This is a genomic window from Hymenobacter rigui (assembly GCF_003944715.1).
Classification (GTDB): Bacteria; Bacteroidota; Bacteroidia; order Cytophagales; family Hymenobacteraceae; genus Hymenobacter; species Hymenobacter rigui.
Genome location: NZ_RWIT01000007.1, coordinates 115343 through 173013, shown reverse-complemented (window position 1 = coordinate 173013; position 57671 = coordinate 115343). Strand labels below are relative to the sequence as shown.

Below are 57671 nucleotides of genomic sequence, written 5' to 3'. Positions count from 1 at the left end.
ACTCCCTCGCCCGAGCCATATTGGCCCATGCTGATGGGTAGACCCCAGAACTGCTGAAACGGAATCATCCAGGTGTTCAGCTTCAGGCCTTCCAGCTTGTTCTGCAGGTCGTATTCGAAGATGTCGTAGCTGATTTTATCGTTGGCTGTCAGCTCGTCCCGGTTGAACTTGTGCAGGCCATCGAGGTAGCGCTGGTAGAAGCTCTGGAGCTTGTTGCGGAACTCTTTGGTGCCGTCGTTAGGCAACTGGTCGTTGTAGCGGTTGTCGCCCTGGGTGGTGGCTTCCAGCGGGAACAGCCGGGCGTTTTCTTCCCAGTAGGCATCGAACAGGGTGGGCAGGTCTTTCACGTCGGCCAAGTTGGTTTCGGTGGCCGCGCCGGCTTCGGCGGTGTTTTTCTGCTGGTTGCAGCCGGCCAGTAGTGCCCCGGCCAGCAGGCCGGTGAGGGCAAGTTTTTTCATGGGAGAAGGGAGAAGAAGTACAGGGCGAGAAAGATAAGCAGGTTTTGGGCGCAGCAGTAAAACCCGTTGTCATCCTGAGCTTGCGAAGGACCTAGTTACATGAGGACGACATTTCCCGCAGAGGTTCGCAGAGGCATGCGCAGAGGACGCGGAGGCTGTTCTGATAGCAAAAGGTCCTTCGCTGCGCTCAGGATGACAAATGAAGAATAACAGCCCCAACCTTTCCCGGAAAATCCGGTTATACCCTCTCTCCTATTCAACTTACCCCAACTCATGGAAAATCTGACTGGCAAAACGGCCCTGGTGACGGGCGCCGGCAAAGGTATCGGCCGGGCCGTGGCCGTGGCTCTGGCCAAGGAAGGTGTGCGCGTGGCCCTGCTGGCCCGCACCGAAACGCAGCTGCAGGACGTAGCCCGCGAAATTGAAGCCCAGGGCGGCCAGGCCGTGGTGGTTACCGCCAACGTAGCCGACCGCGCCGCCGTGGAAGTCGCCGTGCAGCAGGCCCTCGGCCAGCTCGGCACCATTGATATTCTCATCAACAATGCCGGCATTGGCACCTTCGCCAAGGTGGTGGATATGGCCCCCGAGGAATGGGAAAACATCATCCGGGTGAACCTGCTGGGCGCCTACTACGTGACGCGCGCCGTGCTGCCCCAGATGCTGGAGCGTCAGACCGGCGACATCATCAACGTGGCCAGCACCGCCGGCCAGCGCGGCGCTGCCACCACCAGCGCCTACAGCGCCTCCAAATTCGGCCTGCTGGGCTTCACCGAGTCCCTGATGCAGGAGGTGCGCAAGCAGAACATCCGCGTTTCGGCCCTCACGCCCAGCACCGTCGCCACCGAGCTGGCCGTGAGCAACAACCTCACCGACGGCAACCCCGACAAGGTGATGCAGCCCGAGGACATTGCCGAAATCATCGTCAGCCAGCTCAAACTCAACCGCCGCATCTTCATTAAAGAAGCCGGCATGTGGAGCACGAACCCGTAGTTGTCATTGCGAGCAGAGCGAAGCAATCTGTCCTTCACTAAGCTCCCGGCCCTGACCTACTCAAAAGCCCCTGGCGCCAGCACGGACGTCAGGGGCTTTCTATTACTTCTGGGTGTAGGGCAGGGTGAAGGAAGGATTGCTTCGTCGTGCCTCGTCGCAATGACGGTTACTGTTTCTTCACCCGCTCCAGCACCAGCTGGTTCATGGGGTTGGGGGTGAGGCCCTGCACGTTGTTCTGGGTGAGGCGCACTACTTCGTCGTAGTACACGGCAATGACCGGGCACTCCTCGGTTACCAGGCGGTCCATTTGCTGGTAGAGGGCGTAACGTTTGTCGGCGTCCTGCTCCAGCTTGGCCTGCTGATAGAGCTGGTCGTAGGCGGGGCGCTTGAAGTGGGTTTTGTTGGGGCCGGCCGGGGCGAAGTTGGGGCTGTAGAACAGGGCCAGGTAGTTTTCGGCGTCGGGGTAGTCGCCCAGCCAGCTGCGAGTGAAGAAGGCGGCGCGGCCGTTGTCAATCATTTCGCCGTGGGCCGCGCCCTGGTTCACGTCAATTTCCACCTGTACGCCCACTTCGGCCCACTTTTTCTGGTAGTACTCACAGAACTCCTTGCTCTCGGCCACCGTGTTCAGGCGCAGGCGCAGGGGCTTGCCGGGGCCGTAGCCGGCGGCGCGCAGCAGCTGCCGGGCCTTTTCGGGCTGGTAGGTGTAGCCGGGCACCTTTTCGGCGCTGAACGAGGGCAGCGAGGCCGGCACAAAGCCCGAGTTGCCGGGCTTGCCCACGTTGTTCAGGAAGTAGGCCAGAAACTCGGGCTTGTTGAGGGCGTAGTTCAGGGCCTGGCGCACGCGCTTGTCCTGCAGGGCTTTGCCGGTCGTGAGGTTGTCGCCGCGCAGATTGGTGAGGTCCTGCTGCATGCCCAGGTACTCGGTGTTCAGGTAGGGCACCTTCTGCAGCCGGAACTTGCCCTTGAAATCCTCGCGCACGGTGCCGTCGGGGTACATGATCAGGTCGCGGGAGCCCGAGCGGATACCGCTCAGGAAATCCAGCTTGCCCTGCATAAAGGTCAGGAACTCCGTTTTGCGGTCCTGGATAAAGCTGATCTGCACGGCATCCAGGTAGGGCAGCCGCTGGCCCCGGGCGTCCGTTTTCCAGTAGGTGGGGTTGCGGTGGTAGATGATGGCGTTGCCCTCGTCCCACTCCTTGAACCGGAACGGGCCCGTGCCCACCGGGTGCTCCCGGAAGTCCTTGCCCCACTTCTGCACCGCCTCGCGCGGCACCACGTAGGCGTAAGGCATCGTCAGAATTCCCAGGAACGGGATGAAAGGCTCCTGCAGGTGAATGCGCAGCGTGGAGTCGTTCACGGCCACAAAGCAAGTATCCGAAGGTTCGCCGTCGGCCTTCTCCAGCACCTTGCCCCGGAAAATCCAGCCGCCGGGGCTGGCCGTGGCCCCGTCCAACAGCCGCCGAAACGAGTACACGAAATCATGGGCCGTCACGCGCCGCCCCTTACCGCCGGGGAACACCTCCGAGTCGTGGAAGCGCACATCGGGCCGAAGCGTGAAGGTGTAGCGGCGGCCGTCGGGGCTGATATCGTAGCGCCGGGCCACCGAGGGGCCGGGCTTGAGGCTGTCGTCGAGTTCCACCAGGCCGTTGTATAGCTGGGTCACGGCCCAGGTGTTGGCCTGGTTGCGCGCGAAGGCCGGGTCCAGGGAAGTCAGGCTTTCGGGCTGGTTGTAGCGAAACACCCGCCGGGCATCGGTGGCCGGCTCCTGCTCAGCGCAGGCCGCCAGCAAACCAAGCAATAACGGAGCAAAACCAACGGCACGGCGCGAAAACGGGAACATGGGAACGGCGAAACAATGTATATTTGCAAAGGTATCCCATCCGGGGTTTGCAGCCCACTGGCTGCCTGCCCCGTTCTGTTTTCTATGACTCTGACCTACTACGGCCACGCGTGCTTCCTGCTGGAAGCCGGCGGCAGCAAAGTGCTTTTCGACCCTTTCATCCGGCCCAATCCGCTGGCAAAAGATGTTGATGTTGACGCCATTGCCGCCGACTACATTCTCATCACTCACGGCCACGGCGACCATGTGGCCGACGCTGAAGAAATTGGCAAGCGCACTGGAGCGCAGGTAGTAGCCATTGCCGAAATAGCCCATTGGTTTGAGCAAAAAGGCCTGAAAACTGTAGGAATGAACCTTGGTGGCACTTTGCAGCTACCCTTCGGTAGCGTGACCATGGTAGCCGCCGCCCATTCCAGTTCCCTGCCCGATGGCTCATATGGCGGCGTGGCCGCTGGCTATATTGTGAAGGCGGAGGGCAAAACCTTCTACTTCGCCGGCGACACGGCCCTCACTTACGATATGAAACTCATCGGGGAGCGGTACACGCTGGATCTGGCCATCCTGCCCATCGGCGACCATTACACTATGGGCATCGACGATGCGCTGGTAGCCGCCGACTGGACCGGAGCCAGCAAGGTTATCGGCATGCACTTCGATACCTTTCCCCCCATTGCCATTAACCACGATGAAGCCCGCGCAAAAGCCACGGCCGCCGGCAAAGAGCTGGTGCTACTGAGCGTAGGTGAAACGACATCGTTGTAAGTTGTCAGTTGTTGGTTGTCAGTTGTCAGATTTCCCGACAATAGACAGCCCGCAATCTTCCTGACAACTGACAACCAACAACTGACAACTAAAGCAAAATGGGTAAAATCATTGCGGTAGCCAACCAAAAGGGTGGGGTCGGCAAAACCACCTCCTCGATCAACCTCGCGGCCTCCCTGGCGGCGCTGGAGTATCGGACCCTGCTCGTGGACGCCGATCCGCAGGCCAACGCCACTTCCGGCGTGGGCTTCGACCCGAAGGATATTCAGAACAGCATTTACGAGTGCATGGTGGATGGCATCAACGCCCAGGATATCATCCTGCAAACCACCCTGCTCCCCCACCTCGACCTGATGCCCTCCCACATTGACCTGGTAGGCGCGGAAGTAGAGATGATCAACCTGCCCAACCGGGAGGAGAAGATGAAGGATGCGCTGCGCCCTCTGGCCGATCAGTACGACTTCATCATCATCGACTGCTCCCCTTCCCTGGGCCTGATTACGGTGAATGCCCTCACGGCTGCGCACTCGGTTATCATTCCGGTGCAGTGCGAGTATTTCGCCCTCGAAGGCCTGGGTAAGCTGCTCAACACCGTCAAAATCATTCAGAGCCGCCTCAACGAGGAGCTAGAGATTGAGGGCATCCTGCTCACGATGTACGACGTGCGTCTGCGCCTGAGCAACCAGGTGGTGGAGGAAGTGAAGCTGCACTTCCAGCAGCTGGTGTTCGACACCATTATCCCGCGCAACGTGAAGCTGTCGGAGTCGCCGAGCTTCGGTATTCCCGTTATTCTGCACGATGCCGAGAGCAAGGGCAGCCTGAGCTACCTCAACTTGGCCCGCGAGATTGTAGAAAAGAACATCGAGGCCGCCGGGGAGCCCGAAGAGGCTACCGAGGATACCGCAGCATAAATCAGAGAAAGGCCGGCGAAATTCGCCGGCCTTTTTTGTAGCGCGCAGCTCCGCTTCGCGCACGGGCGAAGCGAGTATCGGGCGCGTAATGCCGACGCGTAGGAACTTGGCTGTGGCTCGTGCGCGAAGCGGAACTGCGCGCTATTGGCTTCCATTCAGCACGTTCCACGTTTTTTATTTTCCGTGGAACAAAATTCACCGGCATCCCGGGCGTTTGTGTATTTTTGAATCCGGCTCCCATCCTTTACGGTACTGATGCGAGCTGCTTGCAGGTATGTCTGAGAAAAACGAAGAGAAGAATATCCCGGCCGTTGGTCCGCTGGCAGCCAAGCGCAAAATTGGTGGTCTGGGCCGGGGACTGAATGCCCTGATTGAAGGCAGCTACGAGAAAAAGAGCGAACGGCTGGGCCTGGTGCCCCACCCCGTAAACTCGGTGGGCCTGATTCCGGTAGGCCACATCCAGGCGAACCCCTACCAGCCCCGCACGCACTTCGACCAAGATGCGCTGCAGGAGCTGGCCGAGAGCATCAAGGTACAGGGCATCATTCAGCCCGTAACGGTGCGCCAGACCGGCACCAACTCCTACCAGCTCATCAGTGGGGAACGGCGCTTGCAGGCCTCCAAACTGGCGGGCCTGGAATCCATTCCGGCCTACATCCGCAAGGCCGATGACCAGCAGATGCTGGAAATGGCCCTGATTGAGAACATTCAGCGCGAGAACCTCAACGCCATTGAAATTGCCCTCAGCTACCAGCGGCTGGTAAGCGAGTGTAATCTGAAGCAGGAAGAGCTGGGCGACCGGGTGGGCAAAAACCGTTCGACGGTGACCAACTACCTGCGCCTGCTCAAACTTCCGCCCGATATCCAGATTGGTCTGCGCGACAGTGTTATAAGCATGGGCCACGCCCGCGCCCTCATCAACATCGACAGCATGGACCAGCAGCTGGCGCTGTTCCGCCGCATTGTGGCCGAGGAGCTGTCGGTGCGCCGGGTGGAGCAGCTGGTGCGCAACGGCGCTACGGCCGAGGAAGAAAAGAAACCCGCCCAGCCAGCAGTGCCGGTAGTGCCTCCGGCCGAGCTGAAACGCGCCGAGCGGCATCTCTCGGAGCGGTTCGGCAGCCGGGTAATGGTAAAGCCTGGGCCTCAGGGTAAAGGCGAAATCAAAATTGCCTTCGACTCGGTGGAAGACATGCAGCGCATCCTGCACATTCTGCAGCCAGCCTAGATACTACTAAAGGGCGGAACCTCGTTCCGCCTCTTTCTTTCTACTGCTATGGTCCCTTCCCGCTTTTCCGCTGCTCTGCTGCTGCTGGTACTGGCTCTGCTGGTGGCCGCCCGGCCGCTGTACGCCCAAACCGTTACGGCCGGCCCCGACTCTTCAACGGTAGCCACCAACCCGGTAGCCGACTCGCTGCGACGTACGGAGAAGCTGTTTGGCAAGCGCGTGACGCGTCCCCAGAAGGCAACGCTGCTGGCATTGGTATTGCCCGGAGCCGGCCAAATCTACAACCGCCAGTACTGGAAGCTGCCGCTGGTGTATGGTGGGCTGGGCGCCACCGGCTACGGGTTGTTCTTCTACCAGAGCCGTTACAAGGAATACTCCAACGGCAAGAAGGCCTACCTTGACAACGGTACTCCCATTGCCCAACTCAAAGGTTCGCGCGTCAGCAAGGAAACCAGCATTGAAAACGTCCAGCGAGGGGTAGTTTTTTACCGCCGCTACCGTGACACGTTCATTGCGTACAATGCGCTGGTGTACGGCGTAACGATTCTGGATGCGCTGGTGGCCGCTCACCTGCGCGACTTTGACATCAGTGACGACCTGAGTCTGCGCCTTGACCCGGCGGTACTGCCTACGCAAACCACCGCGCCCGGCGCGGGGCTGGCCCTCACCCTTCGTTTAAAATAACCTGTTTCGGCAAGGCGGCCCTGTGGCTGATGGCTGAAATTGCTTACCTGAAATTCCCCTTACATGAAGCTCCTGTTGATTGGCTACGGTAAAATGGGCCAAGCCATCGAAGCCCAGGCTATTGCCCGTGGCCACCAGATTGCCGGTATCGTGGACCCTTCCCGGCCCGGTGTCCTCATCTCCGATTTCACGGCTGCCGAGGCTGACGCCGCTATTGAATTCACGCATCCCGATGCGGCTTACCAGAATGTAGTGGCTTGCCTGAAGCAGGGCATTCCGGTGGTGTGCGGCTCCACGGGCTGGCTGCACCACTTTGCCGAGGCACAGGCCCTGAGTCAGCAGACCGGCACGCCGCTGTTCTACGCCTCCAACTACAGCGTGGGTGTAAACCTGTTTTTCCACTTTAACGAGTACATAGCCGCCAAAATGCACCAGTTCGGCGGCTACGATGTGCAGGTGCGGGAAATCCACCACACTCAGAAAGTAGATCAGCCCAGCGGTACGGCTCTTACCGCCGCCGAAGGTATTCTGCGCCACTTTCCGGGCAAAACCACCTGGCGCAACGAGGCTGCCAGTACGCCGCAGGAGCTGGCTATTATCTCGGAGCGGGAAGGCACAGTAGTCGGCACGCACATCGTTACCTATTCCTCCCCCGCCGACTCCATTGAGCTCAAGCACGAAGCCCATACCCGCGACGGGTTTGTGCAGGGTGCCCTGCTGGCGGCCGAGTGGCTACCCGGCCGCAAGGGCGTATTTGGCATGCAGGACCTGCTGGGGCTGTAAGTGGTAAAGGCCGAAGTTGTGAGATGCCCTGTTCCCGGATTTCACAACTTCATCCTCACAACTTCCCCTTTCCCCGCATTATTTCGCATCTTCCGGCGTTGATCCGGAACGGAGCCGGCCAAGGCCGGCAACACCTACTTTTCTGGCCTTTACTCATTATGGCAGTACAATCCTGGGAGAAATACCTCGAGAAAAACCCGGCTACTCCCGCCACGCCCGGCAAGGAGCCGAAAAAACGCAAAAGCGCCGCGCGTGAGTGGGGTGATGCCATTCTGTTTGCCGTAGTAGCCGCCACGCTTATTCGCTGGGCTACTTTTGAGGCCTACACCATCCCCACGCCTTCCATGGAGCACTCCCTGCTGGTAGGCGACTACCTGTTTGTGAGCAAGCTGCACTACGGCCCGCGCACTCCCCAAACGCCGTTGCAGGTACCCCTTACCCACCAAACTGTGTGGGGTACCAGCCTGAAAAGCTACTCCGATCTGATTCAGCTGCCCAGCTACCGGCTACCGGGCTTTTCGGAGGTGAAGAACAATGATGTGGTAGTGTTCAACGTGCCCTTCGAGGATCAGCACCCCGCCGACCTGCGCACCAACTACATCAAGCGGTGTATTGCCATTGCCGGCGACGTACTCGAAATCAAGCAGGGCAAGGTGTTTATCAACGGGAAGCCGGCCGTGAACTACCCGGAAATGCAGAGCAGCTACTTCCTGCAGATTCCGACCGGCGAAAACCTGACAGAAGACTTCCGCAAGTATGGGGTGGTGAACTACGATACCTCCGACGGCCTGCCCCCGCAGATGCAAACGGAGCAGTACGGCATCGGGTACGAGGTGCACATGACCCAGGCCGCCTACGATTACTTCAAGCAGCAGCCGTACGTGAAAGGCATTATCGACCTGAAAACCCCTCCCGGCCAGCCGGAGCGGGGCCAGCAGGTATTCCCCAACAACCCCGATTATCTTCCCTCCCAGCCCAGCAACCCGCTGAACCCGCTGCCCTTCCCCAACTGGAATAAGGACAACTACGGCCCGCTGCAGATTCCGAAAGAGGGCCAGACGGTGCAGCTCACACCCCAGAATTCGGCCATTTACCAGAAAATCATCCTGCGCTACGAGCACAATGAGGGAATTACAGTAGCTCCCGACGGTACCATTTCGCAGAACGGCAAGCCGCTCACCAGCTACACGTTTAAGCAGAACTACTACTTCATGATGGGCGACAACCGCCACAACTCGCTGGATTCCCGCTTCTGGGGTTTCGTGCCTGCCGACCATATCGTAGGGAAAGCCGTGCTCATCTGGCTATCGATAGATCCCAACGCCTCCTTCTCGCAGAAAATCCGTTGGAACCGCCTGTTCAACCTGGTCGACTAAGAATCACGGATTAAGCGGATTGAAGGATTTCGCGGATTTCGGTCACGAACCATGTAGCTAGCCCAACTCGATAACAAACAAAAGAGCGGACTCAGGTGAGTCCGCTCTTTTGTTTGTTATCGAGTTATGAAATTCGTAACCTAAATCCGCGAAATCCTTCAATTCGCTTAATCCGCGATTCACCAGTGGATGGGTTGCTCGCCGTGCTGCTCCAGATAGGCGTTGGTCTGGCTGAAGGGGCGGGAGCCGAAAAAGCCCCGGTCGGCGGCGTAGGGCGAGGGATGAGCCGCTTTGAGCACGAGGTGCTTTCTGGCGTCGATGATTTCGCCTTTCTTCTGGGCATAGGCCCCCCACAAGATGAAGACCACGTGCTCCTTCTGGTCGGAAATCTGCTGGATAACGGCATCGGTGAACTGCTCCCAGCCCTTCTTCTGGTGGCTGCCGGGGTCACTGGCCCGCACGGTGAGGGTGGCATTGAGCAGCAACACGCCCTGCTGCGCCCACCGGTCGAGGTTGCCGTTAGGAGCCGGGGGTGTTTCGGGCAGATCCGCCTGCAGCTCCTTGAAAATATTCTGCAGGGAAGGCGGCGTGCGCACACCCTCAGCCACCGAGAAGCTGAGGCCGTGCGCCTGCCCCTTGCCGTGGTAGGGGTCTTGGCCTAAAATGACTACTTTCACTTTATCGAAAGGGCAGGCCTCGAAGGCGTGAAAAATCTGGGGGCCGGCCGGGTACACCGTGGTGGTAGCATACTCGCCTTTTATAAAGGCAATCAGGTGTTGGAAGTACGGTTTTTCGAATTCTGGTGCTAGCACCTTGCGCCAGCTTTCTTCTATCTTTACAGACATAGGGAGGAGGAATTATTTTTCGGTTGGGTAGGCCATCAGGTGGCTCGGCTGCGTAGATAAACCAAATTCCGCGTACGGCTGTTAGCTTTTTTCTCTTTCGGAACTCCCAGACGTTATGAATACGACCACCACTCAAGGCGTGACCGTAAGCGTTACGACGAATTACCTGCCGGATTATTCCAGCCCGGGCCAGGAACATTACGTCTTTGCCTATAAAATTGATATCCGCAACAACAGCGAATTTACCGTGAAGCTGCTGCGCCGTCATTGGTACATCTACGATGCCAACGGGGTAGTGCGTGAAGTGGAGGGGGAAGGCGTTGTGGGCCAGCAGCCCACGCTGGAACCCGGCGAGTCGCACCAGTACGTTTCGGGCTGTAATCTGAAATCGGGGCTGGGCAAAATGCGCGGCTCCTACCAGATGGAGCGGCAGATGGACGGCAGCGAGTTTGCCGTGGAAATCCCTGAATTCACGCTGGTAGTGCCTTACCGCCTCAACTAGCACAGCCGGACTTTCCGGTCTGAGCACCAACCATACAAAAGCCGTCCTGACTCGCTCGGGGCGGCTTTTGTATTGCTCGTATCTTCGGGCAGCATTCCGAGAGTACAGCCTCCGGAATCCTCGCTTCACTTCAGTTTCTGCGCGCTTTGCTATTTCAGGTTTTTAGTTTTTTTCGCTTTCTGGCTCGCTCGGGTAACGCACACGGACTCCACTCCCCGTTCGTGTTCGGGCTGTATGCGCACGTTATTAACCACGACGGGCATTTTACTGCCTATGACGTGGTAGAAAACCGCCGGGAAGAGCTGCGCCACGATGCTACGGCTATTCAGGTACGGGATTTTGGAGCGGGCTCCCGCACCGGTGCCGGCCGTACCCGCCGCCTGCGCGATATTACCCGTACGGCCGCCAAACCACCTGAGTTGGGGCAGTTGCTCTTTCGGCTGACGAACCACTTTCAGCCCCGCACGGTGGTGGAGCTGGGCACTTCCCTGGGCCTGACCACCAGCTACCTGGCCCTGGCTAATTCCCGGGCGCGGGTACTCACCTTCGAAGGCTGCCCAGCCACGGCCGCCGTAGCCCGGCAGACCTTCGCGGCTACGGGCGTACAGAACGCCGAGATAGAGGAAGGCAACCTTGATGAAACCCTGGAACCGGCCCTGGCCGCCCTAGCCGCTCCCGTCGATTTTGCCTTTTTCGACGGTAATCACCGCTACGAGCCCACTCTGCGCTACTTCAACCTCATGAACCGGTACCGCACGGAACACAGTGTGTTTGTACTGGATGATATCCACTGGTCGGCGGAAATGGAGCAGGCCTGGGAAGCCATTTGCCAGCACCCCGACGTGACGCTGACCATCGACCTGTTCTACATCGGCCTGGTGTTTTTCCGACGCAACCAGCCCAGGCAGCATTTCACCCTGCGCTTCAACAACCCACTGGATAAGCTACTGGAGCGCACCAAAGTACTGGCTTCCTGATATTGAAGCTTTTAAAAAGTAGTGGTACGTTATGCTTTTTATGACTTTTTAACAGAAAGGCCGCCACACACAGTGTAGCGGCCTTTCTGTTATCAGCTGTTTCTTTCTTACGCCTACAACGGAGCCACGCTACCCGCACCATCTTCCCGAATGGCTTCCCGTACCCGCGTCAGCTTGCGCAGCAGGTCTTCCAGGCCGTCCAGGGCCAGCATGTTGGCCCCATCGGATTTGGCCGTGGCAGGCGTGGGGTGCGTTTCAATGAACAGGCCGTCGGCTCCCACGGCAATGGCGGCTTTGGCAATGGTTTCGATAAGCTGGGGCTTGCCGCCGGTAACGCCGCTGCTCTGGTTCGGCTGCTGCAGCGAGTGGGTTACGTCCATCACCACGGGCACGCCGAACTCGCGCATGGCCGGCAGGTTGCGGAAATCCACTACCAGGTCGGAGTAGCCGAAGGAGTTACCCCGGTCCGTCAGAATCACGTGGGGGTTGCCCGACTGGCGCACCTTATCCACCGCAAACTGCATCGACTCCCCGCTCAGAAACTGGCCTTTTTTCACGTTTACCACCTTGCCGGTTTTGGCGGCGGCAATTAGCAGATCGGTCTGCCGGCACAGGAATGCCGGAATCTGCAGCACGTCCACGTACTCAGCCGCCATAGCCGCCTCGTCCGATTCGTGGATATCCGTAACGGTGGGCACGCCAATTTCCTGGCTTACCTTCTGCAGAATTTTTAGCGCTTTCTCGTCGCCGATGCCGGTGTAGGAATCCAGGCGGCTGCGGTTGGCCTTGCGGTAGGAGCCTTTGAAGATGTAAGGAATCTGCAGCCGGTCGGTGATGGTGCGCACCTGCTCGGCTATATGCAGGGCCATATCTTCGCCCTCAATTACGCAGGGCCCGGCCATCAGAAAAAACTGACCGGAGTTGGTATTGCGGAAGTGAGGCAGAACGTTGGCGAGTTGTTGAATCATGGAGCTCAGGCTTTAGCTTGGGTTACAAACAGGCTTGCGGGCAACGCAGGCCGGTGAGAGATAAGGCAAAACAGTCACCGCCGAATAGGGTGACGCGGCATGTTTAACACAGGCTACAGCGTGTGTTGCTTCTTTTTCAGAGAAATAAACAGCTCCCGCCCCTGCCGGGGTTTGAGGGAGTTGGTGGCCGTATCAAAATGCACGAAATCAAAATACGGCTCAAAATACGGCCGATACTCCTCTCGGGAGCCCCCGAAGGGCGGGCCGGGCTGGCTGAATTCAGTATCAAATAGCAGCCCCATCAGCGTACCGCCGGGCCGGAGCAGGCGGGCGCACTGCCGGGCGTAGGCCGGGCGCAGGCTGGGGTCGAGGGCGCAGAAGAACGTCTGTTCCACAATAAGGTCGAACGGTGGCGCCGGTTCCAGCTGAAAGAAATCGGCCAGCAGCAGATGGTCGGCCGGAAAATCCGGCACGCGCTGCTGCAGGTCGCGCAACGGCTCGGGAGCCACATCGGCCACAAACACGTTAGGCCAGCCGGCACCGTGCAGATACTCAGCTTCATACGCACGGCCTGCCCCCGGAATCAGGATACGGCGGGTATCGGGCGGGCCCAGCTGCGCAAAATATTCCTGCAGGGGCGGCGTTATCTGGCCCGCATCCCAGGCCGTTTGGCCCGTTACGTAGCGCTGCTGCCAGTAGGCAGCATCAAGTGGCGAATCCGGAAGCATATTGCGGCAGGGTTGTATCTTCGGCACTTGCCTGGGTACGGAACTCCGTTATTTTTGCCCTAAAGGTACTACCTGCGCCCGGACTCTCCGGGCTTCACTTAACCCCTCCCGCAATGGAACAAGACCAGAGCCCCGAGCCAAAGAACAACAACCGCGTCCTGCTGATTGTGGCCCTGATTCTGGTGCTGCTGGGCATCAACGGCGTGCTGTTCTACATGAACCAGCAGAAAAGCAAGCAAAACGAGCAGCTGCAGGCCGATGTGGTGACCAAGGATGCCAAGCTGGAAGAGCAAATTAAGCAGTACGAAGCCCTGAAGGCTGATTTTGAGCGCCAGAGCCAGGAAGTGCAGGGCATGGGCCTCTCCAACGACTCGCTGGTAGCCAAGCTGGCCCAGATTAACGCCGACCTGCTGAAGCTGCGCTCCTTCCGGGCCGGCAGCTTCAGCATTGCCGAGCAGCAGCGCTTTAAGCAGCGTGCCGCCAACTTCGAAACGCAACTGCGCAAAAAGGACGAGGAAATTGCCCAGCTAAAAGCCGATAACGAGGCGCTGTACACCGAAACCACCACGCTGAAGGAGCGTCAGAACCGCCTCACCGATACCATATCCACGGTGGTGCGCTCCAACCAGGAGCTGAGCGAGAAAGTAGCCGTGGCCTCCCGCCTGCAGGCCGAAAACATCCGCATCGGCGTGGTGAACAACCGCGAAAAGGAAAAGGCTGACGACGACAACGAGTTTAAGGCCAAGCGCGTCGAGAAAATCAAGGTAACCTTCAACCTGGGCCGCAACGACGTGTCGCCGAAGGAAACTAAGCAGATCATGATGCGCCTGATTGAGCCCGACGGCGCGGCACTGTACAACCTGAGCACCGGCGGCGGCACTTTCATGATTGACGGCGCCGAGGCTTTCTACACGGCCAAGCAGGACGTGGTATTCGATAATACCCGTCAGCCCGTGCAGTTCCTGTACGCCAAAGGTGCCCCCTACAAAACCGGACTCCACACCGTGGAGCTGTACGAAGGCGGCGTGATGATCGGCAAAACCACTTTTACGCTGAAATAAGTAGCTGCCGAAAGCTTCTCCGCGTTTTTAAAAAGCGCCGGTCCACGGGCCGGCGCTTTTTGCTTGTTAAGCAGTGCCCATAAGCAGCGGCCAACGACTTACCGTCCGTTGAATTCGCGCTACTCTTGCAATCTGACACGGTGCCCTATGCTACCGCCTTTCTCTCTTCAACCCACGCTGGAAACCGATACTCTGCAGCTATTGCCGTTGCAGAAAACTGATTTTGCCGAGCTGCATGCCGTTGCCGCTGACCCCAAGGTGTGGGAACAGCACCCAAACCAAGACCGATGGCAGGAACCGGCCTTCCGAAACTTCTTCGAGGGGGCTATGCAGAGCCAAGGATCTTTCAAAATCGTGGATAAGGCTACCAATGCCACCCTAGGCAGCACCCGCCTCTACGACTACAACGCCGCAGATAACAGTATCCTCATCGGCTACACCTTCTACGGAACTCAGTCGTGGGGCAAAGGCATCAATCTGGCTGTGAAGAAGCTGCTCCTGGATTATACGTTTCAATTTGTGGATACCGTGCGCTTCCACATTGGGGCTGGGAATGTACGCTCCCAGATTGCCATTCAGCGCCTGGGGGCCTGCAAAGTAGCCGAGCAGGAAGTGGCGTACTATGGTGAGCCGTCCAAGCTCAACTTTGTGTTTGAAATCAGGAAGCAGGACTGGGCAGCGCAGTAACAACCGCTTCGCCAGCGTACGGCGCGCGTGCCTGGCTACCAGGTTTCTCTGGCTCTACTCCTTTTTTATACTGAAACAGAATGAGCAGCGGAAGTTATTGCGCCAGTGAGGCCTCAAAGTCATCGAGCTTTTTCAGCGTGGCTTTGATGTTCTCCGTGAACATCACCACTACCGAGCCGGGCTTGGCCGTGGCCAGTACGTGGTCAATGGCGTCCATCTCATTTTCGATGTAGGTGATGGGCAGTTCGGGCTTATCCAGGCGCAGGCCGCGCTCCATGATTTCCTTGAGCTGCTCGGCCGTTTTACCCCGCAGGTCCCGGTCTTGGCGCAGAATTACCTCGTCGAAGATACTGCCGGCAATACGAGAGAAACCCAGGGTATCCTCGTCGCGCCGGTCGCCCAGGCCCGATACCACGCCTACTTTGTGCGTAGCCTCGGTGGCATTCAGGAACTGGGCAAATTTCTCGATTCCGTGGGTATTGTGGGCGTAATCCACAATCACCTCAAACTGCGGGAATTTGTACACGTTCATACGACCCGGCGTTTTGGCCGCCGAGGGCACGAAAGTGCGCAATGCCTGCTTGATGTCGTCCTTATCGAAGCCATAGCAGTAGCAGGCCAGGGCCGCCGCCAGCGAGTTTTCAATGTTGAAGGTGGCCCGGCCCCCAAACGTAATCGGGAATTCGGCGGCCCGGTCGATGCGCAGCTTGTAGCTGTTCTTATAGATGGTGATGTAGCCTTCCTCGTACACGGCGGCCAGCCCGCCGTTTTCGGCGTGCTCCCGGATACGGGGGCTGTGCTCGTTCATGCTGAACAAAGCCACCCGGCATTCCAGCTTTTCGCGCATGGCGTACACTAGGTCATCATCGGCATTGAGTACGGCCCAGCCGTCCTTGCGCACGGTGCGGGGCAGTACGCCCTTCACGGCGGCCATTTCCTCCACCGTGTAAATGTCGCGCATACCCAGGTGGTCGGCTGCTACGTTGGTCACAATGGCCACGTCGCAGGTGTGGAAACCCAGACCCGAGCGGAGCATCCCACCCCGTGCCGTTTCCAGCACCGCAAAGTTCACGGTTGGGTCCTTCAGGACAAACTCGGCACTCTGGCCGCCGGTGCAGTCGCCGCTCTGCAACTGCACGCCCTGGATGTAGATACCGTTGGTGGTAGTGAAGCCTACTTTGTAACCCTTGGAGGCCACAATGTGCGCCAACAGCTGAGAAGTAGTGGTTTTACCGTTGGTGCCGGTTACCGCGAAAATTGGAATCCGGGCGGTGCCGCCCTGCGGGAACAGCATATCCACTACCGGCGCGGCCACGTTGCGCGGCAGTCCCTCGGTGGGCGAAATGTGCATGCGGAAGCCCGGCGCGGCATTCACCTCAATAACGGCCCCGCGGGTTTCGTTCAGCGGAATGGCAATGTCGGACGTCAGCAAATCAATACCGCAGATATCCAGGCCCACGATGCCAGCCACGCGTTCCGCCAGCAGCAGGTTGTATGGGTGTACCAGGTCGGTAACGTCGGTGGCAGTGCCCCCAGTGCTGATGTTAGCCGTGCTTTTCAGGTACAGCTCTTGGCCGGCGGGCAGCACCGAGTCCAGCGTCAGGTCCTGCTTGCTGAGCAGGTCAATGGTGTGTTGGTCGGCTTTGATGCTGGTGAGCACCTTCTCGTGGCCCACGCCCCGACGCGGGTCTTTGTTAACTTCGTCAATTAGCTGCTGAATGGTGTGCTGCCCGTTGCCGGTAACAGCGGCCGGCGTGCGTTTGGCGGCGGCAATGAGCTTGCCGTTCACCACCAGCATGCGGTAGTCGTCGCCCTCAATAAACTGCTCCACAATAACGGCCCGGGAGTATTTCTGGGCAGCTTTCAGGCCTTCAACGGCGTCCTCCCAGTTGGTGATGCGAATGGTGGCTCCCTTGCCGTGGTTGCCGTCGAGAGGTTTGGTGACGATGGGGAAGCCCAGCTCCTCTACCGCGTCGCGCAGGCCATCCTCCGAGTACACGGTGGTGCCGTTGGGCACCGGCACACCAGCATCCTTCAGCATAGCCTTGGTGCGGTTTTTATTGCCGGCCACCTCCACACCGGCGTGCGAGGTATAGCTGGTAGTAGTAGCCCAAATACGCTTCTGGTTGACGCCGTATCCCAGCTGAATAATGCTGCTGTTCTTCAGCTGAATGTACGGAATATTGCGCGAAGCTGCCTCCGCCACAATGCTGTAGGTACTGGGCCCGAAAAACTCTTCCTCCCGGATTTCGTGCAGCTCGTCGATAATCGGCTTAACGCTCACGGCGCGGCCGTGGCAAAGGTCGTCTACCAGCTGCACGGCAGCTTCGGCGGCCATGCGTCCGGCCCGCTCCTCCTGGTAGCTGAACACCACAAACTCTACGCCCTCCTGGTGAGCCGGGTACGATTTGCCCCAATACACGGGCATACCGGCCGTACGTTGCAGAGCCAGAGCTACCTGCTGAATGACGTGCCCCAGGGGTTCTCCGTCCTGCAGCTGTTCCTCGGTCAGGGGTGGGTTTTTGGGGCCATGTTTACCAGCCTCTTGGTGGGGCTGCGGCTCCAGCAGCTCGGGCAGCAGACTGGGAAGCTGCTCCGCCAGCGCCGGTGCACTGTTCGACCACGCATCGGCCAGGTCCTGCAGGTCCACTTTCATTACAATCAGCTTGTAATGTTTCACGGACCAGTAGCTGGGGCCGCGCATCGTGCGGAGGTCAAGGATTTTCATATGGGAGAAAGGGTGGAAATGTATGTCGCGTGCGCGCTTCTACGCGGAATTGAAATGTAGGGATTACACCGCAAGAAACCTTTTATTCGGGTCACAGCCTACTTTTTGCCTAGAAGCGTCATTCTCAGCCCTCCAGCTCTATCGTTTTTTTTCAACAGAATGCCTTAAACGCAAAAAACCCCGGTCGGGGCTAATCAACCGGGGCACTAGGCATCTGAAAACAGGAAGTGTCAGAAGAGGTGACGAGCGGATTCGAACCGCTGTAGGAGGTTTTGCAGACCTCTACCTAGCCACTCGGTCACGTCACCAGGGCTTTGAGGATGCAAACATACGGCTTAATCCCGTTGTCGCAAAGCCTACAGGCAGTTTTCGTGCTCCTGCAACGGTAAGACGCTGGGAGTGTGTGAAAAAAAATCATTCCAGCTGCCTGCAGCGCGCAGTTCCGCTTCGTGTTATAAAAAAAGGCCCCGGATTGCTCCGGGGCCTTCTTCAAGTGGCTAAAGCCGGGGCTGACTACTCAGCGCCCTGCTCGTTGCCCAGCATTTTGTCGCGCAGAGCCGACAGAGCGTCCAGGTCGCCGAGGGTCGACTTTTCAGCTTTCTTCAGATCGGCAACTTTGCCTTCACCTTGGGGAGCGGCAGCACCAGCGGCCGGCTTCTTCTTGGTGAATTTCGAAGCGCGGCTGTCTTCTTCAGCCTGCTGGTTGTACACAGCAGAGTGCGACAGCACTACGCGACGGTCATCTTTCGAGAACTCCACCACGCGGAAGTCGAGGGTTTCGCCGTTTTCAGCCTGCGAACCATCTTCTTTGCCCAGCGACTTGGGATACGCGAAGCCTTCGATGCCGTAGGGCAGCTCGAGCACCGCACCACGGTCGGTTTTCTCGGTGATGGTAGCCTTGTGCACCGAGCCGGGGGTGAATACCGTCTGGAACGTATCCCAGGGGTTTTCTTCCAGCTGCTTGTGGCCCAGGGCCAGACGACGGTTGGCAACGTCCAGTTCGAGAACTACCACGTCCAGACGGTCACCTACCTTCACTACTTCCGAAGGATGCTTGATCTTCTTGGTCCACGACAGGTCCGAAACGTGCACGAGGCCGTCTACACCTTCTTCCAGCTCAACGAACAGGCCGAAGTTGGTCAGGTTGCGCACCAGACCGTTGTGGTTGGTACCAACGGCGTACTTCGTAGCGAAGTCACCACGGGTCCACGGATCTTCAGTCAGTTGCTTGATGCCCAGGCTCATCTTGCGGTCTTCGCGGTCGAGGGTCAGGATCTGAGCCTCAACTACGTCGCCCTGCTTGATGAAGTCCTGCGGGTTACGCAGGTGCTGGCTCCAGCTCATTTCTGAAACGTGGATCAGGCCTTCTACGCCGGGGATGATTTCCATGAACGCACCGTAGTCGGCAACATTCACGATACGGCCTTTCACTTTCGAGCCTACGCCCATGTCGGCGGGCAGCGAATCCCATGGGTGGGGAGTCAGCTGCTTCAGACCGAGGCTGATACGCTTCTTTGCTTCGTCGAAGTCCAGAACTACGATGTTCAGCTTCTGGTCGAGCTGCAGTACTTCGCTCGGGTGAGCGATGCGGCCCCACGAGATGTCGGTGATGTGCAGCAGACCGTCTACGCCACCGAGGTCGATGAACACACCGAAGTTGGTCATGTTCTTGATAACGCCCTCCAGGATCTGGCCTTTCTCCAAGTTGTTGAGGATGGCTTCGCGCTGCTTCTCGAGGTCTTTCTCGATGAGCACTTTGTGCGAAACTACCACGTTGTCGAAAGCGGCGTTGATTTTCACCACTTTCACTTCCATGCGACGACCCACGTAGATGTCGAAGTCACGGATGGGCTTCACGTCGATCTGCGAACCGGGCAGGAAGGCTTCTACGCCGTCCAGGTCCATGATCAGACCGCCTTTGGTGCGACGCTTCACTACGCCTTCCAGAACGGTGTCGTTCTCCAGAGCGTCGTAAATCGACTTCCAGGCCTGCTTGATCTTGGCCTTCTTACGGGACAGGATCAGCTGACCGTTCTGGTCTTCCTGGTCTTCGATGAATACCTCTACCTCGTCGCCTACTTTCAGCTCGGGCAGGTCACGGAATTCGGAGAGGGGCACCAGACCATCGGATTTGAAGCCGATGTTCAGGATTACGTCACGGTCGGTGATGCCAACCACGGTGCCTTTAATTACTTCTTCCTCCTGAACAGTAGTCAGCGTGCTGCTGTACATCTGCTCCATTTCGGCGCGCTGCTCAGCGGTGTAGTTACCACCGAAAGCGTTGGCTGAAACGTTGTCCCAGTCGAAGTTGTCTACTACTTCTGCCATGATATTAGCAATGGCCCTCGTGTACACGTCCGGCGCAGGGCCCGCCTCCGGAACGCGTTTTTGTTTGATACACAGCGCAGTTACGCCGGCCTCGCCACCCTGGCGGGGCCGCAAAGATACGGAGTTTGGGGAGAGATACTAGCTAATAGCTTTGCTTGTAAGGTTCTGCCATATAAGCTCTATCTACTTCTACTGTTTCCAACATCCTTTTAATCAAGTCCAAGTTCTCTGCCGTTTTGGGCATCTGTATATATACAGATAGTTGCCGATAAGGACTTGTAACATCCTTTATAGCAAACAAGACGGGTTTTCGGTCACGCCAAGATTCCAAGTAGATAATACGAATTCGTTGACTTACACTCACAAATGTTTTGATTACAATGGCTTGGGAGTCTTTTACAGCCATAATTTTTAGTTCTTCTGCTACACTCCGAAATCGATTGTTACCCGCAGGATAGATGGTCACACTAATACTAGCTAATGAACTACTGTCAATGGTGCTGACTAAGTAACTGTATTCGCCCCCCGAGCATGATTTACAGTCAGGCCCCCATACCCTCAATTCGCGCTGATGGGTCCAACTAACGGGTATTTGTAGCCTGATTCTGTTCTCATGAAGATTCAGCTGCCGCAGTGTAGGGCTGACCACTAAACAACCATTCGAAGCAGAAGGCATTGAGTTATCTGACTTACAAGAAGCTGTGAGTAGTAAGAGGATAACGAATGGAGCGATATTCATTTAGTTAGTTCAGGCAATGACCAATAGATATAAAAAAGAGAGTGAAGCCAGCTTCACTCTCTTTAAAAAGGTTACCTGCAAGAAGCAAAAGATCTACGCCCGGCCCAACTCGCGCAGGTGCGCTACGTGGGAGGCTACGGCGTAGCGCATCTTGGGATACTCGTTATACTCAATGTTAAACTCCTCGCACATCTGGCGGATAATTTTATTCAGGGCCGGATAATGGACGTGGGAGATGTTGGGGAACAGGTGGTGCTCGACCTGGAAGTTGAGGCCGCCCACCAGCCAGCTGATGATTTTATTATCGGTGGCGAAGTTGGCGGTGGTTTTGATCTGGTGGATGGCCCACTCGTCCTCAATCTTGCGGGTGGTTTCGTGGGGCACCACGAAGCTGGTGTGCTCCACGGTATGCGCCAGCTGGAACACGATGCTCAGAGTGAAACCGGCCACGGCGGCAAACGCCAGAAAGCCCACCAGCCAGCCCAGGAAGCCCACGGTGTAGATGGGCAGGGCCACGAACAGGCCCAGGTGCAGGGCCTTGAAGCCCCAGAATACGCCCTGGTCGGAGGCGGTCATCTTCTTGATGGGCATTTCGCCGATTTTGCCTTTGAAATACTTCTGGTAATCCATGAAGAAAATCCAGGCGATGAACAGCAGGGCGTAGAAAAACCAGAAGTACAGGTGCTGGAAGCGGTGGAGCTTGCGACGGGGCTGTTCGGGGCTCAGGCGCAACCAGGGCTGGGCATCGAGGTCGTCGTCCACGCCTTCCACGTTGGTGTACATGTGGTGAATGAGGTTGTGCTTGGCGTTCCACATGTAGGAGTTGCCGCCCATCACGTTGAGGGTGAAGGCCGCAAACTGGTTCATCCACTTCTTCTTGCTGAAGGAGCCGTGGGCACCGTCGTGCATCACGTTGAAGCCAATGGCGGCCCCGATGAGGCCCAGCAATGCGCATTCGGCAATACCCACCCAAACGCCGGGCGTCCAGAACACGAGGTGCAGGTACACGGCTACGAAGGCCGCCGTAAGCAGTACAGCTTTAAAAAACAAGGTTTTGCCGCCCGTAGTGGATTTGCCGGCTTCCTGAAAATAGGCGTTGGTGCGGCGCTTCAGCTCCTGATGAAAGGAGCGGGAAGCCGCGAATTTGGGTGCGTGCATGCGGGGTGGTGCTTGGAAAAACTGCTTAAAGATACCGCTTCCCAACAGCAAGCCGGGCAACGTAACCGAAATGGCCGGATTTTGTACCAGCCGCCGACTCTATATGGTAAAGCCCCCTTCCCGCCGACTAGTTCACGGAAAGAGGGCTTTACTGGAAATGAGTACCGTCTTAGCGGCTGGCAACAGTACCGCCACTGATGGGCAAACCGGGCTTCAATATGGGTTGCAGCGCCGAATACGGCACAAACACGCTGATTTCGCCCTGGGCATACGAAGCCACCTCGTAGGGCAAATACACGAACACCGCGCCGCCGCTGGTCAGGTACACGTTGCGGGTTGCGGGCAGCGTATTCTGGAACAGCGCGCTTTTCAGCGGCTCCGAATCCTTCAGGCCTAGGGCTGGACGGGCGTAGCGGCCGAGGATGCTTTCCAGCTGCGGCTTGGTGCCGGCCCGGAATATGTCGTCGAAGCGGAGGGCGCGGCCGGTACGGGTATCGTAGCTGCGCACGTAGGTGCCGTAGAGGCCGTGGGCCCCACCGGAGTAATCGTAGCCGAAGTAGCCGATGCTGAGCAGGTTGCCGTCATTCCAGAGCACATAGCTGTTGGCTTCCTGCTCGTAAGCCAGCGAAGCACGGGGACGGTAGTCGGAAGTATCCTTGGCCATATCAGCCATCAGCGGGGCTACTTCCTTGCGGTATTCCTTGGTGAAATAAGCCAACTGCTCCTTCCACAGCGCATCCAAAGACGGAGCCGGTTTGGTTTCGAGCGTGTCACCACGCAGGCCGCGCACGATGTTGGCGGCCAGCTTTTCTTGGCTGGGGCCGGCAGTGGGCACCAGGGCATACATGGAAAGGTGGGCGGCTATGCTGTCTTCGGGATGATCTGGGCGGGGAAGTACGTCTTCGGAAAAACTGCGGGCCGAGAACTGCACGCCGGTAGGGTTGCGCACCAGCCGCAGCTGCAGGGGTTTGCCGTTGAGTGTGCCCACTAATGAGGTACCCTTCTTTTTCAGCAGCCACTCCGTTCCGTCGGAGGTACCGGTTGCCTGCTCCCGGCTGATGTCGCGCAGGTTCAGGCTGTCGGTGCCGGTGGGTTGGTCGCCGGCCAGCTGGTACGGATGCCCATCGGCGGCCGTGTAGAACCCGGCCAGACGGCCCAGGGTAGTCTCACCGGGAGTTTCGCCCAGGTGCTGTAGATGAACGGTGATGCTGTCGGAGGAACCGGGTAGCACCCCACGGTACTGGTGGTACCAGGGCGGCGTATCAGCCACTACAGGAGCGGCGGCGGCAGAAGTAGCGGCAGCGTCGGGGGCGGTGGTTTTACCGGCCGAGGAATCGGTACCGGAGTTACAGGCAGCCAGCAGCATACCGGCCGCCACGGGAGCCGACCATGCACGGAGCAGGCGGCCAGCGGGAACAGTGGAAAGGAAGCTCATTGACCAAAGAACGCAGAATTTGGCTAGGCGTTCAAACGCGTGCAACATATTGGCATTCTCTTACCCCAGCCAAAGCGCGGGCGTATGTAGCCACATAGTTTCTTCCTCTCTACTTCTTCAGCCTCTTTCTTATGAGCTACATTAAAGCCGGCCAGGACACCAACGGCACCGACGTAAAGCTGCACTACACCGACCAAGGCAGCGGTAACCCCATCGTACTGATTCACGGCTGGCCCGCTACTTATGAAATGTGGGAGTACCAGCTGGCCGAGCTGCCCAAGCACGGCAACCGCGTAGTGGCCTACACCCGCCGGGGCTTCGGCAACTCTACCAAAACCTGGGACGGCAACGATTACGACACGTTTGCCGATGACCTCAACGCCGTACTTACGGAACTTGACCTGCAGAATGTAACGCTGGTGGGCTTCTCCATGGGTGGCGGTGAAGTGGCCCGTTATATGAGCAAGTACAACGGAGCCCGGGTAAGCAAAGTAGCCTTCGTATCGGCCGTAACGCCCTTCCTGCTGAAAACAGACGATAACCCCGACGGCGCGCCGAAGGAGAACTTCGACAAAATGGTGGAAGGCATCAACAAAGACCGTTTCGACTTCCTGGCCACCTTCGGCAAGCAGTTCTTTGGTGTGGGCGTAGTAAGTCACCCTGTCAGCCAACCCACGCTGGATTGGATGCAGAGCATCTGCCAGCTGGCCTCGCCCCGCGCCACGGAGCAATGCGTGTACGCCTTTGCCGCTACCGACTTCCGCCAGGATCTGGCCACCATCAAAGTACCCACGCTGGTAATCCACGGCGGCGACGATTCTACAGTACCCGCCAAGGTAAGCGGCGAGCGGATGACGCAGTACGTGCCCCACGCTCAGTACGTGGAGTACGCCGGCGCACCGCACGGCCTGTTCATCACCGAAAAGGACCGCCTCAACCGTGACCTGGCTGCTTTTGCGGCCGGCAGCACCGTGGAAGGCACTGCCGACCGGTACTAGGCATAATTGGCCTTAAACACACAACGGTGCCCCCGGTAGCATTGACTACCGGGGGCACCGTTGTGTTTGGTGAAACCCCAATCGGCTAGGGGGTTTCAAAGGTTAGTTTCAGCCGGCCGTTCGACAGGTCCTCCACATCCACGACGTAAGTGTATTTACCTGGATCAAGTGGCGTTTCGCCTACATAATCAGTTGGCTGCAGCGACATTTCCCGGCCATTTATCACCACTTTAATGTAAGCATAATTGTATGCTCCTTTGTAGACAGCGTAGTCAGATACCTGCTTAGCAGCTAGTGGACCATACTCATTCTCGCCACCGGAAGTATTCACATACACGCTTTCGAACCGGTAGCTACTGGCATTTTTCACTCGAATCCGGATTTCACCGGAATCCTCTTTTTTGCAGGATGTGTGCAGCAAGCTTACTATGCACAGGCACAGTAGAAGTATAAGCTGTTTCATAATTGATTCAATAGAATGGGTACGTTATGGGGAGCATATCTGCGTCACAAACGTTGCATCCACACTGCTTATCTGGTTTTAGTATTAAACCCACTGGCAACAAAAAAACCGGTCAGCCACGTGGGCTGCCGGTTTTAGTGCAGATAAGGATGCCAGTTTTGGTCGAGGGTGCCGGCACTGAGTTTGAGGAAGCCGGTAAGCGTTGGTTTTTTAGGCTGCTGCCGAATGGTGAGGCCGGCTTCCTGAGGGGTGCGGTGCCCTTTGGCATGATTGCACCGGGCGCAGGCCGTGAGCAGGTTGGCCCAACTGGAGTCCCCGCCCCTACTTCGGGGCAGCACGTGGTCGAGGGTCAGGTTTTTTGTGGAGCCGCAATACTGACACTCGAAATGGTCCCGCTTCATAATGTTGTGCCGACTGAGGGCAATGCCCTTGTAGGGCACGCGCACGTAGCGCTGCAGCCGGATGATGCTGGGCTTGGGAAATACCTTACTCACCGTGCGCAACACGCCATTCTCTGATTTGGCAATCAGCTCGGCCTTTTCCAGAAACAGCAGCACGAAGGCTTTCTGCACACTGCACAGCGTAATGGCCGTGTAGTCACCGTTCAATACAAGAACTTTTTGGTCCATATAACGCTAAGAAAAATGAATCTGCTCTGCCAGAAAGCTAGATGATTCTTAGCGTATTAACAATAGCCAAAGGCTTTAGTTCGGCAGGGTATTGAGTTGGTATTAAGTTGTCCGTTATCAGTTGTTAGTTGTCAGATTCCAGTCACCAAGTGCTAACCATCAACCGATAACTAACAAATGGCAGCTGACAACTCAATCGTCCGGCAGGATGCGCTTGATGAGGCGGAGCTTGTGGGAGTACTTCTGCTGGTCGCGGCGGAAGATGCCGTTGTGGTCCAAAGGGTCGATGCGTACTTCGCCGCTGGCGTGCAGAATCTGCTGGTCTTCCAGCAGCAGGCCCACGTGGATGATGCGGCCCTCGGCGTTGTCGAAGAAGGCCAGGTCGCCGGGCCGGGTTTGGGCTACGAAGTGCACCGGCTGGCCCAGGTGAATCTGCTGGTGCGCATCGCGCGGGAGCTGCACGCCGATGAGGCCGTAGAGCTGCTGCATCAGGCCTGAGCAGTCGATGCCGAACAGGGTTTTGCCGCCCCACAGGTAGGGTGCTTTCAGGAAAGACTGGCCCATTTTCAGTAGCAGACGCAGGCGCACGTCGGCGGGGCCGTGGGGGCCGTGGCCGTTGAGCGGGTTGGTGGCGGCGCCGTTGTAGAACATCTGCCGCTCCCCTACCCGCAGCGTCATGCCATCAAAAAACGGCAGGCGGGTGCCCAGCGTCACGGGAATGCGGGTGGTTTCGTCGCTCACCATCTGCACCACATCGAGGGTGCGGGGGTGGTCCTGCTGCTGCCACTGCTGAAAATACGCAGCCGACACGGGCAGGTGCTGCTTCACATCGAACCAGCCCTCGTAGCCGTCGGCCGCCAGCCGGATCTGCCGCCACTGGTTTTGCGCCCGCAGCACAGAATAGCACTCCCCGAAGACGAGCTGCGTAACAATTTCGGCTTTATCGGAGGGCTCAGCCCGCACCGGCACAGCGCTCAGCGCGCAGATTCCGTATTCCAAAGTGGTGATTCAGTGATTTAGCGACTTAGTGAGTTTTCATTTTATCAGCAAGCCTGCTTGCTCTCACTACATGAACATACGAAGCTCCCACTTATACAGCAGCCCGCCAAATATCGATTTGAAAAATCACTAAATCACCATTTCACTAACTCGCCTAGTAGTCCCGGGCGCGGTCCATTTCGCGTTTCTGGTCTTTGGCTTTGAGGTCGTCGCGCTTGTCGTAGAGCTTTTTGCCTTTGGCCAGGGCAATTTCCAGCTTGGCAAAGCCCCGGTCGTTGACGAACATACGCACCGGAATGATGGTGAGGCCCTGCTCCTGGGCTTTGCCGGCCAGCTGCTTCAGCTCCTTTTTGTTGAGCAGCAGCTTGCGGGCCCGGGTGGGCTCGTGGTTGTTGTAGGTGCCCTCGGTGTACTGGGCAATGGTGATGTTGTGGGCCCACAGGCTGCCATCTTGGTGGAAGGTGCAGAAGCCATCCTGCAGCTGCACGCTGCCCTCCCGGATGCTCTTGATTTCGGTGCCTTGCAGCATCATACCAGCATCGTACTGCACCAGAAACGCGTACTCGTGCCGGGCCCGGCGGTTCTGGATGTTGATGTTCTTGGGTTTATCGTCTTTCTTACTCACGGTGTTGATTCTCGCAGTGGTGCGCGGTGGGTAGCGCAGGGGTTTTGCAGTGGAAGGTGTACGCAGCAGATGGCAGCGGGGCTGTTTCCGGACCGAAAATTACGGCTTTACTACGGATACGGCCGGGCTGCCCGTTGCGGCGGCTTCACGCTTTACCGCAACTCGGCCACTATTTCCTGCACCTTCTGCTGGTAAGTCTTGTCGAGGTACTCGTTATAGTACCAGTAGTCCAGCTTTTCAACTATCTGGGGCAGGTACCGAAAGTCCCGGTTTTGCACATTGTCCTGCAACAGCTCGGCGGCTTTGGCCGGGTCGCCCACGAGGCGGGCTACCAATACTTCCCCGGCTCGGTTGAAGTGCTCGTAGAGGCAGATTTTCCACTGATTGTAGCCCTGCTCGCTCATTTTGCCCTTGATGGGCTCGAACAGAAAAGCCGTTTTAGCCAGCGCCTCGGCACTTACCTGATCGACTTCCGGATTCACGAATGAGTGCCCGAACTCGTGGATGCACACGGTACGCAGCGCTTTGCTATCGGCGAAGCCCAGGCGCAATGCCGCCGTATCCGCAATGCTTTCCGGCTTCCCGAAGCTGCCGAAGATATTGCCCACCGACTGTGCATCCCCCACCGCGAAGCCCGACCCGAATGGTACCAGCAGGCTTGGGTAGAGCCGGTACTCGCCGACCTGCTTGCTGTACAGGTGCTCCATCTCGGTGATGAAGCCTGCGGGCGGCAGGTTGCCCGATACCTCCGCCAACATGGCTGCGTAGTAAGGCCGGTGCTTCCGCAAAAACGCATCAAAGGCAATTTCCTGGTAGAAAGCGTTGCAGGCCCCGATAAACCGCCGCGCGTCGTCCAGGGAGGCAAACTGTCGCACAAATCGGCTGTCGGCCGGCACCGTGGCCTGCGGAAAGGCATCAAGGCTCAGCAGGAAATTGGCGTAGTGCAGGTAAAAGTCCTTCTCGAAATAGGACTTAATGACGGCCAGGTGCTTGGAGCCGGCAAAGCGCGTGAACGGGGCCGCCAGCTTCAGATTCAGCGCGTACAGGTCTTTAATCCGAATGTTCTGGCCGTTGATGAGAAACGTCTGCTCGCTCGGAATGGCTGCTAGGTCGTCGTACTGCGTGAGTAGGTAGCACAGGCCCAGCAGCTCGATGTTGGGGTTGGATTTGACGGCAATCTGCTTCTGCTGATACACCGGGTAGCGCAGCGTAAACGCGCCGGCCGCCTGCCGGCCCACCACCTCCACCCGGGCGGGCGGGGTCAGCGGAATTTTGTGGTGGCTTACCTTGGTAGGCGTGGGCAGTACCTGGCCGCTGGACCTGAGCTGGAGCTGGCCGGCGGTGGTGGTAAATTGGCTACTGAGGTATATCAGTTGGCCCGGCTGGGAGGGCAGCCGCAGCCGCTCAGTGCCCGAAAACTGCTCAAAGGAAGCTGCCCAGGTGCTGGCTGTTTGCTCGCTTTTCCAGCTCCGGGAAACGGTTCGGGTTGTAGAGCAAGCGGTTGACAGCAGCACGGTGGCAAGCAGGAGCGAAACGTGTTTCATAGTGCGTTGGCAAGCGGCTGGAAGAAGCCGACTGCTCAAAATGACGCGCCGAGTTGATCTATCCGTTGCCTTGGCCGCACTTGAAATAGTAGCGTATCGTTACCCTGAAAAGCTATTCAGCTGATTTATACTACCATATCCCGATCGAACTGCGCCTGTCCGACCGGTTATTGTACGCAGCCGTTGCCGCGTTCTTGTTCCGGTGCCAGCCCGCAGCCCACCGGCCGGCCGGTGGGCTGCGGGCTGGCACCTGGCTTCGCAATCCGCTGAATTGGAAAACCAGCAGCGCTACCGCGTAATTCGGGACGCCTTCACTCCTAACCCGCCAGCCTTTCCTTTACATCAGCTACGACAGCTTCAGGCGCGGGTCGGAGCTGACGAGCTGGTCGGCGAAGTCGCCGGCCTGGTACTGGAAGTGGGCCGTCATGGCCACCATCCCGGCGTTATCGGTACAGAACTGGAAGGCCGGGATGAACACCTGCCAGCCTTGGGCTTCAGCCTCGTCCTGCAACGCTTGGCGCAGGCCGCTGTTGGCGGCTACCCCGCCGGCCAAGGCCACCTGGGTAAGGCCCTGGTCGTGGGCGGCGCGGCGGAGCTGGCGCAGCAGCGTCTGGATGATGGTATGCTGGATGCTGGCGCAGAGGTCCGGCAGGTTTTCCTGGATGAAGTTGGGGTTCTGGGCCGTTTCCTTTTTCAGGAAGTACAGCACCGACGTTTTCAGCCCGCTGAACGAGAAGTCGTAGCCGGACATAGCGCCTACCGGGAAGGGGAAGCGGGTGGGGTTGCCCTGACGGGCCAGCTTATCGAGGTGGGGGCCGGCCGGGTACGGGAGGCCCAGCAGCTTGCCGGTTTTGTCGAAGGCCTCGCCGGCCGCGTCGTCGGTGGTCTGCCCGATGATTTCCATATCCAGGGCCGAGCGCACCACCACCAGCTGGGTGTGGCCGCCACTGACGGTGAGACACAGGAACGGAAACTGCGGACGGGGCTCCTCAATGAAGTGGGCCAGAATGTGGGCCCGCATGTGGTTGACGGCAATCAGGGGCTTGTTCAGGGCCAGAGCCAGCGTTTTGGCGAACATGCCGCCCACCAGCAACGAGCCCAGCAGGCCGGGGCCTTGGGTGAAGGCTACGGCATCCAGATCAGCTTTGCTGACGCCGGCTTTCTGCAAAGCCGCCTCCACGACCGGAATCAGGTGCTGCTGGTGGGCGCGCGAAGCCAGCTCGGGCACCACGCCACCGTACTGCTCGTGCACCTGCTGGGTGGCTACTACATTGGAGCGAATTTCCCCGTCTACCATCACGGCAGCCGAGGTGTCGTCGCAGGAAGATTCGATGGCGAGAATAACGGGGTGCATGTTTATCTAAAAGTTAGGAGCCAGAAGTTAGGAGGCAGGGGCAGGGATTAGGCATTAGAGTTCGAAGGTAGAGAGGGAGACATTTCGCACTTGGCTCCTGACTTCTAGCTCCTGTCTCCTCACTCCTCGTTCCTAACTTCTCAACAAAGGTCGGGGCAAAATACCGGAATGCCGCGCAGGGGCGTTTTCAGCTTAACCCTGGAGCCGGCCTGTCCGTTTCTGAGCGCGGGCAGTTTTCCCAGGCAACGGTCGGGGCCAACTGCCTATCTTTGTTGTTGCCCCGACTTACTCCTCTCCTGTGCCCCGGTTTCTATCCGTCGTCCTGAAAGTATTGCTTGCCCTGCTGCTGGTGGTAGTGCTGGCCGTGGTGGGGGCGTTGGTGGCGCTGCGGATTCCAAGCGTGCAGACCGATGTGGCCCAGCGCGCCGCCCGTATCCTCACCGACAAGCTAGGCCAGCAGGTGCTGGTGGGCCGGGTGGATATCCGGCCGTTTTCGCGGGTGGTGCTGGAAGGTGTGCGGGTGCTGGACCGGCGCGGCAATGAACTGTTTAACATCGGTCGGGCCGATGCGGATATCCGCCTGTTTTCGGTATTCGACCCCAGCCACCTGCACGTGGGCAAACTCACGCTGGAGGAGCCCCGCTTCAACCTAGTTACCTACAAAAACCAGCCCGACTCCACCACCCTCGACCAGTTCATCAGTTCCGTAAAGCGGCTGCTGGGGCCTTCCGATACCACCAAAGTCAGCAAGCCTTTCGACTTTAAGATTGAGGCCTTGGGGCTGCGCAACGGCCGCTTTGTGCTGGAGCGCCAGAATGTGCCCCGCATTCCGGAGTACGGCCGCACCATGGATTACGCCCACATGTACCTGGACAGCATCTACGCCGATGCCGACCAGCTGTGGTTCAAGGGCGACACCATCCACGCCAACATCATGGGCCTGCGCACCGTGGACCAGCCCTCGGGTACCCGCCTGCGCGAGCTGACCTCGAACATGACCTACGCGGGCAAGTTCTGGGAGTTTGATAAGCTGATGCTGCGCGTGCAGAACAGCCAGCTCAGCAACTATGTGCGCTTCGAGTACGACCATTTCCTGAACTTCACCGACTTCAACGACTCGGTGAAAGTCATTGCCCGGCTCCAGCCCAGCCGGGTGTATTCCGACGACATTGCCAAGTTTGCGCCCCAACCCTTCATGCGCGAGCTGAAGGAAACCGTGCTGATTTCGGGGCAGGCCAAGGGCTACGTGCGCAACTTCACTACCAAAAACCTCGACATCACCTACGGCCGCAACACCCGGGTGAAGGGCGACATCAACGTGGAAGGGCTGCCCAACCTGAAGGAAAGCTTCGTGGAAATGCGCCTGCAGCCCTCGGTGGTGGACGGGCGCGACATCCGCAAGTACATTCCGGCTTCGGGCTGGCCCTACGTGCAGCGGCTGGGCACGGTAAAGCTGAAAGGCCAGTTCCTGGGGTTCTATAACGACTTTGTAGCTAACGGTTCGTTCCAGACGGCTCTGGGCTCGGTGGTGAGCGACGTAAACCTGAAGTTTAAGGACGACCCCAGTCGCAGTAGCTACGAGGGCACCGTCCGCACCACTGGCTTTCAGCTGGGCAAGCTGCTGGGCGACGAAAGCACCGTGCGCGACGTGACCCTGAACGGCAAAGTGGCCGGCGTGGGCTTCGATTTGCGCACCGCCCGGCTCACGGCCAATGCCACTGTGCAGAGCATTTGGCTGAACGGCTACCGCTACCGTAACATCACCACCAACGGGCAGTTCAGCCGCGAGTCGTTTACGGGTAAAATTGCCGCCAACGACCCCAGCCTGCAGTTTGATGCCGACGGCAGCGTGGACCTGAACAAGCAGCGCCAGGCCTTTGACCTGCGGGCCCGCGTGCGCCGCGCCGATTTGCGCGCGTTGGGCCTCACCCGGCAAAGCGTAGTGGTGGCCACCACCGCCGACGTGAAGTTTAAAGGACTGAAGCTGGATGAGCTGCTGGGTTATGTGCGCCTGCGCAACTCCCGCCTCAGCTACGCCGGCCGCACCGTGCCCATTGATACCCTGGACGTGGTGAGCCAGTACGGCGGCGGGCAGCGCCGCCTTACTGTGCGCTCGGAGGTGCTGAACCTGGCCATGGCTGGTAACTTTACCCCCACCACCTTAATCCGGGACGTCACGACGCTCATTGAGGAATACCGCCTCAATTTCGCCAGCAACGACGCTGCCATTGCCGACTATTACCGCCGCAAGCGGCAGCGGCCCCTCCCCGACTATCAGGTGGGCCTGAGCATGCTGCTGAAGGAGCCCAACCCGGTACTGCATCTGTTCATGCCTCAACTCACCGTGTCGGACTCCACCTTCATTGAGGGCTCCTTCCGCAACGGGCAAACGTCCATTTTCCAGCTCGGCGGGCTGGTGAAGGATTTCCGCTACGACAGCCTGCGCCTGCAGAACAGCGAGTTTGACCTGACCACCTCCAAGCTGCCCTACCAGCCCGAGGTACTGGCCCAGGCCAGCGTTACCTCGGAGCGGCAGCGGGTGCCGGGGCTGGGCGCCACTGAGAAATTTTACGTGGAAGGCGTGTGGGACCAGGAGAAAATCAACTTCTCTACCTCCCTGGCCCAAACCGGCACCACCAACAAAGCGCAGATTAACGGGGCATTGGGCTTCCTCGACGATGCCGTGAAAATTACCTTCCGGCAGTCGGGGGTGAACGTGCTGGGCAAGGAGTGGACCATTGCCCCGGACAACTCCCTGGTTATTTCGGGCGGGGGCCGGGAGTTTGATTTTCAGAACGTAACGCTCAGCAACGGCGGACAGAGCATAAGCGCGCAGGGTTTTCTGTCTGAAAACCCCAACAAGCCGCTGGCCCTTACCGTGAAGGATTTTGAGCTGACCACGCTGAATGGTCTGACGGGCGGGCAGAAGTTTGCCGGCCGCGTGAATGCCCTGGGCACCATCAGCGGCGTGTACGGCCCGCTGGTCATCAACTCCACGCTGAAAGTAGATTCGCTGCAGATGGATAACGTGTTTATCGGCGACGTACAGGGCCGCGGTGACTGGGATAACTCCCTCAAACGCCTGGCCGTGAGCCTCGATGTGGCCCGTGACCAGCAGCGGGTGGTGGCCGTAACCGGCTACTACGCCCCCGGCGAAGAACGTCAGCAGCTGAACCTAACCGGCGTACTCGATAACGCCCCCATCAAGCTGGCCGAACCCTTCCTGAATACCCTGTTCCGAGACCTGAATGGTACCGCCGTGGGTACGCTGCGCCTTACCGGCCCGCTTTCAGCCCCCATGCTAACGGGTAACATCGACGTCACCAACGGGCAGATCACGTTCCTGTACCTGGGCACCACCTACACCTTCTCCGACCGGATCCGGTTCCTGGAGGACCGCATTGCCCTGCAGAACATCACGGTGCGCGACCCGCAAGGCAATACCGGCGTGGTGAATGGCAATATTTATGAGCAGGGCTTCCAGAATATGCGCCTGGACCTCAATGCTACCTACCGCAAGCTGCAGGTACTCAATACCACCCGCAAAGACAATGAGCTGTACTTCGGGCAGGCCTACGCCACTGGCACAGCCGTGGTGCGTGGCCCCTCCGACAATCTGTTCATCAACGTAACGGCCCGCTCGGAGGCTGGTACGCGCGTGTCGTTGCCGTTTGACAACGCCGCCAAGGCGGAGCAGGCCAAGTACATCAAGTTCGTGAACCGCAACCTGCCCGACACGGCCGGTACTGCTCCGGTGCAAGTGGCCGGCACTACCGATTTGTCGGGTATTCGTCTGAACATGAACCTGGACATTACCCCCGATGCCTACGTGGAGCTGCTGCTGGACGAAAGCACCGGCGACATTATCCGGGGTACGGCCACCGGGCAGCTGCGCCTGAACATTGATACGCGCGGCGACTTCAATATGTACGGGCAGGTGGAAATTGTGCGGGGGGCCTACAACTTCACGCTGCAGGGGCTGGTGAACAAGGAGTTTGTGGTGCGGCCAGGCGGCGTAATCAGCTGGAACGGCGACCCGCTGGCCGGCGAAATGAACGTTACGGCTACCTACACCCAGCGCACCTCCCTGGCCCCCATCATTTACAACACGGGCAGCGGCCCCACCAATACCGCCGTAGTACCGGTAACGGCCGTTATGAACCTGACGGGGCCGCTGCTGCAGCCCATTATCAAGCTGAATCTGGAATTCAATGATATTCCGTCGTCGCTGGAAGGGGATTTGGCGCCGTTTCTGTCGGCCATCCGCAACGATGAGCAGGAGTTGAACCGGCAGGTATTCAGCCTGGTAGTATTCCGGCAGCTCACGCCTATCGGCTCCCTGGCCGTTACCCGCCTGCAGGGCGAGAACAATGCCATTGGCAACTCCCTGGGCCAGATTATTTCTACCCAGCTGGGCCTACTTACCTCCCAGATTGACCCTAACCTGGAAATCAGCTTCAACCTCAACGGCCTCACTGCCGAAGATATTCAGGCCCTGCAGCTGCGGCTGAGCTACTCCTTCATGAATGGGCGCCTGCGCATTACGCGGGAAGGCAGCGTCGGCAGCAATAGTGTTTCCGGCACTACCTCCTCCGGCACCCAGCCCATTGGCGCTGCCCAAACCTCGGTTATCGGCGACCTGAGCATGGAATACTACCTGCGCCCCGACGGCAAGTTCCGGGCGAAGCTGCGCTACGAAACCACCCCGCGCGACCTGACCAGCTTTACGCAGGGCGTTAACCAGGCCCGGGCAGGCGTATCGTTGCTGCACACCGAGCAGTTTGATACCTTCCGGGAGCTGTTCTCGCGCAAACGCCTGCGCCGCCGCGACCAGAACGCCCGCAAAGCCCGCGAACTACAAATCGACGACGACCCGCGTACGGTGATGTAAAAGTGAAATTGTGAAGGGTGAAGTTGTGAATCAGCAGCTTTACTCCCCGCACAACCTCACAACTTCACCCTTCACAATTTCACTTTTGTATGAACCGACCAACCCGCAAGAAGAAACTGGGCAGCTATCCGCATCTGATGGTAGTCTTCAGCATTACCCTGGCCCTGCTGGTCATTGGGCTGTTCGGATTGCTGCTGATTCATGCGCACAAGGTTTCGACGCTGGTGAAGGAGAATCTGGAAATGCAGGTGTACCTGGAGCGGAATCTGCCCGAAACCCAACTGCTGCAGCTACAGCAGGACCTGGCCCGCAAGCCCTACATTGCCCGCAAGGATGGACAGGCGCAGGTACGCTTTCTGTCCAAAGAGGAAGGGGCTAAACAGCTCATCGACCAAACGGGAGAAGACTTTCAGCAGTTCCTGGGCGACAACCCGTTGCGCGACGCCTACCTACTCAAAATCAACGCCGATTACGCCGACGCGCCGCAGCTGGCCCGCATCAAGAAAGAGCTGCAGCAGGAGCCGGGCGTGTTTGAGGTGGAATACGTGGAAAGCCTGATTACCTCCGTGAACCAGAATCTGCGCAACGTGAGTCTGGTGCTGCTGGGCTTTGCGGCGGTGCTTACGTTTGTGGTGGTCGTGCTCATCAATAATACCATCAAGCTGGCCATGTTCTCGCAGCGGTTCCTGATCCGGAGTATGCAGCTGGTGGGAGCCACTTCAAGCTTTATTCAGTGGCCGTTTATGCGCCGGGCCGTATGGCAGGGGCTGGTGAGCGGGCTGCTGGCGGGCCTGCTGCTGCTGGCCTTGCTGCAGTATGCCTATCTGCAGCTGGCCGAGTTGCGCCTGCTGCAGGATGTACGATTATTCGGAGCGCTGGCCGTGGCACTTGTGCTGCTGGGCATGGGCATCGGGTTTCTCAGCTCCTGGCGGGCCGTGCGCAAATACCTCAGCATGTCCCTGGATGAGCTGTATTAAGTTGGCTGGGTGAATTGTGAGAACTGGCATCCCTTGTTCACGCATCCAATAATTCAACAATCCAACCTTTCATTCACCAAAATCCTTCATTGGTTGAATTTGCGCGGCAGGTTGCCGCGGGCCTTCTACCTTTGCGTTTATGGAACCGACTACTCCCCGCTTCGCCTTTGGGCCGCGTAACTACCGCCTGATGTTTATCGGGCTGGCCGTGCTGGCCGCTGGCTTCATCACCATGACGCTCGACACGGAAGATTACGGCGAAGGATTTCTGGGTATCACCCTGGGCCCCATTCTGCTAGCCATTGGCTTCGCTATTGAGTTCTGGGCCATTATGGCCCGGCCCGGTGCTACGGCCCCGGTAGCCCAGGATGCCGCCACGGTTACCACCGTTCCGTCGCAGCCGGCACCGGCCAAGCCCGTTATTACCACGCCTACCTACAAGCGGTAAGGTTTTCCTCCACAAGAGCCCTGCTGCCCGGTTGGCGGTAGCTCTTTCATTTTGTTCGTATGTCGTACTGGCACGCACTTCTGCTGGCTATTGTTGAAGGCCTGACGGAGTTTTTACCAGTTTCCAGCACCGGCCACATGATCATTGTGGCCAACCTGCTCGGTATCGGCCAGCTCCCGTTTACTGACACATTTATCACCTCCATTCAGTTCGGCGCTATTCTGGCGGTGGTAGCACTGTACTGGCGGCGGTTCCTGCAGAGCTTTGATTTTTACCTGAAGCTGGCGGCCGCCTTCATTCCGTTCGGCATTCTGGGCTTCCTGCTGAAGGACGTGATTGAGCAGCTGCTGAAGGATGTTAGCGTGGTGGCCTGGTCGTTGCTGATAGGTGGCGTGGTGCTGCTGTTCATTGACCAGCTCTTTAAAGCGCCGCGCAAGCAGGTAACCACGCCCAACTTCGCGCAGGCTGTTAAAATTGGGCTATTCCAGTGCATTGCCCTGATTCCGGGTGTTTCCCGCTCAGCTGCTACCATTGTGGGTGGCCTAGCCCAGGGCTTCGACCGACGCTCCGCCGCTGACTTCTCGTTTCTGCTGGCGGTGCCTACCATGGCCGTCATTACGGCGTATCAGCTGTACAAAACCTTCAAAGTAGCAGCCCCCGGTGCCAACGACGTGAAACTGCTACTGTTCGGCAACGTGGTGGCGTTTATCGTGGCCCTGCTGGCCGTGAAGTCGTTCGTGGATTTCGTGTCCCGGTTCGGGTTCCGGGCATTTGGCCTGTACCGCATTGTGGTGGGCCTGGTTATTCTGATTATGCTGGCGCTGGGCATTCCACTCCAGATAATTTAATCTGTTTCCCCACCTGGTTTTTCAGCTTTGGAACGCGCCCCGGCGCGTTCTTTTGCTTACATCGGGTACCGGTAAGGCAACAACCCCGTATTTTTGCCAGACCTGCCGCTCCACTACCCGGCTGCGGCACTACGCGTATCTATGGAACATTCAGAAGCACCCCAGACTCCGGCCGCTGCTGCCGGCTTCGATTTTGAGGCCGGTGAAATCCTGCTGGTGGATAAGCCCCTTACCTGGTCGTCGTTTGACGTGGTGCGGAAAGTAAAGAACACACTGCGCATCAAGAAAATCGGGCATGCCGGCACCCTCGACCCGCTGGCTACCGGTCTGCTGATTCTGTGCACCGGCAAGAAGACCAAGCAAATCGACCAGATTCAGGCGCAGGAGAAGGAATATACCGGCACGTTCCGCCTGGGTCAGACCACCCCCAGCTTTGACCTGGAAACCCCGGTGGATGCGGAGCTGCCCTGGCAGCACCTCACCGAAGACGAACTGCGGGCTGCGCTGACGCCATTTATAGGAGTTATTGAGCAGACGCCGCCGCTGTTTTCGGCGGTAAAGGTGAATGGGGAGCGGGCCTATGAAGTAGCCCGCCGGGGCGACGCGGCCGAAATCAAAAGCAAGCAGATTACTATTCGGGAGTTTGAGCTCACGCGTATTGCCCTGCCCGAAGTGGATTTCCGCGTGACCTGCTCCAAAGGCACCTACATCCGCAGCCTGGCCCGCGACTTTGGTCAGGGCCTGGGCTGCGGAGCACACCTAACCAAGCTGGTGCGCACCCGCATTGGCGAGTACCTGCTGGCCGATGCCCTCACGATGCCGCAGCTGGAGGCGCTACGCCCGCCCCGCCCCGAAGGCGAAGCCGAGCGGCCCCGCCGCCCGCGCCGGGAGCGGCAGCCGGAGCGCCGGGCCGGCCTCGAGTACTTCAACGCCACCCACGCCGCCTCTCCCACCGAACCAGACTCTGATACGCCGGTTATTTAACCTGTAACCTGGCCTATTTCCCTCTTCTTACTTTAGCATAACGCGTTACTTCATGCACGTCATTCAGGATCCGGCCCAGTTCCCGCACCTCGGTAATGCGGTGGTTACCAGCGGCACGTTTGATGGCGTACACATCGGGCACCAGCAGATTCTGCGGCGGCTTCAGGAAACGGCCCGGCAGAGTGGCGGGCCCAGCGTGGTGATTACCTACTGGCCCCACCCCCGGCTGGTAATAGGGCCGCCACCCTCCCACTCCGAGCCGCTGAACCTGCACCTGCTGAACACCCTGGAGGAACGGAGCGCCAAGCTGGCCGAGTTTGGAGTTGACTACCTGCTGATTATTCCGTTTACCCGCGAGTTTGCGGGCTGGACCTCGGAGGAGTACATCCAGAACATTCTGCTGCGTACAGTGGGCACCAGTAAGCTGGTGATTGGCTACGACCACCGGTTTGGGAAAAACCGGGAGGGCGGTTTCGATTACCTGAGCCAGCACGCCGACCGATACGGCATGACGGTGGAGGAAATTCCGCGCGAAGATGTGGATGCCGTGGGCGTGAGCAGTACCCGCATCCGCCGGGCGCTGGAAGCCGGCGACGTAGCCACGGCCAACCGCCACCTTGGTTATGATTACCCCCTGACCGGCACCGTGGTGAAGGGCCGTCAGCTGGGCCGCACCATTGGCTGGCCCACTGCCAACATCCACTGCGAGGAGCCGCTGAAGCTGATTCCGGCCCGGGGCGTGTATGCCGTACTGGCTACCACTGCCGCCGGCACCCACCATGCGGCCATGCTCAACATTGGTGTGCGTCCCACCGTGGGCGGCAACCTCTCCCAGACGGTGGAAGCGCACCTGCTCGACTTTGATGGTGACCTGTACGATCAGCCACTGACGGTGCAGTTTGTGGCCCGCCTGCGTGATGAGCAGAAGTTTGACGGCCTGGATGCCCTGAAAGCCCAGTTGGCGCTGGATGCGGAAGCAGCCCGCCGAATTCTGCTGTAATAAGCTAGACTCGAAAAAGTAAACAGGCAACGCCCGCTGACTGGAGCAGGCGTTGCCTGTTTACTTTTGCCATATCCCGTACCTTTCCCCCCCAAACCCACCCATTCGTTCTATGATCAACAAAGTAGTAAGCGGCCCCGAGGCGGCGCTGGAAGGCCTCACCGATGGCATGACCCTCATGCTGGGCGGCTTCGGCCTGTGCGGCATTCCTGAAAACTCCATCCAGGAAATTCTGCGCCGGGGCGTGCGCAACCTCACCTGCATCAGCAATAATGCGGGCGTTGATGATTTTGGCATTGGCCTGCTGCTCCAGACCAAGCAGGTGCGCAAGATGATTTCCAGCTACGTAGGTGAAAACGCCGAGTTTGAGCGGCAGCTACTGAGCGGCGAGCTGGAAGTAGAGCTGATTCCGCAGGGCACCCTGGCCGAGCGGTGCAGGGCCGGTGGCGCGGGCATTCCGGCCTTTTACACTCCGGCCGGCTACGGCACCGAGGTAGGCGAAGGCAAGGAAAGCCGCGAGTTCAATGGCAAGATGCACCTGCTGGAAACCGCTCTGCACGCCGATTTTGCCTTCGTGAAAGCCTGGAAAGGCGATACGGCCGGCAACCTTATTTTCAAAGGCACGGCCCGCAACTTCAACCCCATGATGGCCACAGCCGGCAAAATTACGGTAGCGGAGGTGGAGGAGCTGGTGCCCGCCGGGGAGCTGGACCCCAACCAGATTCATACGCCCGGCATTTTCGTGCAGCGCATTTTCGAGGGCCACAACTATGAGAAGCGCATTGAGCAGCGGACGGTTAGGGCTTAGCTGGCAAGGATAGAATAGAACGTCATTCCGAGCGCAGTCGAGGAATCTCGCGTGCTGACTTCGGATTAGTAATCATACGTCAGCACGCGAGATGCTTCGGCTTCGCTCAGCATGACCTAAATAACAACGACTATGCTCGATAAACACGGCATTGCAAAACGTATTGCCCAGGAAGTACAGAACAACTCCTATGTAAACCTTGGTATCGGTATTCCCACGCTGGTAGCCAACTACATTCCGGCTGGCATCAACGTGGAACTACAGTCGGAAAACGGCCTGCTGGGCATGGGCCCCTTCCCCACCGAAGACCAGGTTGACCCGGACCTCATCAACGCCGGCAAGCAGACGGTCACCACCCTGCCCGGCTCCAGCATCTTCAGCTCAGCCGATTCCTTCGCCATGATTCGCGGGGAGCACGTGGACCTGACCATTCTGGGAGCCATGGAGGTATCGGAGAACGGCGACATTGCCAACTGGAAAATCCCCGGCAAGATGGTGAAGGGCATGGGCGGCGCCATGGACTTGGTGGCCTCGGCCAAAAACATCATCGTGGCCATGCAGCACGTGGCCCGTGACGGGAGCAGCAAGCTGCTGCCCCAGTGCACCCTGCCCATCACCGGCCTGCGCTGCGTGAAGAAGATTGTAACGGAGCTGGCCGTGCTCGACGTAACGCCCGACGGCTTCGTGCTACGCGAACGGGCCCCCGGCGTTTCGGTAGAGCAGATTCAGGCCGCCACGGCCGGCAAGCTAGTCATTCCGGCAGTCGGCGTCCCCGAAATGCAGGGGGTGTAATAGTTTCTTAGGCTAAGCAGACACGTCATTCCGAGCGCAGCCGAGGAATCTCGCATGCTGATGTTGTGGTAGTAAACCAGACGTCAGCACGCGAGATTCCTCGGCCTCGCTCGGAATGACTTTTCTATTATCCCCTCATTCTCTCACCACTTCAGAAACGCCGTGGCCAGAATGTGCTGGGCCGCCTCGCGGGTGAAGTGGGAAAAGCAGCGCCGGAAATGCGCCAGCGCCTCAGGGGGCGGCAGTGCGCCATAGCGTACGGCTTCCACCAGGTGCCGCGCCAGTAGCTCGGGGTCGGACGTGAGAGCCGGAAACTCGGCTTCCAGCTTGTAGCGCCGCAGCGTCTCTATCCGAAGCTCGGGAACTGCGCCCGGCACCTGCCGCAGCAGCCGCTCCATCAGCAGCTGCACTTCATCCAGAAACAGGACGCGCACCAAGCCGGGCGGTGCAGGCACGGGCTGCCCTGCCGCCGCTGTCAGCAGCACTGCCGCCGGGCTACGGGGCTCCCAGCGGACCGCATCGGGCGGAGCGCACAGCCAGGCCGTGGCCGGAAACTGCTCCGATGCTTCCAGCACGGCGGCCAGGGTTTGCATACGTTGTTCGGGAATAGCCACGCCGCAAGGTACGCAGGAACGCGGGGAGGCCGCCGCTCAACCGGCTATATTGCTGCCTGACCAGTAGTTTCCAATACCGGCAGCGCGTATCTTGGACCGGCCCGAATTCCGACTTACCATTACCTTCTGCTTGCGTATGCGTTACTCCTACTCCCTGCTTATCTGCGGTTTACTACTGAGCACCGGCGCAGTGGCCCAGACCTCTCCCAGCATTACCCGCGCCGATATGCCGGTGGCAACCGATACGCTCCGCCAGAGTACGGCCGCACTGGTACTGCCCGCCAGTGCCCCACCCCTGAGCCGGCGCGGAGCCAACCAAACCTGGAACTATGGTGCGCTGGTAGCCACAGCCCAGAACGTGGCGCGCTTCACGGCTATTCCCAATCAGCCGCTGTACACTTTCACGTTCAACTCGGCACTGAGCGGCTCCAACCGGGCCACCGTAGCCGCTCCGCAGGCCGTACCGCTGCCGCCCGGCTACACCTTGCCCATCACCGACCCCTACCAGTTCTTCAACGCTTCCGCTGCCGATTTTCGGTCGGTAGGGTACGGCGGTACGCTGGCGGGTACGGCCGTGCCGGTTACCTACGCCTCAGCCGCCGAGCAGGACGTCATTTACCGGTTTCCGCTCAGCTACGCTTCCGCCCCCGATTCGAGCCGGTCGTTTTTCAGCGTTACCATTCCGGGCACCGGGTACCTGAGCCAGCGCCGCAAGCGCGTAAACAAAGTGGATGCCTGGGGCACGCTCACCACGCCCTACGGCACTTTCCAGACGGTGCGGGTAGTCACGCGTATTGAGGACCACGACAGCCTCTCGGCCGGGGGAATTTCGCAGGGCTTTACGCTGCCCATTACCCGCGAGTACAAATGGCTAGCCGTGGGCCAGCACGTGCCCCTGCTCACCATTACCACTACCCAGGCCGGCGCTCAGGAAGTGGTGTCGGGCGTAGAGTACCGCGACGTGTACCGCCGCATCAGCGGGCCGCTGGCGGCTACGGCGCAGTTGCCACAGTCAGCAGTTGCCGCGTATCCGAACCCGGTAGCGGCCGGCCAGAGCCTGCGCCTGACGCTGCCGGCTGCCGCCATCGTAACCGCCACCGACCTGGCGGGCCGGCGGCTGTTTGAGCGGCACTTCACCCCGCGCAATGGGGCTGTTGAAATTCCGGCTGAAGCATTTGGCGCATTCCGGGGCGTACTGCTGCTGCGGGTGCAAACGGCAGCCGGCGTAGCTGTACGCCGGGTGGTGCGGGAGTAACTCAACCACCCAGGCTTTGCAGCTGTTGACAGACTTCTATCTGCTCCGCAACAGCGCGGCTGTTCAACCTGATTTCTACTGCCGTTGCCCCATCAGGCGCCGTGACTACGCATGTGCAATAGGTACTCAACCCGAATAGGCCCTGCTTCCATTCCACTGGACCTATGGCAGACCAGGGAATTAGCAGAGGCGGGTGACCAACGCGGAAAAGAAACAATACCGAGAGGCCGAGCCCAGCGGGGCCGCAGCTGATATTCAGGACGCCGCGGTAATTGGCCCCCAAGCCGACAGCATCTACTTCCCGCATGGAAGCCGCCTGCATCCAGAAGGATTCCGTCTTGCCCAGCGACTCCCCGTGGGCCCGAAAGTGCTGTGCCAACTGTCTCCAGCCGTTTAGGGAAATCACCCAACAGATAGTTGCCCAGAACGCAATAAACCCAAGCGGAAAAAATGGTGCGTACAATGCGTTGGTGGCTGGCATAAGGAAATTACGTCCGAGTGACCTTGATACAAGCTTAAATGTAGGCCGTTTCAAAACTGGGCCCGACACTTTTTGCCACCGAAGTTGTTGTGCACCCGTAAACCGGGGCAGTAAACTACCGTAGGCGGTACCTTTGCCCGGTATTCTCCTCCCTCGCGACACCTCTCGATTACCTGATATGGCCAATTCTCATGCAAAAACAGGCGGTGGCTCCGCCAAGAAGAACACGTTGCCCGGTATGCCCGCCGCGCCCGAGCTGCTGACACCTACCGCCATTCCGGCCCACAAGCTGGTATTGCGCAGCCTGCGCCGCACCGACTTCAAGGCTGTGAAGGCCATCATGGACAAGGTATACTCCAACATGGAAGGGGCCTGGGCGCAGGATGAGTACAACGCGCTGCTCAAGAAATTTCCCGAGGGCCAGATCTGCATCGAGGATAACGGGCAAGTGGTGGCGGCGGCGCTGGCCATCATTGTGCAATACTCCGACTTCGGCGACAAGCACACGTACGCCAAGATTACCGGCAACGGCAAGTTCAATACCCACAACCCCGATGGCGACACCCTGTACGGCGTGGATGTGTTTGTGGACCCCGAGTACCGTAACCTGCGCCTGGGCCGCCGCCTCTACGATGCGCGTAAGGAGTTGTGCGAAAACCTGAACCTGCGCGCCATGGTGGCGGGCGGCCGTATTCCGGGCTACAATCAGTACTCCAATGAGATGACGCCGGCCAAGTACGTGGAGATGGTGCGCAACAAGGAAATTACCGACCCCATCCTCACCTTCCAACTGGCTAACGACTTCTACGTGCGCAAGCTGATTCGGGGGTATCTGCCTTACGACTCGGAAAGCAAAGCCTACGCCACGCTGCTGGAGTGGATTAACGTGTATTACGACGAGGAAACCGACAAGCTGATTGGTAACCAGAAGTCGAATGTGCGCATTGGCATTGTGCAGTGGCAGATGCGGGCCACCAAGAACCTGGAGGATTTTTTCCAGCAGATGGAGTTCTTCGTGGACACCGTGTCGGGCTATAAGGCCGACTGCGTGCTATTCCCGGAGTTCTTCAACGCCCCCATGATGGCCCTCACCAACGAGGAGTCGCCGTCGGTGGCTATTCGCTCGATGGCCGCCTTCACGGAGCCCATCAAAACCAAGATGATGGAGCTGGCCGTGAGCTACAACATCAACGTAATTGCCGGGTCCATGCCGCTCTACGATGATGGCAAGCTCTACAACGTATCGTACCTGTGCCGCCGCGACGGCACCGTGGATGAGCAATACAAGCTGCACGTGACGCCCGATGAGGCCAGCTACTGGGGCATGCGTGGCGGCGACAAGCTGCGCTGCTTCGATACGGACTTCGGCAAAATCGGTATCCTGATTTGCTACGATGTGGAGTTCCCCGAGCTGAGCCGGATGCTGAGCGACGAAGGCATGAAAATCCTGTTCGTACCCTTCTGGACCGACACCAAAAACGCCTACCAGCGCGTGCGCCTCTGTGCCCAGGCGCGGGCCATTGAAAATGAGTGTTACGTGGCCATTACCGGCTCGGTGGGCAACCTGCCGCGCGTGGAAAATATGGACATCCAGTACTCGCAGAGTGCCGTGTTCAGCCCCTCGGACTTTGCCTTCCCCCACGATGCCATTGTGGCCGAAGCTACGCCCAACACCGAAATGACGTTGATTGCCGACCTCGACCTGGACCTGCTCAAGGATCTGAACACGAGCGGAGCCGTGCGTAATCTTCGTGACCGGCGCAAGGATCTGTACTCGCTGAACTGGGTGAAGAAAACAGAGCGCGACGACGAGCTACTGGCGCAGGGCGAGGAACGGGCCCCAAAAACCGCTAGCCGCCGCAAAGCCGTGGCGGCGGGGTAATTATCCGATCCGCTTACCTGCTTGCAAAGTGCCCCGCTGGTTTTCCAGTGGGGCACTTTCGGTTTTCGGGAGTGCATTTTTTTGGCCCTTTCCGCGCAAAATCGGGCAGCACGCTCAAATAGAATTAAAAGCGGATTAATTGTATCAGCTACCCAAGCCGCCTACTCTTTCCTTTCGTATCTGTGATAACCTATATAGGTTCACATAACGCACATCGTATTCCATTCACCACTTCTACGTACTTCATGCGCGCACACTCTACTCGCCGGAAGGCTGCTCAACGGGGCGGTTTCCTACTAGGTGCCCTGGCTCTGACTTTTGCAGCCAGCTCCGCTCAGGCCCAGACTATTTTCGGCCTCTCTGACAACAATACCCTGATTTCGTTTGCTGCTGCGGCACCGGGCGTTACCCTGGGCGCTTCCCCCATTACCGGAGTGAGTACCGGGCAGCTTATCGTGGGGCTGGATTTCCGCCCCAACACCGGCGAGCTGTTTGCGCTGGGCTACGATGCCGCTACGCAAACCGGCCGGTTGTACACCCTCAACATCACGACCGGGGCCGCTACGGCCGTAGGCACGGCGGCTGTGGCTATGCCATTGGGTAACACTTCCTCACGCATCGGCTTCGACTTCAACCCCACCGTGGACCGCATCCGGGTCGTAAGCTCCAACGGGGCCAACCTGCGGCTGAACCCGGTTACCGGCGGTATTGCAGCCACCGATACCAACCTAGCCTACGCCACTACGGATGCCAACGCCGGTGCTACTCCGGGCGTAGGCGCGGCGGCGTATACCAACTCCTACATCGGCAGCACGACCACCACGCTGTATGATATTGATGAGGCCAATAACAACCGGCTTCTCACCCAGAACCCGCCGAATAACGGCACCCTGAATACCGTAGCGGCCATCAACGTGCCCACCGGCACCGGCCAGAACCTGGACCTGGATATTTACACCAGCCCCACCACCGGCACCAGCACGGCGTACCTCTCTTCTTCGATATCCGGCGTGGCGGGCTATACCACCACGCTCTACACCCTGAACCTGGCTACGGCGGCTACCACTTCCGTGGGCGTTATCGGAACGAACCTGGATGTGCGGGATATTGCCGTGCAGATTACCCGCCCGGCTACCCTGCCGGCCATTACCGGCCAACTGGCCTACGCCCTGGCCGGAACCAACCTGATTACGTTTGATACGGCCCTGCCCGGCACCATTCGCACCTCGACGGGCATTACGGGCATCGATGCCACTCAGACCCTGGTGGGCCTGGACGTGCGGCCCGCTACCAACACCCTGATGGCCCTGGGCTACAACGCTACGGCCCAGACGGCCACACTCTACAGCGTGAATGCCGCCACCGGAGTAGCCCGCGCCATCAACGCCACGCCTGTGGCTCTGGCGCTGGGTACCGGCAGCATCGGCTTCGATTTCAACCCCACCGTAGACCGGATTCGGGTAGTAGGTGCTAACCGGGCCAACTTCCGCCTGAACCCCAACGACGGCACCATTGCCGCCACGGATGGCACCCTCACCTACGCGGCCACCGATGCCAACGCCGCCAATACGCCCGCCGTGGGAGCCGCTGCCTACACCAACAGCGTAGCCGGTGCCACCGCCACGCAGCTGTTTGTGTATGATGAGGCCCGCAACGTGCTGGCCCTGCAAAATCCACCGAACGACGGTACACTCAACACCATCGGCACCACTGGCCTGACGGCCACCGCCGCCCGCGACGTTGACATGGACATTTATGCCAGCGGTACTACCAACACGGGCTATCTGGTAGCCAATGCCGCCACCAACGGCAGCAGCACCCTCTACATGCTCAATACTACCACAGGCGCAACTACCGTAGTGGGCCAGGTGGGCAGCGGTATTGCCGTGCGCGACATTGCTCTGGCCGGTGCCGCCGGTGTTACCAGCACCCGCCAGCCAGCCGTGGCGGCTGGTTTTAGCCTGTACCCCAACCCCGTTACGGAATCAGCCCAGATCAGCTTCCGGCTCCCCCGCACCGGCCAGGCTCAGCTGACACTCACCGATGCCCTGGGCCGCACTGTGGAGCAACAGACGCTGGGTATGCTACCGGCGGGCACCCACGCCCGAGCCTGGCAGCCGGCTAAGCACCGGGCCGGCGTGTACTTCCTGCGCCTGAGCGTGGATGGACAGGACGCCGGAACCCAGCGCCTGATGCTGGAATAGTCTAGCTGCTCGTTTGAACAGAATATAAGGCTACACTACCCGAGAGAATTTTCGGCCAGACAACCTTTTTGATCAACGGCCTGTCATGCTTCATGACAGGCCGTTTGAGTTATATTCCTGTTTCGTGCCTTTAAAGTCGTTGGACTGGGTCTGTATCAGTAAATAGTACAGGCTAAAAGCTCCTTAGCTAGTATTCTGCATTTCTACTATTCTATAAATTTCAATGGCGTATCCCCTGTTTGTATAAAAAAAGTTTTACGATGCTTTTAACTTACCTGATGAAATCAAGCCCGTCATACTATCTCTTTTTTTTGTCTATGAAATTAACTCCCCACTCCACGAAAGCCAGCCTATGTACTGCCGCACTTGGCCTGGCAGCGGTAGTACTCCCCCTGTTTTCGGCGCACGGACAAACGGTTTACGCTTTATCGTCTGACGTAGGCTTAGGTACCACTACTCTGCCCCCAACAACTAATGCGGCTCTGGTAACATTTAGCCTTGGCGCACTTACTCCTTCTCCGTCCGCAGCAATCAGAGTAAGCACCCGAACCCCTATCACCGGTGTTGCTTCTGCGCAGTACCTGACAGGTCTGGCATTCCGGCCAGCTACAGGTGGCCTGTATGCCATAGGGTACAACCCTGTTGCCCAACAGGTTCAGCTCTATACTATTCACCCAAGTACGGCTGCAGCCAGTACTGTCGGCCCTGCTCTGACCTTGTATTTAGGAGATGATATTGGCCGGATTGGCTTCACATTTAACCCGGTTACAGATGTCATCCGGATAACATCGGGCACTGGTCGCAATCTGCGTGTAAATCCGAACGATGGTACGCTCTTAGCTAACGATGCAACCCTGGACTACACCTCTACTGACGTTAATGCTGGTCGGTCTTTCACCATCGGATCTTCAGCCTATACCAACAGTTACACCGGAACTACCAGCACGACACTTTACAATCTGGATGAGAAAAACGATTTACTCACTATTCAGGCCCCCGCAAATGACGGATTCCTTACGACGGTAGGCGCTTTAAATGCCTACGTTGGTGCCTTACATACCCCCGCCGACCTGGATATTTATTTTGACCCTGTTGCAAATACAAATGCAGCCTACGTCAGTATAGGAGAGCCTAACTACGGCAGTTTGTACAGCTACTTATACAAGCTGGATTTATCCAGTGGAGCGCTTTCCTTAACTGGCCGGGTTTCATCTCCTGGTAATGGAGAGGTTATTACTGACATTGCCATTGCCAACGTAGCCAGCGTGACGAGTACGCGCACTGCCACTCTGGTCACCAGCTTCAGCCTGTATCCCAATCCTGTAACCAACGCAACTCAGATCAGCTTCCGCCTGCCCCGTACTGGCCAAACAAAATGGGTGCTAACGGATGCACTGGGCCGTACCGTTGAGCATCGGGAAGTCGGGCTGCTACCAGCCGGAGCACACACCCTGCCTTGGCAGCCAGCTACGCATCGGGCCGGGGTATATTTCCTTCGACTGAATGTAGATGGGCAGCATGCTGGTATCCAGCGGCTTGTTATACAGTAACTTTTTCAACATACTAGAAGACGCCGCAGGGCCGCTTCGGGAATATCCAGCGCGGCCCTGCGGTTTTCAGTGGGTTACGGGTAATTATTCGGCTGAAATGGGCCCGTGCATATTGGAAGTGAATGAAATTCTAGTGAGTTTAGCCGGTCTGCCGACATGGCGTCGGCGGTTCCTCCTTCACTTTATTCCTTCTTTTTATCGAATGGAACACGTTACGCTATCCACAGACTACGCTACCGAGCCAACTCTCGTCCGGGCCGGGCAGGGGCGGCGGCTGGTGAATCTGCTTATTGATTATTTGGCCATCTTCGCCATGATTTTTGGGTTGGGTATTGTACTGGCCGCCATCGGGCAGGAGTCTCTCATCGACTCCCTGGATAATGACTTTGTAGGCCGTCTGCTGTTTATAGCCTTTGCCGCCGCCTACTACCTGATTATGGAAGGCCTATTCGGACGTACGCTGGGCAAAATGCTGACCGGCACCCGCGTGGTAACTGACGAAGGCCTGCAACCTTCCTTCGGCGACATTCTCAAGCGCACGGCCTGGCGCATCGTGCCATTTGATGGCCTGTCCTTCCTCGGTGATGCCTACGGCTGGCACGATTCCCGCTCCAACACCATGGTAGTGCGCAGCTAGCCAAATCAGCGGAACTCTACACACCACAACGCCCCGGCCAGTACTGGTCGGGGCGTTGCTATTTACCAGCAAAGTTAGGAATACGCTAAGCGTACGGGCTTTCCTGGGCGGCTATGTGGGCGTGGTCGCGTAGCACGGTGCGCAGAAAGGCTTCGTCGGGCAGGTCGGCCTGAATGCCGGTCAGGCCCTTCACCTTATTCGCCAGCTCATTCAGCAGCACGTAGTTTTCGGCGGCGGTGGCTTTCTGGAGGAGTTGACGGATAGTGGCCACGTCGTGGTCGGCGAGACGGGCAGCTTCCGGGAATACCACCACATAACCGGGCTCGGTAAAGGTAGGTGCCAGCACGCCCTCCGCCTGGCGGGACCGCATGCGCACCACGGCCGTGCCCGCCGCAATATCCCCGATGCGCTGCCCCCGGCCGTTGGCCTGTACTACAATCAGGGCAATAAGCCCATTAAAAATACCGGTATCCACAATGCGCAGCAGCCACCGGATCAGGTAGTCGCCGAAACGCGGAGGCGTACCATCCAGACGCACCACTTTGATGTCGCGGGCCTTCTTGCCTACGCTCTGGCCGTTCATCAGTACTTCGCACAGCAGATGGTAGAACACGTATGGAATCCCGCCCAGCACCGCAAACAGGATAATCATAGACGTTTCGTTCAGCCCCAGCCCGCTGCTGATGCCAAGCAGCACCAGCAGCCACGCCCAGATAACGACGCCATCAATAATAGTGGCCAGCACCCGGTCGCCCACGGTGGCGACTTCGTACTCGAGGCTGACGTTTTGGGTAGTCTGGATGCGGATGGTACTCATGGATTGGATAACGGGCAATAGAAACGGGAAAACATGCGGGCCGAAACCGAAAATTTGACAATCTTCGCACGGCTGGTCCGCCGTGCAAATTACAGGCCCGGCGGGAAAACCCCGAATCAGCCGCGCATCAATTTTATCCGGCTGCCTGCAGTCCTCCTATCCGAAGTCCTGATTCCTATGCGCGAAGCTGTTTTTCTGCGTCAGAACGAAGCCCGCTGGAAACAATACGAGCAGCGGGCCACCGGCCCCGAGGACCTGGCCGCCCGCTTCATTGCCCTCACCGACGACCTGGCCTACGCCCAGACGTTCTACCCCGGCTCCCCCACTACCCGCTACCTCAACGACCTGGCCGCCCGCCAGCATCAGGCCCTCTACAAAAACAAGTCTGAATCCACGAGCCGCTTCCGGGAGTTCTGGCGCTACGAGCTGCCCCTGCTGGTAGCCCGTCACCACCGCACCCTGGCCGTATCGTTGCTGCTGTTTACGCTGTTCACGGCCATTGGAGCCCTGTCGGCGGCCTACGATGATACGTTTGTGCGCGTGGTGCTGGGCGACGCCTACGTAAACCAGACCATCGAAAACATTGAGCGCGGCGACCCGATGGCCGTGTACAAGAGCGGGGGCGAAACGCTGATGTTCCTGGGCATCACGGCCAATAACATTTATGTGGCGCTGGCCACGTTTGCGCTGGGCGCCACGCTGGGCCTGGGCACAGTGTACCTGCTGTTTCGCAACGGACTGATGCTGGGCTCGTTCCAGTATTTTTTCTACCAGAAAGGCGTGCTGCTGCCTTCGTTGCTCACCATCTGGATTCACGGCACCCTTGAAATTTCGGCCATTATTCTGGCGGGCGGGGCCGGGCTGGTGATGGCGCGCGGCCTGCTGTTTCCGGGTACCTATACCCGCGCCCACGCCTTCCGCGAATCGGCCCGCGACGGACTCAAGCTGGCTATCGGGCTGGTGCCTATCTTTATAGTGGCGGGGTTTCTGGAGGGCTTCGTGACGCGCCACACCGAAATGCCCATGTGGCTGAGCCTGCTGATTATTGGTACGTCGGCGGCGTTCATCCTCTGGTATTTTGTGGTGTACCCGCGCCGGCTGGCTGCCCGGGCCTAGCCGGTTCTTTTCGTTTTTTTAGTTTCAAGTAGATATGCAACAGAAGTTTACCCAGGAAGCCGACTTCCGGCAGGAGCGGGATTTTGGCCAGAAGATTGGCGCTACGTTTGAGTTTCTGGGGGCACACGTGCGGCCATTGGGCAAATGCCTGCTGTACTTTGTGCTGCCCGCCGCTATTCTCACCGGACTGGGTATGGGTCTGGCGCAAAGCCAGATGTTCGGAGGAAGCACTATCTCTCAAATCGGCAACGGCCGGTTCTCTACCTTCTCCTACATGGGGCCGGCGTACTGGTTTGGCCTGCTGGCTTCCCTCATTGGCTACATTTTGCTGGGCGCTACCGTGTACGGCTACGTGCGGGCCCGTATGGAAACCCCGGCCGAAGAAACCGTTACTCCCCGGCAAGTAGGCCAGTACATTGCCCGCTACTCGCCGGCGTTGTTGCTGAGCAGCATTGTCACCATCGTCATTGTAGTATTTGCCAGTATGCTGCTGCTGATTCCGGGCATTTACCTGGGCGTGGCGCTGAGTCTGGTCTGGACGGTGCAGGTGCTGGAAGACGGGGACCTGGGCTACAGCCTGCGCCGCAGCGTGAACCTGATCAAAAACAAGTGGTGGTCCACCTTCGGCCTTACCCTTGTGGTGAGCTTCATTATTGGTATGATTGGCATGGTGTTTCAGGTTCCGCAGTACGTGGCCATCTTCGGCAAAGCCATGCACTGGGATTTTCTGTCGTCGGATATTCTGCTGATTGTGGGCGGCGTAGTGGCGGCAATGGGCCATTTACTGCTGTATTCGGTACTGATGCTGGCCCTGGCATTTCAATACTTCAACCTGGTAGAGAAAAAGGACGGGTACGGCCTGCGCCAGATGGTGCAAACTCTGGGTACCACGCCCGCGCCCGTGGTACACAACACCTCCTTCCGCCCCGACGATGAGGGCGAATACTAGCCCTGAGCCTTGCCGGTTCCGGTTTATGCTGCTTCGTTGATGACTGCTGTGGTTCCTTCCCAGAAAATACTGCGCTGCTGGCTGCTACCGGCGTTGCTGTTGGCGCTCTGCTCGGTGCCGCTGCAACCGGCGCACGGCCAACCGGTTACCCAGCAGGCACAAAAATCCGCCCCGCACTCGATACCCGCCGATGCTGCCGCCGCGCCCCGCCTGCGCCGCCCCGATGAAGCCCGCCTGCGGGAGCTGCGCAGCCAGCGCGACTTTCGGTACGTGGAGGTGAAAAGTGAGCAGGGCGACCTGAGCGCCTTCTTTGCTCCATTCTGGCGGTGGCTGGCCGATATTCTGGATACGCCAGCCGGTAACTTCACCTGGAAATACGGGTTTTACGCGGTGCTGGTAGCGGCGCTGGTATTTGCCGTACTCAAAATCATGCAGGTTGACCTCACCCGGGCCTTTGGCCGCGCTCCGCGTCAGGCGCCACTCAGCTTCGATACCGAAACCGAAGACCTGCATGCCCTCGACCTGGATAAATTACTCGCGCAGGCCGAAACCGAACACAGCTACCGCCTGGCCGTGCGCCTGGGGTATCTGCAGGTTCTGCGGCAGCTTTCCGATAAAAGCCTGATCCGGTGGCAGCCCGATAAAACCAACCACGACTACCTCTATGAGCTGCCGGCCGGCCCTTTGCCGGAGGCTTTCCGCGAGCTTACCCGCCAGTTTGAGTATGTGTGGTACGGGGAGCAGGACGACCTCACGGCCGACGACTACGAGCGGGTGCGCGCTACCCGCCAGGCCTTTCAGCGCCGCCTCACTTCCAGCCGCCAAGCTGCTTAACCCGCCTCCTTTCTCTCATGACGACTTTCCGCTGGTACATGCTGGGGCTGGCGCTGCTGTTTGGCGCGTACGTGGCCGTGGAGTACTACCGCCCCAAACAGCTCGACTGGTCCCCAACTCTGCGCAACGACCATAAGATTCCGTACGGCACCTACGTGCTCTACGACCAGTTGCCGGGCGTCCTGGGAGTGGCCAAAAATCAGGTGCAAGCCATTCGGGTACCCATCTACAGCCAGATTGAGGGCGTGGACGAAGACATCCCGACGGAGCAGCGTCTGGAGCAGGTTATAGAAGCCGCTACTGACAGCATGGATGTGTCGGAATTTGAGCGTGATGAGCCGGCAGCCGACAGCACCGCCACTGCCGCCTCCGACACACAGGCGGATACAACAACCACAGATGAGGATGCGGATTACGCGGCGGGCCTGGAGGATGGAGATTTTGAGCCGGCTACCTACCTGTTGGTGTCGCGCACGTTTGAGCTGAGCCGCCTGGATTGCCGTTCCCTGCTGCGCCACGTAGCCCGGGGCAATGACGCGTTTGTGGCGGCCGAGGATTTCAACTCGTACTTCGCCGATACGGTAGGTTTCACCACCAAGCCGGTGTATCCGCGCTTCAAAACCAACAAAAAAGGCGTCCAGGAGCTAATCCCCGACTCCGTGCAGCTCCAGCTCAGTAATCCCGCCCTAGCCCGGCAGGCGGGTGCTACGTTCAGGCTCCCGGCCCAGGCGGTTACGGCCCGGCTGGTAGCCCGCCGCAACCTGCCCGAGGGTACGATCACCCTGGCCACCGATGCACAAAAGCGGCCGGTGCTGCTACGGGTACCGCACGGGCGCGGCCATCTGTATATCTGCACGGTGCCGCTGGCGTTTTCCAACTACTTTGTGCTGCAGCCCCGCACCACCAATTTGGCCTTTGCAGCCCTCTCCTACCTGCCCACTGGCCGCCCGGTATGGTGGGATGAGTACCAGAAACAGGGCCGGCGCGGTGAGCAGTCGTTGATGCGGGTATTGCTGGAACATGAGGCGCTGCGCTACGCCACATATCTGGCTCTGGCGGCGGGGCTGCTGTTCGTGCTGTTTGAAGCTCGTCGTCGGCAGCGGGTTATTCCGGTGCTGAAGCCCCTGCCCAATACCACGCTCCTGTTCACGCGCACCGTGGCGGGCCTCTACCGCCAGGACAGCAACCACGCGCTGATTGCAGAGAAGAAAATCGGGCTGTTTATGGAGCACCTGCGCACCCGCTACCACGAGCCCACCCTTGACCTCACCGACGAAGCCACCCGGGAACGGCTGGCGCAGAAGTCAGGCGTGGCTCGCACCGACGTGGACGCGCTGGTTCGGCGCATCAACTTTCTGCTCACTGCCCGTCAGATTTCCGATGGAGAGCTGCTTGATTTGAACAAGGCCATCAACACCTTCCGGCAGACTGCAGCCTAAATTGCACTAACCACATAAATTGACTTTATCATATGTATAACTATTTCAATAATGCTGTTTATACTTACCGAATGGCGCTTTTAAACTAATATTATCATCTACAGATGTAATTATACCAACCCTTCTCTAGACCTTCTTCACCGCTTGTATAATGGAATCCAACTTCCCGAATCTACCGGAATCATCCGAAAATCCGATGCCGCAGGCTTCTTCGGCTTCAACCCAGCAGACGCCGGTATACCCCGAAGCCGTGCCTGCTGAAACTACTCCTGCCTTTGCGCCCCGCACCGACCTCAGCCACCTCAGCCGCCACGCCGAGGCCATTCGGCAGGAATTGGGGAAAGTGATTGTGGGACAGCAGGCCCTGGCGGAGCTGCTGCTGGTGGCTTTGCTGGCGGATGGCCACGTGCTACTGGAGGGTGTACCCGGCGTAGCCAAAACCCTCACCGCCAAACTGCTGGCCCGCACCCTGAGCGTTCCGTTCAGCCGCCTGCAGTTCACCCCCGACTTGATGCCCTCCGATGTATTGGGCACGTCGGTATTTCGGCCCAACAAAGCCGAGTTTGAGTTTCGGCCCGGCCCCATTTTCGCCAGCGTAGTACTGATTGATGAAATCAACCGTGCCCCGGCCAAAACGCAGTCGGCGCTGTTTGAGGTGATGGAAGAGCGGCAGGTGACGCAGGATGGCACCCGCTACACCATGCCGACGCCCTTCGTGGTGCTGGCCACCCAAAACCCTATTGAGCAGGAAGGCACCTACCGCCTGCCCGAAGCTCAGCTCGACCGGTTTCTGTTTAAGCTGAACGTGGGGTACCCCAGCGTGGAGGAAGAAGTGTCCATTCTGCAGGGGCACCACACCGGCTTTGGCGGGACGCCACTGGAAGCCGTGCGGGCAGTAGTATCAGCCGATGACCTGCAGCAGCTGCGGGAGCAGGTACGCCGGCAGCACGTAGAGCCTAAGCTGCTGGAATACATTGCCCGGCTGGTGGGCCAGACGCGCGCCCACAAAGGCCTGTACCTGGGCGCTTCACCCCGAGCTTCGCTGGCCCTGCTCAACGGCTCCAAAGCCCTGGCGGCCCTGCGCGGCCGCGACTTCGTAACGCCCGAGGACATCCAGTACCTGGCTCCAATGGTGCTGCGGCACCGCATTCAGCTTACCCCGGAGCGGGAAATGGAAGGCGGCACCCCGGACGACGTGGTGAAGCAGATTCTGCAGCAGATTGAGGTTCCACGGTAGGGTACGCATGCTATAATTGACTGTCATGCTGAGCTTGTCGAAGCACCTCTCCCTCTGGCTAACTCAACCGTGAGAGCAAAGCAGCAGAGGTGCTTTGACTCCGCTTAGCATGACGGTTACTATTACCAATATCAACACGCGGGGTTCCTCGCGCTGCTCGGAACAACGTTCTATTTTTCTTGCCGTCTTGAAATCCTTTTTCCTCACGTCCCGCTTTTTCCTGCTTACCGTAGTCCTGATTGCCGGGCTGGTAGTGGCGTTTTTCCTGCCGGGCTGGCTGGCACCGGTGCAGTTGGCGCTGGGTTTGGTACTGGTACTGACGGTGGTAGATACCGTGCTGCTGTACGCCGGCGGCAGTGGCGTATTTGGCCGGCGGGTACTGGGAGACAAGCTGGCTAACGGCTCCGACAACGATATTGCCATCTACCTCGAAAACCAGTACCGCTTCCCCATCCGCACCGAAACCATTGATGAAGTGCCGCACCAGTTTCAGCGGCGCGACGTGCTGTTTCGGGCCACTGTTAAACCGGGGGAAACCGGCATTATTCGGTACCAGCTGCGGCCCACCAAGCGGGGCGAGTACGAGTTTGGGGCACTGAACGTGTACGTGGCCTCGCCACTGGGACTGGTCCGGCGGCGCTTCCAGTTTGAGGAGAAACGGATGGTGCCCGTATACCCATCGTTTCTGCAGATGCGGCAGTACGAGCTGCTGGCCATTCATAACCGCCTCACGGAAGTTGGGGTGAAGCGCATCCGGCGGGTGGGCCACAGCATGGAATTTGAGCAGATCCGGCCTTACGTTACCGGCGACGACCCGCGCAACATCAACTGGAAAGCCACCGCCCGCCGCTCCACCACGGCCGAAGCCGGCGACTCCTTGGTAGTCAACCACTTTCAGGATGAGCGGGCGCAGCAGGTGTACTGCCTCATTGATAAGGGCCGGGTGATGCGTATGCCGTTTGAGGGCCTGAGCCTGCTCGACTATGCCATCAACGCCACGCTGGTCGTCAGCAATATTGCCCTGCTTAAGCACGACAAGGCAGGCCTGGTTACCTTCTCGCACCAGCCCGGTGCCATGGTAGCCGCCGACCGGCGCAGCGGCCATTTGCGCAAGCTGCTGGAGGTGTTGTACCGGCAGAAAACCAAGTATCTGGAAACCGACTATGAGCGGCTATACATTTCGGTGCGCAGCCACATCCGGCAGCGTAGCCTCCTGATCCTGTTTACCAACTTCGAAACCCTGCACGGCATGCAGCGGCAGCTCCCTTACTTGCGGCGCATGGCCAAAGACCATCTGCTGCTGGTAGTGTTCTTCGAAAATACGGAGTTGCGTGCGTACCTGGACGGGCCTACCGCCACCACGCAGGACGTGTACAACCAGACGGTAGCCGAGAAATTTGCCCAGGAAAAACGGCAGATTGTACGGGAGCTGAACCGCTACGGCATTCACGCCCTGCTCACGGCCCCGCAGAATCTTACCGTCAATACCATCAACAAATACCTGGAGTTCAAGGCCCGAGGATTGATTTGAGGCGGGAAGGCTGCCTGGTTATAGCCCGTCATCCGAAGTATAACGAAGGACCTTTTTCCGTCGAAACGAGTCGTTGGTACGATAGTCGTTAAGGCGTAAAGAGGTCCTTTGCGGTACTCCGGATGACGGGCTTTTTACTGAGCCCAACATTCAAACTTTCTACCTTCGCCGTACTGTCCTCCTTGCCTTTCCTGCCCATGCGCTACTTCCTGCTTCTGTTTGCCCTGCTGTTTGCCGTGCCGGTTTTGGCTCAGCCCACCCCGCCCGATACCCGCATGCTGCTGCCGGTGCCGCTGCAGGCTACCTGGGGAAAGAGTCGCTTTGCGGTGAAGCCGGATTTTACCTGGCAGGTATTTACGCCCACCCAAACTCCGGAAACTCAGGCTGCTGATTCGGCCGTGGCCGAAGCGGTGGAGCGGCTGGTGCTGCCGGCCCTGCTACCGGGCAAACCGGTCACCGCCTCCCGGCGGCGTGCCTCGCCCCTGCCCACGGCGGCGCTGGTGCTGCAGTACGGCCGCCCCGGCAACCTGCTCACCGTCGGCGACGATGAATCCTACACGTTGCGCGTAACGCCCATGGG

General features: G+C 58.7%; 50 protein-coding genes and 1 tRNA gene (2 of these 51 running past the window's edge). 32 read left to right on the top strand and 19 right to left on the bottom strand.

Features of this window, described 5'->3' with window-relative positions; all coding sequences use genetic code 11:
• A protein-coding gene (locus tag EI291_RS14365) for a DUF885 domain-containing protein (protein WP_125421187.1) crosses the window boundary here: on the bottom strand, positions 1 to 458 show its start. It extends 1393 nt beyond the left edge of the window; the window shows 458 of its 1851 coding nt (coding positions 1–458); its start codon is at positions 456 to 458; its stop codon lies beyond the left edge, outside the window.
• A gap of 273 nt (positions 459 to 731) precedes the next feature.
• Between EI291_RS14365 and EI291_RS14360 the strand changes: the two genes are divergently transcribed.
• The gene (locus tag EI291_RS14360; protein ID WP_125421184.1) at positions 732 to 1448 is read left to right on the top strand and encodes a 3-ketoacyl-ACP reductase; all 717 of its coding nucleotides are present in this window, start codon (positions 732 to 734) and stop codon (positions 1446 to 1448) included.
• A gap of 166 nt (positions 1449 to 1614) precedes the next feature.
• Here EI291_RS14360 and EI291_RS14355 read toward each other — a convergent pair whose 3' ends face one another.
• Complete coding sequence (locus EI291_RS14355) at positions 1615 to 3288, bottom strand: ABC transporter substrate-binding protein (RefSeq protein ID WP_125421181.1); 1674 nt, start codon at positions 3286 to 3288, stop codon at positions 1615 to 1617.
• Between the two features lie 84 nt (positions 3289 to 3372).
• Here EI291_RS14355 and EI291_RS14350 point away from each other — a divergent pair, with 84 nt between their 5' ends.
• The 6 genes from EI291_RS14350 to lepB all read left to right on the top strand — a co-directional run bounded on the left by EI291_RS14350 (position 3373) and on the right by lepB (position 9029).
• Complete coding sequence (locus tag EI291_RS14350; protein ID WP_125421178.1) at positions 3373 to 4050, top strand: metal-dependent hydrolase; 678 nt, start codon at positions 3373 to 3375, stop codon at positions 4048 to 4050.
• A gap of 98 nt (positions 4051 to 4148) precedes the next feature.
• On the top strand, positions 4149 to 4961 hold the full coding sequence (locus EI291_RS14345) for a ParA family protein (RefSeq protein WP_125421175.1): 813 nt from the start codon (positions 4149 to 4151) through the stop codon (positions 4959 to 4961).
• Between the two features lie 274 nt (positions 4962 to 5235).
• Positions 5236 to 6186, top strand: coding sequence for a ParB/RepB/Spo0J family partition protein (locus tag EI291_RS14340; protein ID WP_125421172.1), 951 nt, complete (start codon positions 5236 to 5238; stop codon positions 6184 to 6186).
• Between the two features lie 48 nt (positions 6187 to 6234).
• Positions 6235 to 6870 carry a DUF5683 domain-containing protein gene (locus tag EI291_RS14335; RefSeq protein ID WP_125421169.1) on the top strand — a complete coding sequence of 212 codons (636 nt, stop codon included), beginning with the start codon at positions 6235 to 6237 and terminating at the stop codon, positions 6868 to 6870.
• A gap of 63 nt (positions 6871 to 6933) precedes the next feature.
• Entirely contained in the window at positions 6934 to 7653 is a 720-nt protein-coding gene (dapB, locus tag EI291_RS14330) for a 4-hydroxy-tetrahydrodipicolinate reductase (RefSeq protein WP_125421166.1), read from the top strand.
• A 158-nt stretch (positions 7654 to 7811) separates the two neighbouring features.
• A complete protein-coding gene (gene lepB / locus EI291_RS14325) occupies positions 7812 to 9029 on the top strand; it encodes a signal peptidase I (protein WP_125421163.1) in 1218 nt (405 codons plus the stop codon).
• 179 nt (positions 9030 to 9208) lie between these two features.
• On the opposite strand, the gene EI291_RS14320 is transcribed toward lepB, so the two are convergent.
• Positions 9209 to 9874, bottom strand: coding sequence for a uracil-DNA glycosylase (locus EI291_RS14320; RefSeq protein WP_125421160.1), 666 nt, complete (start codon positions 9872 to 9874; stop codon positions 9209 to 9211).
• A gap of 115 nt (positions 9875 to 9989) precedes the next feature.
• Between EI291_RS14320 and apaG the strand changes: the two genes are divergently transcribed.
• On the top strand, positions 9990 to 10376 hold the full coding sequence (apaG, locus tag EI291_RS14315) for a Co2+/Mg2+ efflux protein ApaG (protein ID WP_125421157.1): 387 nt from the start codon (positions 9990 to 9992) through the stop codon (positions 10374 to 10376).
• 221 nt (positions 10377 to 10597) lie between these two features.
• On the top strand, positions 10598 to 11353 hold the full coding sequence (locus tag EI291_RS14310) for an O-methyltransferase (protein WP_317127662.1): 756 nt from the start codon (positions 10598 to 10600) through the stop codon (positions 11351 to 11353).
• A gap of 113 nt (positions 11354 to 11466) precedes the next feature.
• On the opposite strand, the gene kdsA is transcribed toward EI291_RS14310, so the two are convergent.
• Together kdsA and EI291_RS14300 are read right to left on the bottom strand one after the other, a co-directional pair.
• On the bottom strand, positions 11467 to 12321 hold the full coding sequence (kdsA, locus tag EI291_RS14305) for a 3-deoxy-8-phosphooctulonate synthase (RefSeq protein WP_125421151.1): 855 nt from the start codon (positions 12319 to 12321) through the stop codon (positions 11467 to 11469).
• Between the two features lie 113 nt (positions 12322 to 12434).
• Positions 12435 to 13049, bottom strand: a complete 615-nt coding sequence (locus EI291_RS14300) for a methyltransferase domain-containing protein (protein ID WP_125421148.1) — start codon at positions 13047 to 13049, stop codon at positions 12435 to 12437.
• A 113-nt stretch (positions 13050 to 13162) separates the two neighbouring features.
• Here EI291_RS14300 and EI291_RS14295 point away from each other — a divergent pair, with 113 nt between their 5' ends.
• Both EI291_RS14295 and EI291_RS14290 read left to right on the top strand, forming a co-directional pair.
• On the top strand, positions 13163 to 14110 hold the full coding sequence (locus EI291_RS14295; protein ID WP_125421145.1) for a hypothetical protein: 948 nt from the start codon (positions 13163 to 13165) through the stop codon (positions 14108 to 14110).
• A 147-nt stretch (positions 14111 to 14257) separates the two neighbouring features.
• Complete coding sequence (locus EI291_RS14290; RefSeq protein ID WP_125421142.1) at positions 14258 to 14797, top strand: GNAT family N-acetyltransferase; 540 nt, start codon at positions 14258 to 14260, stop codon at positions 14795 to 14797.
• Positions 14798 to 14891: 94 nt separating this feature from the next.
• Here the strand turns inward: EI291_RS14290 and cphA are convergent, their stop codons facing one another.
• From cphA to EI291_RS14260, 6 genes are all read right to left on the bottom strand, one after another.
• Complete coding sequence (gene cphA / locus EI291_RS14285; RefSeq protein WP_125421139.1) at positions 14892 to 17525, bottom strand: cyanophycin synthetase; 2634 nt, start codon at positions 17523 to 17525, stop codon at positions 14892 to 14894.
• Between the two features lie 237 nt (positions 17526 to 17762).
• Positions 17763 to 17833: transfer RNA gene (locus EI291_RS14280), tRNA-Cys, on the bottom strand.
• Between the two features lie 205 nt (positions 17834 to 18038).
• On the bottom strand, positions 18039 to 19853 hold the full coding sequence (gene rpsA / locus EI291_RS14275; protein ID WP_125421136.1) for a 30S ribosomal protein S1: 1815 nt from the start codon (positions 19851 to 19853) through the stop codon (positions 18039 to 18041).
• 142 nt (positions 19854 to 19995) lie between these two features.
• Positions 19996 to 20319, bottom strand: coding sequence for a hypothetical protein (locus EI291_RS14270; RefSeq protein WP_125421133.1), 324 nt, complete (start codon positions 20317 to 20319; stop codon positions 19996 to 19998).
• A 366-nt stretch (positions 20320 to 20685) separates the two neighbouring features.
• Positions 20686 to 21750, bottom strand: coding sequence for a fatty acid desaturase family protein (locus EI291_RS14265; RefSeq protein WP_125421130.1), 1065 nt, complete (start codon positions 21748 to 21750; stop codon positions 20686 to 20688).
• Positions 21751 to 21919: 169 nt separating this feature from the next.
• The gene (locus tag EI291_RS14260; protein ID WP_170172646.1) at positions 21920 to 23185 is read right to left on the bottom strand and encodes a DUF3298 and DUF4163 domain-containing protein; all 1266 of its coding nucleotides are present in this window, start codon (positions 23183 to 23185) and stop codon (positions 21920 to 21922) included.
• A 131-nt stretch (positions 23186 to 23316) separates the two neighbouring features.
• Between EI291_RS14260 and EI291_RS14255 the strand changes: the two genes are divergently transcribed.
• Positions 23317 to 24183 (top strand): alpha/beta fold hydrolase, encoded by an 867-nt coding sequence (locus EI291_RS14255; protein ID WP_125421124.1) that lies wholly within the window; start codon positions 23317 to 23319, stop codon positions 24181 to 24183.
• Positions 24184 to 24268: 85 nt separating this feature from the next.
• On the opposite strand, the gene EI291_RS14250 is transcribed toward EI291_RS14255, so the two are convergent.
• The 6 genes from EI291_RS14250 to tsaD form a co-directional block, all read right to left on the bottom strand.
• The gene (locus EI291_RS14250) at positions 24269 to 24646 is read right to left on the bottom strand and encodes a hypothetical protein (RefSeq protein ID WP_125421121.1); all 378 of its coding nucleotides are present in this window, start codon (positions 24644 to 24646) and stop codon (positions 24269 to 24271) included.
• Positions 24647 to 24780: 134 nt separating this feature from the next.
• The gene (locus EI291_RS14245; RefSeq protein ID WP_125421118.1) at positions 24781 to 25275 is read right to left on the bottom strand and encodes an HNH endonuclease; all 495 of its coding nucleotides are present in this window, start codon (positions 25273 to 25275) and stop codon (positions 24781 to 24783) included.
• Positions 25276 to 25467: 192 nt separating this feature from the next.
• Positions 25468 to 26274 carry a C40 family peptidase gene (locus EI291_RS14240; protein ID WP_240635557.1) on the bottom strand — a complete coding sequence of 269 codons (807 nt, stop codon included), beginning with the start codon at positions 26272 to 26274 and terminating at the stop codon, positions 25468 to 25470.
• A gap of 154 nt (positions 26275 to 26428) precedes the next feature.
• Positions 26429 to 26908 (bottom strand): SsrA-binding protein SmpB, encoded by a 480-nt coding sequence (gene smpB / locus EI291_RS14235; RefSeq protein ID WP_394343383.1) that lies wholly within the window; start codon positions 26906 to 26908, stop codon positions 26429 to 26431.
• A gap of 143 nt (positions 26909 to 27051) precedes the next feature.
• The gene (locus tag EI291_RS14230; RefSeq protein WP_125421112.1) at positions 27052 to 28443 is read right to left on the bottom strand and encodes a DUF4932 domain-containing protein; all 1392 of its coding nucleotides are present in this window, start codon (positions 28441 to 28443) and stop codon (positions 27052 to 27054) included.
• Positions 28444 to 28789: 346 nt separating this feature from the next.
• Positions 28790 to 29797 (bottom strand): tRNA (adenosine(37)-N6)-threonylcarbamoyltransferase complex transferase subunit TsaD, encoded by a 1008-nt coding sequence (gene tsaD, locus EI291_RS14225; RefSeq protein ID WP_125421109.1) that lies wholly within the window; start codon positions 29795 to 29797, stop codon positions 28790 to 28792.
• 298 nt (positions 29798 to 30095) lie between these two features.
• Here tsaD and EI291_RS14220 point away from each other — a divergent pair, with 298 nt between their 5' ends.
• The 8 genes from EI291_RS14220 to EI291_RS14185 all read left to right on the top strand — a co-directional run bounded on the left by EI291_RS14220 (position 30096) and on the right by EI291_RS14185 (position 40545).
• Positions 30096 to 34688 (top strand): translocation/assembly module TamB domain-containing protein, encoded by a 4593-nt coding sequence (locus EI291_RS14220; RefSeq protein ID WP_125421106.1) that lies wholly within the window; start codon positions 30096 to 30098, stop codon positions 34686 to 34688.
• 89 nt (positions 34689 to 34777) lie between these two features.
• Positions 34778 to 35665 (top strand): cell division protein FtsX, encoded by an 888-nt coding sequence (locus EI291_RS14215; protein WP_125421103.1) that lies wholly within the window; start codon positions 34778 to 34780, stop codon positions 35663 to 35665.
• A 139-nt stretch (positions 35666 to 35804) separates the two neighbouring features.
• Positions 35805 to 36113, top strand: coding sequence for a DUF3098 domain-containing protein (locus tag EI291_RS14210; RefSeq protein WP_125421100.1), 309 nt, complete (start codon positions 35805 to 35807; stop codon positions 36111 to 36113).
• Between the two features lie 59 nt (positions 36114 to 36172).
• Positions 36173 to 36961 carry an undecaprenyl-diphosphate phosphatase gene (locus tag EI291_RS14205; RefSeq protein ID WP_125421098.1) on the top strand — a complete coding sequence of 263 codons (789 nt, stop codon included), beginning with the start codon at positions 36173 to 36175 and terminating at the stop codon, positions 36959 to 36961.
• A gap of 141 nt (positions 36962 to 37102) precedes the next feature.
• Entirely contained in the window at positions 37103 to 37945 is an 843-nt protein-coding gene (gene truB, locus EI291_RS14200; RefSeq protein WP_125421096.1) for a tRNA pseudouridine(55) synthase TruB, read from the top strand.
• Positions 37946 to 37997: 52 nt separating this feature from the next.
• On the top strand, positions 37998 to 38945 hold the full coding sequence (locus EI291_RS14195) for a bifunctional riboflavin kinase/FAD synthetase (protein WP_125421093.1): 948 nt from the start codon (positions 37998 to 38000) through the stop codon (positions 38943 to 38945).
• A 112-nt stretch (positions 38946 to 39057) separates the two neighbouring features.
• Positions 39058 to 39753 carry a CoA transferase subunit A gene (locus tag EI291_RS14190; protein WP_125421090.1) on the top strand — a complete coding sequence of 232 codons (696 nt, stop codon included), beginning with the start codon at positions 39058 to 39060 and terminating at the stop codon, positions 39751 to 39753.
• 132 nt (positions 39754 to 39885) lie between these two features.
• On the top strand, positions 39886 to 40545 hold the full coding sequence (locus tag EI291_RS14185; RefSeq protein WP_125421087.1) for a CoA transferase subunit B: 660 nt from the start codon (positions 39886 to 39888) through the stop codon (positions 40543 to 40545).
• Positions 40546 to 40688: 143 nt separating this feature from the next.
• Here EI291_RS14185 and EI291_RS14180 read toward each other — a convergent pair whose 3' ends face one another.
• Positions 40689 to 41138, bottom strand: a complete 450-nt coding sequence (locus EI291_RS14180) for a hypothetical protein (RefSeq protein ID WP_125421084.1) — start codon at positions 41136 to 41138, stop codon at positions 40689 to 40691.
• A gap of 157 nt (positions 41139 to 41295) precedes the next feature.
• On the opposite strand from EI291_RS14180, the gene EI291_RS14175 reads away from it, so the two are divergent.
• The 5 genes from EI291_RS14175 to EI291_RS22890 all read left to right on the top strand — a co-directional run bounded on the left by EI291_RS14175 (position 41296) and on the right by EI291_RS22890 (position 49168).
• Positions 41296 to 42414 carry a hypothetical protein gene (locus EI291_RS14175; RefSeq protein WP_125421081.1) on the top strand — a complete coding sequence of 373 codons (1119 nt, stop codon included), beginning with the start codon at positions 41296 to 41298 and terminating at the stop codon, positions 42412 to 42414.
• A gap of 719 nt (positions 42415 to 43133) precedes the next feature.
• A complete protein-coding gene (locus EI291_RS14170) occupies positions 43134 to 44777 on the top strand; it encodes a bifunctional GNAT family N-acetyltransferase/carbon-nitrogen hydrolase family protein (RefSeq protein ID WP_170172650.1) in 1644 nt (547 codons plus the stop codon).
• 245 nt (positions 44778 to 45022) lie between these two features.
• Positions 45023 to 46981: a DUF4394 domain-containing protein gene (locus tag EI291_RS14165; protein ID WP_125421075.1), complete on the top strand. Its 1959-nt coding sequence runs from the start codon at positions 45023 to 45025 to the stop codon at positions 46979 to 46981.
• A 317-nt stretch (positions 46982 to 47298) separates the two neighbouring features.
• Positions 47299 to 48531, top strand: coding sequence for a DUF4394 domain-containing protein (locus EI291_RS14160; protein WP_170172645.1), 1233 nt, complete (start codon positions 47299 to 47301; stop codon positions 48529 to 48531).
• Between the two features lie 202 nt (positions 48532 to 48733).
• Positions 48734 to 49168 (top strand): RDD family protein, encoded by a 435-nt coding sequence (locus EI291_RS22890; protein WP_170172644.1) that lies wholly within the window; start codon positions 48734 to 48736, stop codon positions 49166 to 49168.
• An 85-nt stretch (positions 49169 to 49253) separates the two neighbouring features.
• On the opposite strand, the gene EI291_RS14150 is transcribed toward EI291_RS22890, so the two are convergent.
• Complete coding sequence (locus EI291_RS14150; protein ID WP_125421066.1) at positions 49254 to 49985, bottom strand: RDD family protein; 732 nt, start codon at positions 49983 to 49985, stop codon at positions 49254 to 49256.
• Between the two features lie 177 nt (positions 49986 to 50162).
• Here EI291_RS14150 and EI291_RS14145 point away from each other — a divergent pair, with 177 nt between their 5' ends.
• From EI291_RS14145 to EI291_RS14115, 7 genes are all read left to right on the top strand, one after another.
• The gene (locus EI291_RS14145; protein ID WP_125421063.1) at positions 50163 to 51101 is read left to right on the top strand and encodes a stage II sporulation protein M; all 939 of its coding nucleotides are present in this window, start codon (positions 50163 to 50165) and stop codon (positions 51099 to 51101) included.
• Between the two features lie 34 nt (positions 51102 to 51135).
• Positions 51136 to 52050 carry a hypothetical protein gene (locus tag EI291_RS14140; RefSeq protein ID WP_125421060.1) on the top strand — a complete coding sequence of 305 codons (915 nt, stop codon included), beginning with the start codon at positions 51136 to 51138 and terminating at the stop codon, positions 52048 to 52050.
• A gap of 39 nt (positions 52051 to 52089) precedes the next feature.
• A complete protein-coding gene (locus EI291_RS14135) occupies positions 52090 to 52884 on the top strand; it encodes a DUF4129 domain-containing protein (RefSeq protein ID WP_125421057.1) in 795 nt (264 codons plus the stop codon).
• A 17-nt stretch (positions 52885 to 52901) separates the two neighbouring features.
• Positions 52902 to 54323: a DUF4350 domain-containing protein gene (locus EI291_RS14130; protein ID WP_125421054.1), complete on the top strand. Its 1422-nt coding sequence runs from the start codon at positions 52902 to 52904 to the stop codon at positions 54321 to 54323.
• A 343-nt stretch (positions 54324 to 54666) separates the two neighbouring features.
• Positions 54667 to 55560 (top strand): AAA family ATPase, encoded by an 894-nt coding sequence (locus EI291_RS14125; protein ID WP_394343382.1) that lies wholly within the window; start codon positions 54667 to 54669, stop codon positions 55558 to 55560.
• Positions 55561 to 55747: 187 nt separating this feature from the next.
• Positions 55748 to 57091, top strand: a complete 1344-nt coding sequence (locus EI291_RS14120) for a DUF58 domain-containing protein (RefSeq protein WP_240635555.1) — start codon at positions 55748 to 55750, stop codon at positions 57089 to 57091.
• Between the two features lie 197 nt (positions 57092 to 57288).
• On the top strand, positions 57289 to 57671 hold the 5' portion of the coding sequence (locus tag EI291_RS14115; protein WP_170172642.1) for a beta-N-acetylhexosaminidase. The gene runs 1726 nt beyond the window's last position; 383 of the gene's 2109 nt are visible here — the first part of the coding sequence; it begins with the start codon at positions 57289 to 57291; its stop codon lies beyond the right edge, outside the window.

What these genes read in the sequence shown, in the direction of transcription:
- tsaD (WP_125421109.1), bottom strand. Translation starts at nt 29,797, where the DNA reads ATGCACCCCGTTATTCTCGCCATCGAATCTTCCTGCGACGACACCTCG.
- EI291_RS14160 (WP_170172645.1), top strand. Translation starts at nt 47,299, where the DNA reads ATGAAATTAACTCCCCACTCCACGAAAGCCAGCCTATGTACTGCCGCA.
- EI291_RS14345 (WP_125421175.1), top strand. Translation starts at nt 4,149, where the DNA reads ATGGGTAAAATCATTGCGGTAGCCAACCAAAAGGGTGGGGTCGGCAAA.
- EI291_RS14140 (WP_125421060.1), top strand. Translation starts at nt 51,136, where the DNA reads ATGCAACAGAAGTTTACCCAGGAAGCCGACTTCCGGCAGGAGCGGGAT.
- EI291_RS14130 (WP_125421054.1), top strand. Translation starts at nt 52,902, where the DNA reads ATGACGACTTTCCGCTGGTACATGCTGGGGCTGGCGCTGCTGTTTGGC.
- EI291_RS14245 (WP_125421118.1), bottom strand. Translation starts at nt 25,275, where the DNA reads ATGGACCAAAAAGTTCTTGTATTGAACGGTGACTACACGGCCATTACG.
- EI291_RS14295 (WP_125421145.1), top strand. Translation starts at nt 13,163, where the DNA reads ATGGAACAAGACCAGAGCCCCGAGCCAAAGAACAACAACCGCGTCCTG.
- EI291_RS14300 (WP_125421148.1), bottom strand. Translation starts at nt 13,049, where the DNA reads ATGCTTCCGGATTCGCCACTTGATGCTGCCTACTGGCAGCAGCGCTAC.
- EI291_RS14165 (WP_125421075.1), top strand. Translation starts at nt 45,023, where the DNA reads ATGCGCGCACACTCTACTCGCCGGAAGGCTGCTCAACGGGGCGGTTTC.
- EI291_RS14175 (WP_125421081.1), top strand. Translation starts at nt 41,296, where the DNA reads ATGCGTTACTCCTACTCCCTGCTTATCTGCGGTTTACTACTGAGCACC.
- truB (WP_125421096.1), top strand. Translation starts at nt 37,103, where the DNA reads ATGGAACATTCAGAAGCACCCCAGACTCCGGCCGCTGCTGCCGGCTTC.
- EI291_RS14260 (WP_170172646.1), bottom strand. Translation starts at nt 23,185, where the DNA reads ATGAGCTTCCTTTCCACTGTTCCCGCTGGCCGCCTGCTCCGTGCATGG.
- kdsA (WP_125421151.1), bottom strand. Translation starts at nt 12,321, where the DNA reads ATGATTCAACAACTCGCCAACGTTCTGCCTCACTTCCGCAATACCAAC.
- EI291_RS14205 (WP_125421098.1), top strand. Translation starts at nt 36,173, where the DNA reads ATGTCGTACTGGCACGCACTTCTGCTGGCTATTGTTGAAGGCCTGACG.
- EI291_RS14360 (WP_125421184.1), top strand. Translation starts at nt 732, where the DNA reads ATGGAAAATCTGACTGGCAAAACGGCCCTGGTGACGGGCGCCGGCAAA.
- cphA (WP_125421139.1), bottom strand. Translation starts at nt 17,525, where the DNA reads ATGAAAATCCTTGACCTCCGCACGATGCGCGGCCCCAGCTACTGGTCC.
- EI291_RS14195 (WP_125421093.1), top strand. Translation starts at nt 37,998, where the DNA reads ATGCACGTCATTCAGGATCCGGCCCAGTTCCCGCACCTCGGTAATGCG.
- EI291_RS14180 (WP_125421084.1), bottom strand. Translation starts at nt 41,138, where the DNA reads ATGCAAACCCTGGCCGCCGTGCTGGAAGCATCGGAGCAGTTTCCGGCC.
- dapB (WP_125421166.1), top strand. Translation starts at nt 6,934, where the DNA reads ATGAAGCTCCTGTTGATTGGCTACGGTAAAATGGGCCAAGCCATCGAA.
- EI291_RS14265 (WP_125421130.1), bottom strand. Translation starts at nt 21,750, where the DNA reads ATGCACGCACCCAAATTCGCGGCTTCCCGCTCCTTTCATCAGGAGCTG.
- EI291_RS14320 (WP_125421160.1), bottom strand. Translation starts at nt 9,874, where the DNA reads ATGTCTGTAAAGATAGAAGAAAGCTGGCGCAAGGTGCTAGCACCAGAA.
- EI291_RS14190 (WP_125421090.1), top strand. Translation starts at nt 39,058, where the DNA reads ATGATCAACAAAGTAGTAAGCGGCCCCGAGGCGGCGCTGGAAGGCCTC.
- EI291_RS14135 (WP_125421057.1), top strand. Translation starts at nt 52,090, where the DNA reads ATGACTGCTGTGGTTCCTTCCCAGAAAATACTGCGCTGCTGGCTGCTA.
- EI291_RS14215 (WP_125421103.1), top strand. Translation starts at nt 34,778, where the DNA reads ATGAACCGACCAACCCGCAAGAAGAAACTGGGCAGCTATCCGCATCTG.
- EI291_RS14335 (WP_125421169.1), top strand. Translation starts at nt 6,235, where the DNA reads ATGGTCCCTTCCCGCTTTTCCGCTGCTCTGCTGCTGCTGGTACTGGCT.
- EI291_RS14230 (WP_125421112.1), bottom strand. Translation starts at nt 28,443, where the DNA reads ATGAAACACGTTTCGCTCCTGCTTGCCACCGTGCTGCTGTCAACCGCT.
- EI291_RS14255 (WP_125421124.1), top strand. Translation starts at nt 23,317, where the DNA reads ATGAGCTACATTAAAGCCGGCCAGGACACCAACGGCACCGACGTAAAG.
- EI291_RS14170 (WP_170172650.1), top strand. Translation starts at nt 43,134, where the DNA reads ATGCCCGCCGCGCCCGAGCTGCTGACACCTACCGCCATTCCGGCCCAC.
- EI291_RS14150 (WP_125421066.1), bottom strand. Translation starts at nt 49,985, where the DNA reads ATGAGTACCATCCGCATCCAGACTACCCAAAACGTCAGCCTCGAGTAC.
- EI291_RS14210 (WP_125421100.1), top strand. Translation starts at nt 35,805, where the DNA reads ATGGAACCGACTACTCCCCGCTTCGCCTTTGGGCCGCGTAACTACCGC.
- apaG (WP_125421157.1), top strand. Translation starts at nt 9,990, where the DNA reads ATGAATACGACCACCACTCAAGGCGTGACCGTAAGCGTTACGACGAAT.
- EI291_RS14250 (WP_125421121.1), bottom strand. Translation starts at nt 24,646, where the DNA reads ATGAAACAGCTTATACTTCTACTGTGCCTGTGCATAGTAAGCTTGCTG.
- EI291_RS14355 (WP_125421181.1), bottom strand. Translation starts at nt 3,288, where the DNA reads ATGTTCCCGTTTTCGCGCCGTGCCGTTGGTTTTGCTCCGTTATTGCTT.
- EI291_RS14350 (WP_125421178.1), top strand. Translation starts at nt 3,373, where the DNA reads ATGACTCTGACCTACTACGGCCACGCGTGCTTCCTGCTGGAAGCCGGC.
- rpsA (WP_125421136.1), bottom strand. Translation starts at nt 19,853, where the DNA reads ATGGCAGAAGTAGTAGACAACTTCGACTGGGACAACGTTTCAGCCAAC.
- EI291_RS22890 (WP_170172644.1), top strand. Translation starts at nt 48,734, where the DNA reads ATGGAACACGTTACGCTATCCACAGACTACGCTACCGAGCCAACTCTC.
- EI291_RS14340 (WP_125421172.1), top strand. Translation starts at nt 5,236, where the DNA reads ATGTCTGAGAAAAACGAAGAGAAGAATATCCCGGCCGTTGGTCCGCTG.
- EI291_RS14185 (WP_125421087.1), top strand. Translation starts at nt 39,886, where the DNA reads ATGCTCGATAAACACGGCATTGCAAAACGTATTGCCCAGGAAGTACAG.
- lepB (WP_125421163.1), top strand. Translation starts at nt 7,812, where the DNA reads ATGGCAGTACAATCCTGGGAGAAATACCTCGAGAAAAACCCGGCTACT.
- EI291_RS14145 (WP_125421063.1), top strand. Translation starts at nt 50,163, where the DNA reads ATGCGCGAAGCTGTTTTTCTGCGTCAGAACGAAGCCCGCTGGAAACAA.
- EI291_RS14290 (WP_125421142.1), top strand. Translation starts at nt 14,258, where the DNA reads ATGCTACCGCCTTTCTCTCTTCAACCCACGCTGGAAACCGATACTCTG.